The organism is Marinobacter sp. Hex_13 (assembly GCF_001566815.1).
Taxonomy (GTDB): Bacteria; Pseudomonadota; Gammaproteobacteria; order Pseudomonadales; family Oleiphilaceae; genus Marinobacter; species Marinobacter salarius.
In genome coordinates this window covers 1-43,092 of record NZ_LSMM01000052.1, presented here as the reverse complement: position 1 = coordinate 43,092, position 43,092 = coordinate 1, and the positions used below count along the sequence as shown (strand labels likewise).

33 protein-coding genes are annotated in these 43,092 nt (G+C 53.0%); 20 read left to right on the top strand and 13 right to left on the bottom strand.

What is annotated here, in order from left to right; genetic code table 11:
- The coding region (locus AXW11_RS13665; protein WP_286792369.1) for a winged helix-turn-helix domain-containing protein at positions 1–2,010 on the bottom strand (2,010 nt) is incomplete at its 3' end.
- Positions 2,011–2,232: 222 nt separating this feature from the next.
- On the opposite strand from AXW11_RS13665, the gene AXW11_RS13660 reads away from it, so the two are divergent.
- The 6 genes from AXW11_RS13660 to AXW11_RS13630 all read left to right on the top strand — a co-directional run bounded on the left by AXW11_RS13660 (position 2,233) and on the right by AXW11_RS13630 (position 9,724).
- Positions 2,233–3,456: an alkane 1-monooxygenase gene (locus AXW11_RS13660; RefSeq protein WP_199185490.1), complete on the top strand. Its 1,224-nt coding sequence runs from the start codon at positions 2,233–2,235 to the stop codon at positions 3,454–3,456.
- A gap of 137 nt (positions 3,457–3,593) precedes the next feature.
- Positions 3,594–4,112: a rubredoxin gene (locus AXW11_RS20855; RefSeq protein WP_011783984.1), complete on the top strand. Its 519-nt coding sequence runs from the start codon at positions 3,594–3,596 to the stop codon at positions 4,110–4,112.
- 51 nt (positions 4,113–4,163) lie between these two features.
- Entirely contained in the window at positions 4,164–5,618 is a 1,455-nt protein-coding gene (locus AXW11_RS13645; protein WP_011783983.1) for an aldehyde dehydrogenase family protein, read from the top strand.
- A gap of 27 nt (positions 5,619–5,645) precedes the next feature.
- Positions 5,646–7,244 (top strand): GMC family oxidoreductase, encoded by a 1,599-nt coding sequence (locus AXW11_RS13640; protein WP_091642703.1) that lies wholly within the window; start codon positions 5,646–5,648, stop codon positions 7,242–7,244.
- A 100-nt stretch (positions 7,245–7,344) separates the two neighbouring features.
- Positions 7,345–8,967, top strand: a complete 1,623-nt coding sequence (locus AXW11_RS13635) for a long-chain fatty acid--CoA ligase (protein WP_172972330.1) — start codon at positions 7,345–7,347, stop codon at positions 8,965–8,967.
- 85 nt (positions 8,968–9,052) lie between these two features.
- A complete protein-coding gene (locus AXW11_RS13630; RefSeq protein ID WP_091642699.1) occupies positions 9,053–9,724 on the top strand; it encodes an OmpW/AlkL family protein in 672 nt (223 codons plus the stop codon).
- Positions 9,725–10,556: 832 nt separating this feature from the next.
- Here AXW11_RS13630 and AXW11_RS13625 read toward each other — a convergent pair.
- The 4 genes from AXW11_RS13625 to AXW11_RS13610 all read right to left on the bottom strand — a co-directional run bounded on the left by AXW11_RS13625 (position 10,557) and on the right by AXW11_RS13610 (position 15,298).
- Positions 10,557–11,807, bottom strand: a complete 1,251-nt coding sequence (locus AXW11_RS13625) for an NAD(P)/FAD-dependent oxidoreductase (RefSeq protein WP_091642696.1) — start codon at positions 11,805–11,807, stop codon at positions 10,557–10,559.
- A gap of 88 nt (positions 11,808–11,895) precedes the next feature.
- Positions 11,896–13,533 carry a GMC family oxidoreductase gene (locus AXW11_RS13620; RefSeq protein ID WP_227663913.1) on the bottom strand — a complete coding sequence of 546 codons (1,638 nt, stop codon included), beginning with the start codon at positions 13,531–13,533 and terminating at the stop codon, positions 11,896–11,898.
- A 17-nt stretch (positions 13,534–13,550) separates the two neighbouring features.
- A complete protein-coding gene (locus AXW11_RS13615; protein WP_091642690.1) occupies positions 13,551–14,963 on the bottom strand; it encodes a cytochrome P450 in 1,413 nt (470 codons plus the stop codon).
- A gap of 14 nt (positions 14,964–14,977) precedes the next feature.
- Positions 14,978–15,298 (bottom strand): 2Fe-2S iron-sulfur cluster-binding protein, encoded by a 321-nt coding sequence (locus AXW11_RS13610; RefSeq protein ID WP_091642688.1) that lies wholly within the window; start codon positions 15,296–15,298, stop codon positions 14,978–14,980.
- 129 nt (positions 15,299–15,427) lie between these two features.
- On the opposite strand from AXW11_RS13610, the gene cypR reads away from it, so the two are divergent.
- The gene (gene cypR, locus AXW11_RS13605) at positions 15,428–16,471 is read left to right on the top strand and encodes a transcriptional regulator CypR (RefSeq protein WP_091642684.1); all 1,044 of its coding nucleotides are present in this window, start codon (positions 15,428–15,430) and stop codon (positions 16,469–16,471) included.
- A 69-nt stretch (positions 16,472–16,540) separates the two neighbouring features.
- Here cypR and AXW11_RS13600 read toward each other — a convergent pair whose 3' ends face one another.
- A complete protein-coding gene (locus tag AXW11_RS13600; RefSeq protein ID WP_091642682.1) occupies positions 16,541–17,155 on the bottom strand; it encodes a TetR/AcrR family transcriptional regulator in 615 nt (204 codons plus the stop codon).
- A 258-nt stretch (positions 17,156–17,413) separates the two neighbouring features.
- Between AXW11_RS13600 and AXW11_RS13595 the strand changes: the two genes are divergently transcribed.
- From AXW11_RS13595 to AXW11_RS13575, 5 genes are read left to right on the top strand one after another with little or no spacing between them, the layout of a single operon-like run.
- Positions 17,414–17,899, top strand: coding sequence for a PaaI family thioesterase (locus AXW11_RS13595; RefSeq protein WP_091642679.1), 486 nt, complete (start codon positions 17,414–17,416; stop codon positions 17,897–17,899).
- Entirely contained in the window at positions 17,896–18,399 is a 504-nt protein-coding gene (locus AXW11_RS13590) for a PaaI family thioesterase (RefSeq protein ID WP_091642677.1), read from the top strand. The genes AXW11_RS13595 and AXW11_RS13590 overlap by 4 nt, the downstream gene beginning before the upstream one ends.
- On the top strand, positions 18,389–19,291 hold the full coding sequence (locus AXW11_RS13585) for an alpha/beta fold hydrolase (protein WP_091642674.1): 903 nt from the start codon (positions 18,389–18,391) through the stop codon (positions 19,289–19,291). Before AXW11_RS13590 ends, AXW11_RS13585 begins: the two co-directional genes overlap by 11 nt.
- Positions 19,292–19,328: 37 nt before the next feature.
- Positions 19,329–20,381, top strand: a complete 1,053-nt coding sequence (locus AXW11_RS13580) for an efflux RND transporter periplasmic adaptor subunit (protein ID WP_072678647.1) — start codon at positions 19,329–19,331, stop codon at positions 20,379–20,381.
- On the top strand, positions 20,378–23,416 hold the full coding sequence (locus tag AXW11_RS13575; protein ID WP_072678648.1) for an efflux RND transporter permease subunit: 3,039 nt from the start codon (positions 20,378–20,380) through the stop codon (positions 23,414–23,416). The genes AXW11_RS13580 and AXW11_RS13575 overlap by 4 nt, the downstream gene beginning before the upstream one ends.
- A gap of 369 nt (positions 23,417–23,785) precedes the next feature.
- Here AXW11_RS13575 and AXW11_RS13570 read toward each other — a convergent pair whose 3' ends face one another.
- Genes AXW11_RS13570 through AXW11_RS13560 form a run of 3 tightly spaced genes read right to left on the bottom strand, consistent with a single transcriptional unit; the run spans position 23,786 to position 25,562 of the window.
- On the bottom strand, positions 23,786–24,568 hold the full coding sequence (locus tag AXW11_RS13570; protein WP_091642671.1) for an ImmA/IrrE family metallo-endopeptidase: 783 nt from the start codon (positions 24,566–24,568) through the stop codon (positions 23,786–23,788).
- Entirely contained in the window at positions 24,568–24,987 is a 420-nt protein-coding gene (locus AXW11_RS13565) for a hypothetical protein (protein ID WP_091642668.1), read from the bottom strand. Before AXW11_RS13565 ends, AXW11_RS13570 begins: the two co-directional genes overlap by 1 nt.
- Positions 24,984–25,562 carry a hypothetical protein gene (locus tag AXW11_RS13560; protein ID WP_091642666.1) on the bottom strand — a complete coding sequence of 193 codons (579 nt, stop codon included), beginning with the start codon at positions 25,560–25,562 and terminating at the stop codon, positions 24,984–24,986. The genes AXW11_RS13565 and AXW11_RS13560 overlap by 4 nt, the downstream gene beginning before the upstream one ends.
- A gap of 153 nt (positions 25,563–25,715) precedes the next feature.
- Between AXW11_RS13560 and AXW11_RS20805 the strand changes: the two genes are divergently transcribed.
- From AXW11_RS20805 to AXW11_RS13530, 7 genes are all read left to right on the top strand, one after another.
- Positions 25,716–25,988: a DUF3892 domain-containing protein gene (locus AXW11_RS20805; RefSeq protein ID WP_091642663.1), complete on the top strand. Its 273-nt coding sequence runs from the start codon at positions 25,716–25,718 to the stop codon at positions 25,986–25,988.
- A 15-nt stretch (positions 25,989–26,003) separates the two neighbouring features.
- Complete coding sequence (locus tag AXW11_RS13555) at positions 26,004–26,240, top strand: DUF2188 domain-containing protein (protein ID WP_091642661.1); 237 nt, start codon at positions 26,004–26,006, stop codon at positions 26,238–26,240.
- A 375-nt stretch (positions 26,241–26,615) separates the two neighbouring features.
- The gene (locus tag AXW11_RS13550) at positions 26,616–27,239 is read left to right on the top strand and encodes a restriction endonuclease subunit S (RefSeq protein ID WP_091642658.1); all 624 of its coding nucleotides are present in this window, start codon (positions 26,616–26,618) and stop codon (positions 27,237–27,239) included.
- A 1-nt stretch (position 27,240) separates the two neighbouring features.
- Entirely contained in the window at positions 27,241–28,758 is a 1,518-nt protein-coding gene (locus AXW11_RS13545; protein WP_091642656.1) for a type I restriction-modification system subunit M, read from the top strand.
- On the top strand, positions 28,748–30,046 hold the full coding sequence (locus tag AXW11_RS13540) for a restriction endonuclease subunit S (protein WP_091642652.1): 1,299 nt from the start codon (positions 28,748–28,750) through the stop codon (positions 30,044–30,046). The genes AXW11_RS13545 and AXW11_RS13540 overlap by 11 nt, the downstream gene beginning before the upstream one ends.
- A complete protein-coding gene (locus AXW11_RS13535; protein ID WP_091642649.1) occupies positions 30,043–33,321 on the top strand; it encodes a type I restriction endonuclease subunit R in 3,279 nt (1,092 codons plus the stop codon). The genes AXW11_RS13540 and AXW11_RS13535 overlap by 4 nt, the downstream gene beginning before the upstream one ends.
- Positions 33,321–34,091 (top strand): M48 family metallopeptidase, encoded by a 771-nt coding sequence (locus tag AXW11_RS13530; protein ID WP_091642646.1) that lies wholly within the window; start codon positions 33,321–33,323, stop codon positions 34,089–34,091. Before AXW11_RS13535 ends, AXW11_RS13530 begins: the two co-directional genes overlap by 1 nt.
- 166 nt (positions 34,092–34,257) lie before the next feature.
- Here the strand turns inward: AXW11_RS13530 and AXW11_RS13525 are convergent, their stop codons facing one another.
- The 4 genes from AXW11_RS13525 to AXW11_RS13510 are packed head-to-tail and all read right to left on the bottom strand — an operon-like array spanning position 34,258 to position 40,145.
- Positions 34,258–35,691 carry a tyrosine-type recombinase/integrase gene (locus AXW11_RS13525; RefSeq protein ID WP_091642643.1) on the bottom strand — a complete coding sequence of 478 codons (1,434 nt, stop codon included), beginning with the start codon at positions 35,689–35,691 and terminating at the stop codon, positions 34,258–34,260.
- Positions 35,688–36,287: a hypothetical protein gene (locus AXW11_RS13520; RefSeq protein WP_091642640.1), complete on the bottom strand. Its 600-nt coding sequence runs from the start codon at positions 36,285–36,287 to the stop codon at positions 35,688–35,690. The genes AXW11_RS13525 and AXW11_RS13520 overlap by 4 nt, the downstream gene beginning before the upstream one ends.
- Positions 36,288–36,289: 2 nt before the next feature.
- Complete coding sequence (locus AXW11_RS13515) at positions 36,290–38,374, bottom strand: hypothetical protein (protein WP_091642637.1); 2,085 nt, start codon at positions 38,372–38,374, stop codon at positions 36,290–36,292.
- Positions 38,358–40,145, bottom strand: a complete 1,788-nt coding sequence (locus AXW11_RS13510) for a hypothetical protein (protein ID WP_143071144.1) — start codon at positions 40,143–40,145, stop codon at positions 38,358–38,360. Before AXW11_RS13510 ends, AXW11_RS13515 begins: the two co-directional genes overlap by 17 nt.
- 629 nt (positions 40,146–40,774) lie before the next feature.
- On the opposite strand from AXW11_RS13510, the gene hrpB reads away from it, so the two are divergent.
- Positions 40,775–42,868, top strand: coding sequence for an ATP-dependent helicase HrpB (hrpB, locus tag AXW11_RS13505; RefSeq protein WP_258955201.1), 2,094 nt, complete (start codon positions 40,775–40,777; stop codon positions 42,866–42,868).
- Positions 42,869–43,092 lie beyond the last annotated feature (224 nt).

Genomic DNA, 43,092 nt, shown 5'->3' with positions numbered 1-43,092 from the left:
CAGGAACGTCAGCTCACATTCATCGGGGAGTATAGGTGGACCCAATTCCTCGTTGTTCAGGAGAGTAAACTCAGCTAACTGAACTTTAGTCAGGATATTTAGACGAGAGAGCTCTCGCTCGCAGGAGGCTAAGCGGGATTGTTCCAACAAGGCCATGGCTCTATCTCGGAACCCTTGGTGGTACAGAAAACGGCTGTAGGCCTGTGTACACCCCCACAGAATATCTGTAACGCCATAGTTCAAAGCGAAATCGAACGAAGCCTGTGCAGATTCCTGGGTAACCAGGTGATGGTTCTGTTCGTGCAGGATTTGTAACTCAAGGGTGCCAAACATTTTATTTAAAAAAGTTTTTGGCACCTGAATCTTTTCTGCTGTTTTATTCGCTTGAAGCAACACACTCCTTGCTCGGGCGATGTCCCCCTTGAACAGTTCACCCTGAATTTCTGCAGTTTTAAGCCAAATAAAAGCGTAATGTTGATTGGATGACTGGATGGCCACAGCCGCTCGATGGGACAATCGCTCCAACTCTTCAAAATGGCGTCCACTGGAGGCAATGAATGCCTGGCAAGTAAGTGCTGCGCCTTTGCCAACCATGTTACGGTCGCCAAAGGCGTCTATCCATTTTTGACAGAGAACCTGACTCTCCAGTAATTTATCCTGTGTAGCTTTGCCTATCGCATTAACCAATTCCCGCCATCCTTCCTCATCAAGATCGCCCACCCCCCTGGAGCTCGGATGAAGCGAACTAACCAGTATTTCCTCTGCTTGACGAGCTTGTTGGCTGAAATACAAAATCCACGCGTAACCTATGCTCAAGGCAGCGATTTTTTTTATCGTACGAGCCGGTACTTTTCCAAACCAGGTACGAAGTACTTCGATTTCACCCTGTCTGAGTGCCACGTCCAGGATAATGCTGTCACTTACGACGCGAGCCCATCGATGGTCACTGGCTTCCAGAGCTGCATTGATTGAATGGAGGTACTCTCCCCTACGCCAATGCCAGAACGCGACCCGTTTCAGTACATACGAGCGACGTTCTCGTTGGGTGGTGTTAAATAAACTACGCAAATACTCTCGCAGCACAGGGTGCATATCCATACGATCAGCAGAAGTCCCGGTGGGAGCTAAAAGAGCATAATGTTCGTTAAGAAACGTAATTTCCCGGTCGGCCTCTTCTGTCTTATAGACATAGCCATAGCATTCAGCGCTGATTACTTCGAGCATCGCTGCATTGCAAAGAAAGGTCCTCGTACTATTGGGTAACGCAGTTAAGAGGTTGTCCCTGAAATACGAGCGAGTTTCCGGCCAAGTCGCTGCGGGGAGATTTGGGTTTGGGGTTCGGCACATAAGCCTGACAAGTGCTGGCCATCCACCGGTCGCTTTTATGATGTTGCTGGCTTCGGGGCCACCCATACCCGATAATTCACTAACCTCCTCTTCTGTAAATACAAGTTCATCAGCACCATACGTTACAACACCCGCCATCATAGACAAACGTGGCAACGCCCCGACGCGACTCGGTGCAATGAAAAATTTCACATTGCTCGGTGTTTCACAGATTAAATCCTCAATCAAATCCGCGGTATGTTTAGCCTCGCCAACCCCATCAAGGCAAATTCTTATCGTCTTTTTTGCATTACACAGTGCGTTTCGAAGAACTTCGATGGTGTCGATGTCACTTTTTATCGTGCGCCAGGATTCAACTCCTTCGAGTTGATATAAAACTAACGCTGCAAACAAACTGCCATTAACGTCACATGAGTCAGGGCACGACCGGGTATTGATATAAACGGCGCTCTCAAGTTCCAGTTCGCGAGTGTTTGCTGCCAAGGCCACTTGTACAGATTTTCCATAGCCTGGCGGGGCCCGATACAGAACTACCTTTGATTCAGGCGTAGCAGAAGCGCTCAGGCAATAGCGGTCTAAACACCCTTGAGTAATGAAACACTGACGAGCCCACATCCTTTCAGACATCCTCCGACACCAGTCTTCCAAGCTATGGCGGGTCATGACAATCCGATCTCCTGCTTCGTCTCCCCGAAACGCGAGGGCGCTATGGGGTGAAAGCATATTGATAGATGTCTAGTGCGAAAACTACCCCTTAGAGTAGTTGTTTGATCTCCGGTTCTGGCCAAACCTGTTCATGCCTACAACTTGTCCGTTCACCTGAGGGACTCGGTGTTCGCACAATGTAGAAAAATGATCAAGCTGAAAAACAATAAGGTGATCCTAATGTCAATGTCAGAAAATGTCTTAACAACAGAGTCTCTTCAGAGAGACCCTGATGCCGAAGGTTATGTGGACAGAAAACGCCACCTGTGGGTCCTTTCTGTGCTGTGGCCAGCGACGCCTCTTATTGGCCTTTATTTGGTATCCCAAACTGGATGGAGCATTTGGTACGGATTGGTGTTGATCCTTTGGTATGGCGCAGTTCCCTTGATTGATGCCATGTTTGGAGAGGATTTTTCCAACCCCCCCGAGTCGGCCGTGCCTCGGCTTGAACAGGATCGTTACTACCGGGTACTGACCTACTTAACTGTTCCTATTCATTATGCGGCCTTGATTGTCAGTGCCTGGTGGGTATCCACGCAACCAATGAATGTTTTCGAGTTTCTGGCATTGGCCCTTTCCCTGGGAATCGTGAATGGTCTGGCTCTGAACACAGGCCACGAACTTGGCCATAAAAAAGAAACGTTTGACCGTTGGATGGCGAAGCTTGTCCTCGCCGTGGTCGGATATGGTCATTTCTTCATTGAGCACAATAAGGGGCATCACCGTGATGTGGCTACGCCGATGGACCCGGCGACATCCCGCATGGGTGAGTCCATTTACTCATTCTCACTGCGTGAAATTCCCGGTGCTTTCAAGCGGGCATGGGATTTAGAGGAACAGCGCCTCAGTCGTTGTGGAAAAAGTGTCTGGAGCCTGGAGAACGAAGTTCTTCAGCCTATGATTTTGACCGCTGTGCTTTATGCGGGATTGCTGGCGTTTTTTGGTCCCTTAATGCTGATCTTTTTGCCCATTCAAATGGCCTTTGGCTGGTGGCAGCTGACCAGCGCCAACTACATTGAGCATTACGGATTGCTGCGCGAGAAGATGTCGGATGGACGTTATGAGCGTCAACAACCGCACCACTCATGGAACTCAAACCATATTATGTCGAACCTGATTCTGTTTCATTTGCAACGACATTCCGACCATCACGCCCATCCTACAAGGTCCTATCAATCGCTTCGCGACTTCAAAGACCTGCCTTCCTTACCATCGGGATATCCCGGGATGTTCCTGGCCGCAATGTTTCCCTCATGGTTTCGTTCGATAATGGACCACCGGGTGCTGGATTGGGCTAAAGGAGATCTCGATAAGATTCAGATTCAACCCGGCAAGCGTGAATTCTATGAGCGTAAATTTGGTGGGACTGATTCTGAATCAGTCGATACCGCCGCGGCTAAATGATCGGCTAATCGGAACTTATATACCTCGTTTACTTTATTTACGTTGCAGAAAAAGAGCCTCTGACGTGCACCTGAAAGAGGGTGCGCGTCGGGCGCTACCAAAACAAAGACAATAATATCGTTTGAAAGGTGCTCTAAATGGCTAAGTATCAATGCCCTGATTGTGGTTATGTATACGACGAAGTGGTTGGTGATCCGCACGAAGGCTTTCCTGCAGGAACGACATGGGAAAAAATTCCTGAAGACTGGTCCTGTCCAGACTGTGCCGTCAGGGATAAGGTTGACTTCGTTGCGCTTCAAGAAGCGAACCCGGAACTTTCGGTGTCCGCAACCAATACAGCGGTCCGCCCTGCCAGCCAAGCTAAGACCGAGGGAGCATCGCAGAAAGCAACGGGCGCATCTACTCCTTCAGCTAAAAATAAAACAAAGCCCAAAGCGAAACCCAAGCCTAACTCTTCAAAATCGCCGAAAGACTCGACTCAAAAAGATACCTATCGGAAGTGGGTCTGCATCACTTGCGGCCATATCTACGATGAAGCTCTCGGAGATGAAGCCGAAGGCTTCCCTGCCGGCACTCGTTTTGAAGATATTCCAGACGATTGGTGCTGTCCGGACTGTGGTGCCACAAAAGAGGACTATGTCCTCTATGAAGACTAGTAATCCGATGGAAAATAACAACAGTCTCGTTCGGCAAGAGGTGATTTTATAATGCAGATTGCTAGTCTGGCGAAGGTTGGGCTGCCCAATGTGTCAACCAGCGATACGATTGATTCAACGTTCGCGGCCCTACAGCGGGCACAACTTGCGCGTCGCGGAAGTTTTACCTTGGAGGCTCGAATAGCGCAGCTCGACCAGCTGCGGGATTCAATTAAACGCTACGAATCAAACATCATTGCGGCTTGCGCGGCGGACTTTCGAAAACCCGCTCCAGAAGTCAAATTAACTGAACTCCTGCCGGTGCTTCAGGAAATTCGACACACTAAAAAACACTTGCGTAAATGGATGCGTCCGAAGCGAGTGGCTGCATCCGTTGGTGTTCTGGGCACGAAATCTTATGTTCGGCCAGAACCAAAGGGAGTGTGCCTGATTATTGCACCGTGGAATTATCCGCTCAATCTTGCGCTCGGACCTCTCGTCTCAGCGTTGGCTGCAGGGAACGGAGCCATCATTAAACCCTCGGAAATGACACCACATACCTCAAAGGTGATTGCCAACATTGTCGCCGAAACCTTCCCTCCCGATCTGGTTTCCGTGATTGAGGGTGATGCCGCGGTAGCGCAGAAACTGTTGGCCTTACCCTTCGACCACATATTCTTCACGGGCAGTCCTGCGGTAGGCAAGGTGGTCATGGAGGCTGCCGCCAAGAACCTTTCCTCAGTGACACTGGAATTGGGGGGTAAGTCCCCGACCATTGTTGGCCCAGATGCCAACATAAAGAGGGCTGCGAGAAACATTGTCTGGGGTAAGTTTGCCAATAATGGACAGACCTGTATCGCCCCAGATCATGTTTTTGTGCACGTTAATATCGCAGATCAATTCAATGAAGCACTTAAAACGGAAATTGGGCGAGTCTATGGAAAAACACCAGAAGCCCAGAAATCGACCGCCGACTATTGCCGGATTGTAAATCGACGTCATTTCCAGCGAGTTTCAAACCTGATAGATGATGCCAAAAACAAAGGTGCAAGAGTCTTTGAAGGCGGTGTTACAGATGCTGAAGAGAATTTTATTGCTCCGACGTTGATTTCAAATGTATCGAGCGACATGGATATTTCACGTGAGGAGTTATTCGGCCCGATCTTACCCGTTATTGAATTCGACGATATTGATCTGGTTATCAAGAAAATCAACGATAACCCTAAACCGCTTGCGCTTTACATATTCGACAAAAACGAGGCTTTTGCCACGGATATTATCGAGCGAACGAGCTCCGGCGCTGTAGGAGTCAACCTTACAGTTGTGCATTTTCTACATCCGGGCCTGCCGTTTGGTGGAGTTAATAATTCCGGGATAGGGGCGGCACACGGTGAATACGGTTTCCGCGCTTTTTCGCATGAAAAGGCGTTGATGGAGGATAAACATTCTCTTATGCATCTTCTTTTTCCACCCTATACAGCCTGGGTCCGGCGTCTTATAGAGGCTGCTGTTCGTATTCTGGGCTGAGTATAATCAAATAATAAGAGAGTTATTATGTACGATTACATTATTGTCGGTGCGGGATCGGCGGGCTGTGTATTGGCCAATCGGCTTACGGCGGACTCTTCAAAGCGAGTAGCGTTGCTAGAAGCGGGCCCAAAGGATAAAAATCCACTCATACATATGCCTATAGGTATAGCACTCCTTTCCAATAGTAAAAAGCTGAATTGGGCTCTTGAAACCGAACCTCAAGAACATCTGAAGGAGCGCCGCCTGTTTTGGCCTCGTGGGAAAACACTTGGCGGGTCCTCTTCTATCAACGCCATGGTCTATATCAGAGGTCACAAAGCCGATTATGACCACTGGGGTCAAGTTGCCGGGACCGACCTCTGGGGATGGGATCGCGCTTTAAAATTGTTTCGTCGACTGGAAGATAATAAACGTTTTGGCGCAGATTCTTACCATGGGGAGGGCGGTGAGCTCACCGTAAGTGAACTCAAATCAGTCAATCCGTTGAGTCGAGATTTTGTTCGAGCGGCACCTCATGTAGAGCTCCCGATAAACACGGACTTTAATGGAGAGACGCAAGAGGGATTGGGACTCTACCAGGTGACACAAAAAAATGGTCGCCGTTGGAGTTCAGCGCAGGCATTTCTGCGTGTCGCGGAGAACCGGCCTAATCTTGATGTGCTAACGGACGCGCGGGTAACCCGGGTGGTAATGGACGGTAAGCGGGCAGTCGGCGTGACACTGAACCAGGGGGGCGAATATCGCCAGCTTAGACTCAATAACGGCGGTGAAGTCATATTGTCTGGTGGTGCGGTTAATTCACCACAACTACTTATGCTTTCGGGAATCGGTGATAGCGAAGAGCTTGGAAAACACGGGATCCCCCTTGTGCATCATCTTCCTGAGGTCGGCCAGAATCTGGTTGATCATTTGGATATTACGATCATGCACGCGGCAAACTCACGTTTGCCCATTGGCGTTGCTCCCAGTTTCCTGTTTCGGGGCGTGAGCGCATTATTCTCATATATCTTTGCGCGACGTGGATTTCTTACCAGTAATGTTGCCGAGTCCGGAGGCTTTGTTAAATCCGAGCGCTCGTGCGAACGGCCAAATGTGCAATTCCACTTTTTGCCAACTTACCTGAAGGATCATGGACGAAAAGTGATGGCCGGGTATGGGTACACCTTGCATATTTGCGATCTAATGCCCAGAAGCCGCGGTTTTATTGGTCTCAAAAGCCCTGACCCATTGGCCGACCCGTTGATTCAACCCAATTATCTCAGTAACCCCGAAGACATCAAAACAATGATCTCGGCCGTTAAATTTGGACGACGGATACTCGGGGCACCAACAATGGCTTTACATAGTAAACGAGAAATTAAGCCCGGAAACTCGGTGTCTTCGGACAGTCAGATTGCGGACTTTATCCGGGAAAATGCAGAGACTATTTACCACCCCGTTGGCACTTGTCGTATGGGCGCGGATCCGGATTCAGTCGTTGATCCGGAATTAAAAGTCAGAGGGATTGAAGGGCTAAGAGTTGTCGATGCCTCGATAATGCCCAGTTTGGTTGCCGGTAACACCAACGCACCCACCATGATGATTGCCGAAAATGCAGCCGACATCCTCTTGGGAAATGTTTAGGTTCAAACCCGGATTATGCCTTCTACATTGGACCTTAATGACGCCAGATACTCGCGTCAACCAACTACAAAAACGACAGGAGATAAACGTGCTTGGCCAAATGATGAACATGGAGCTCACCGTGAATTCCTTGATCGACCATGCTGCTCGCTACCATGGAGACGCTGAGATTGTGTCGATAGGAACGGATGGAAATCCCAGTCGATCTGACTGGGCAACTGTTTCGGAGCGGTCGCGACAACTTGCGTCAGCGCTTCGAACGGCAGGCTATGTCCAGGGGGATCGGTGCGCGACCATTTGTTGGAATAACGTGGGGCACCTGGAATGTTACCTTGGCATCTCTGGTGGCGGGATGGTGTGTCACACCATTAACCCGCGACTGTTTCCAGAACAACTCGTTTACGTTATCAACAATGCTCAAGACAAAGTCATATTCTTTGACAAAACGTTCCTTACCATTGTTTCAAATATCCGAGACCGACTGGAGACGGTTGAGAAATTTGTATTGATGTCCGAACCGGACGAAGAAATTGCAGCGCAATTTCCAGGCTTGTTGTTTTATGAAGAGTTTCTCCAGCGAGGAACGCCTAACGCGAATTGGCCTGAAATCGCCGAAAACCAGGCCTCAAGCCTCTGCTATACATCGGGCACCACCGGAAATCCCAAAGGGGTGCTCTATTCACACCGCTCCACCGTTCTGCACGCGCTGGTAGCTGCTCAACCCGACGCACTGAATTTATCGGCACGGGACGTGGTGATGCCGGTTGTTCCTATGTTTCACGTAAATGCGTGGGGGGTACCCTACATTACGGCGATGGTTGGAGCCAAACTGGTGTTGCCTGGTCCTGGCCTGGATGGGCAAAGTTTGGTCAAGCTGATCGATTCAGAAAGCGTAACGATTGCGCTGGGTGTGCCTACGATTTGGCAGGGACTTCTCTCGGCTTTGGACGAGCTTGGCTCCTCGGCACAGTCGCTTAAACGGACGGTGATAGGGGGTAGCGCTTGTCCGCCCTCAATGATGTCGGAGTTTCGTGGTAAGTATGGCGTAGAAGTTGTCCATGCATGGGGAATGACAGAAACATCACCGATCGGGACCGTCAACGCACTGCTGTCGAAACACAATACTCTTTCGGAGGAAGGAAGAAACAAAATCCGTGAAAGCCAGGGACGGCCTCCCTACGGGGTGCAGCTCAAAATTGTAGGAGAAGACGGTCATCAACTGCCCGAAGATGGCATTGCTCAGGGAAATCTCCGCATCCGTGGTCATTGGGTGGTAGCCGATTACTTCGGTGTTGAACCAAATCAGACTCTTGAGGAAGACGGTTGGTTCGAGACAGGTGATGTTGCTTCGATCAATGATGATGGATTTATGACAATACGTGACCGCTCAAAAGATATTATTAAATCTGGTGGTGAATGGATATCTACAGTCGAATTGGAGGGAATCGCAATGGGCCATTCTGCCATCAATGAAGCTGCCGTAGTGGCGGCCTCCCATGATAAATGGGACGAACGACCGATCCTGTTGGCAGTAAAAATACCCGACGCAAATATTACTGAGGAGGAACTTCTTGCTCATTATCAGGGGAAAGTCGCCAAGTGGCAGATCCCGGATCGCGCGATCTTTGTGGAAGGATTGCCACGCAATGCCACTGGGAAAGTATTAAAAAACAAGCTGCGTTCTGAGTATGGGGAAGTATTAGTCAGTAAACCGGCAAGCTAGCATCAATGAGTGACATTTGTGTTACGAAAAATTGCAGTTTTACCTAAAGCCAATTTGTTTTAATACCAAAAAGGATAATAAAAAAATGAAACCTAAAATAATTAGTAAAGTCTCGTTAGTGGCGTTCCTTTTACTTTCACTTGCTGCGAGCCTGGCCAACGCTCAATCTGAGCCGGTTTACAGTAGAGGCGACTGGGTGGTTGGGCTGAATGCCACTAGAGTTCTAACCGATGAAGATTTGCGATCAGCCTCTGCGGGGGGTGCCCCCGTTCCAAATTCCAACCTGTCTATTAACAACGATACGACCATATCATTCGACGTGTCGTATTTTCTGAGTAATCAGCTGGCATTCAACATTTTTGGCGGCATTCCCGCTAGTGCGGACCTCCAGGGCGAAGAGTCTCTCTCCGGTCTTTTTCTTGGTCAAACAGATTATGGTCCGGTAATTCTTTCGCTTCAGTATCATGTCTTGACGGGTAGCAACTTCTCTCCGTACTTTGGAGCGGGTGTAGGACGGATTCTCTTTTTAGATGAAAAGGATCGCGCACTAACCGACTTCGACGTCGAAGATACATGGGCCCCTGCGGTTCAGGCTGGTTTTCGCTGGAAGATACACAATAACTGGTCGGCAAATTTTGACGTTAGATATGCACCCTTCAAGGCGGATATCACCGGTAACCTGGGCCCGGCCCCTGTTCAGGCAGAAGTGGAAGTGGACCCCACTATCGTGAGCATCGGAGTCGCATATCGCTTTTAAATGCCAAGTATACCAACCGTCTGCATTTGCTGGTCGCTTTCAGCAACCTGCTGATTGATAAAAAACCTGCAGCGTAAGACCAATGCGCCCCTTTTCCGCCAAGATTGCGGAAAAGGGGCAAAAACCAGCGGTTATTCAGATCTTCCTTAGGTATATAGCCCCAGCCTTATACATCATTTAAAGGTCTCGTATCGTTTAGTCGAGTAGTATATAGCCATCAGGACCGGCACGTCCTTACTATAGAAAACCTTTTCAGTAGTCCCGCAAGTTTCATTTAATCGAGCAAGTGTCTTAACATTAATACCGCTCGTAACTATCGGTTCTTGATGTCCACCATCAATAAGCCGGAATCTTACTGTGTTTGATTTACACACCGCTTGAAGCTTGCAGTCTGAAAAGCCCTGTCTTGGCTGCCACCACCCATCCGCATGAAAAAGCATATGCTCAGATGAACCAAAACAAGAGGTCGACACCGAATGGGCGATGTTGCTTATGAAGGATTGAGTGATCGGAACCTCTACCCATAATGGCCGATAGAGACTTCGCTTTATCTTTGTGGATAAAATCAAGTTCATATTTTCGTCGGTAATTGCAAGGTGAGGTTATTAGTGGGATATATAGAGAATTATTTCACCGCTATGGTGCTCTCGGTTTACCAGAGCAACAGTAATGTGTCTGGCTACGGGAAATTCCGCCGGTTGTGGCTCACGCATTCTTTGCGCTCACTGAAAGCTGTCGGTCGTAGGATATGATATCCATAGGCCGTATGAGTTGTGCATTGCTTTCGCAATTTTGGGCAAACTAAGGGCACAGCTCTACTCGGTCGTCAATTTCAATTTATGGACTGACCGCTCACCAAGGACTTCAGTTCAATATCCGGATCCTTCAACATTTCAGGATTGACCTGCCTGCGTTGTTGAACGAGGGTCTTGCCGACCATAAAAGCGATGGGCAGGTTAACCGCATCAACAGCAATGACACAGCCGTCGCGGAGATAAAACACCGCAAATCCCTTGTCTTCCGGGCTTCCGCGCAGCACACGCTGATCATGATATTGCGACAACCCCACCATCTGCAGACGCACGTCATACTGGTTCGACCAGAACCATGGAGCGCTATTATAGGGTTTCTTCTCGCCCATCAGGGTTGCCGCCACTGTCCGGGCCTGATCAACCGCGTTGGCGACAGATTCAAGGCGCTGCATCTTCTCGAAGAAAAGATTCCGGTGGCGGGTACAGTCGCCGATCGCCAGGATGGCTGGATCTTCTGTGCGGGTAAACTCGTCAACAATAATGCCGTCATCACAGGGCAGGCCGGCGGCCTCAGCCAGGGCGGTTTCTGGCGCCACACCCACTGAAACGAGCACTATGTCGGCCGGTACAGTGCCGCCGCTCGCCAATGTCACGCCAGCCACATGCCCCTGATCGCTAGCTTCGAAACCGGTTACCGCCGTGTTCAGGCGTAGATCCACGCCAGCGTTACTGTGTTTGGTGTAAAAAAACTCCGACATTTCCGGGCCTGTTACACGCTGCATAAGACGCTCGGCCGCTTCCAGTACCGTGACATCAACGCCTTTTTTGGTAGCGCTGGATGCCACTTCAAGGCCAATGTAACCACCACCCACGATGACCAAGCGTTTCCCCGGAACCAGTTGTTCACGCAGGGCATCCGAGTCAGCTATGTCATGTAGGTAATGAATGCCCTTCAAGTCAGCCCCGGGTGCGTTCAGGCGTCGAACGTGTGACCCCGTGGCCAGGACCAGTCGATCGTATTTCAATGTGCTCTGGTCCGACAAACTGATGGTCTTGTTGTCCCGATCAATTTGTTCGGCACGTACACCGAGCCGCAACTGATGGCCGGCGTTCTCGTACACCGAGCGCGGCTTGAGGTACAGCGACTCCTGATCCACCTCGCCTGCCAGGTAGTTCTTGGACAGGGGCGGCCGCTGATAGGGTGGATGTGGCTCTTCGCCCACCAGGACCACTTCATGTTGATATTTCTTTTGCAGCAAGGTTGTCAGGAGCGCACCTGCTGCGTGCCCGCCGCCAACGATGACTGTCGTCTCTTTCTGTTGGTTTGCCATAGCCTGTCTCTTTCTACTGTTCTTTGGAATCAGATTGATCAGAAGTCCAGATGCCAACTGAGCCCTGTGACGCCCGCGCGCGCGGAGCTCAGCCGACCATCTCCCCGGCATCCTCAAGTATCATCGCGGCACCTTTCTCGCCGATCATGGTTGCCGGCTGATTGGTGTTTCCGCCGACCAGCGTCGGCATGATGGAGGCATCGACCACCCGCAGGCATTGCAGGCCATGCACGCGCAGGCGCGGATCGACCACCGCCATCGGATCAACACCCATCTTGCAGGTGCCAACCGGGTGGTACGCTGATTCACCGCTGCGCCGTACCCATGCGGCGAGATCGTCGTCATTCTGCAGCGCCGGCCCGGGCAAGACCTCAACCTCGTGGTGCGGGGCAAACGCCGCCTGCGCCAGGATCTTGCGCACCAGGTGGACACCGCGCACCAGTCGCTCGACATCGGCGGACTCGGCCATGTAGTTGGGGTCGATCAGCGGCGCGGCAAACGGGTCGGCACTGTGCAGACCGACGCGCCCGCGCGACGACGGCCTGAGCCCGTAGATCATCACCGCGTAGCCATAACCGCTCATCGCGGTCTTCAGGTCTCGCCCGTGATCGTCGTACAGCATTGGCGCGAAGTGCAGCTGCAGGTCGGGTACCGGCTCCTCGGGCCGGGAGCGGATGAACCCGCCGGCCTCGGCGCCGTTGCTCGACAGCACGCCCCGCCGGCCGCTCAGATACGTCAGAGCGCCCCACAGCCCCTTGAGCCAGTAACTCGGATGCATCGAGATGCTTTGGCGGCTGCGGGCGCTGACGCGCACGAACACGTCGATATGATCCTGAAGATTCTGCCCGACGCCCCCCAACGCATGGCGCAGTTCTATGCCATGCCGGGACAGTTCCTCCCGCGGACCGATCCCGGACAGCATCAGCAGTTGCGGCGAGTTGAACGCGCCGCCGCAGAGCACAACTTCGCGCCCGGCACGGACCTGCGTCAGCCCCTTTGTATCGCGGTATTCGACACCGGTGGCGCGGGTGTCTTCGAGTAGCACCCGGGTGACATACGCGCCGCTGCAAACCGTCAGGTTGGAACGCGCCGTGGCGGGTTCGAGATAGGCCCGCGCGTTGCTACAGCGTGTGCCGTCTTTCTGGTAGGCGTAGTAGAAGCCCACGCCCTCCTGCTCACTGCCGTTGAAATCTGTATTGAGCCGGTACTTTGCCTGGGTCGCCGCCTCGACAAACGCCGTGCTCAGCGGATTGGTATAGCGGCGCTCGGCAACGTTCAGCGGACCACCCTGACCATGAAATTCTGCCTCATTCGGCGTAAGTTTGGGCTCGAAATGTTCCGATCGGCGGAAGTAGGGCAACACCTCGGCGTATGACCACCCTTTGCACCCCAGCCGTGCCCACTCGTCGTAGTCCCGGGCATGCCCGCGAATATAGACCTGCGCGTTCATGCCGCTGGAACCGCCAAGCATCTTGCCCCGCGGCTGAAAAAGCGCCCGGTCGTGCATGTGACGCTGCGGTTCGGTATTGAACTGCCAGTTGTAGCGGCGGCTGAACATTAGCTGCAGGAAACCCAGCGGCATGTTCACGAAAGGGTTGCGGCGGCTCTCCGGACCGGCTTCAAGCAGCAGCACAGAATGGCGACCGCTCTCCGACAGGCGGCTGGCGACAGCACATCCGGCCGAGCCCGCGCCAACCACGACATAGTCAAATTGTTCGGTCGTCATCCTGGTTAGCCTGTTCATTAACTTTTTGGTGTCAGCTGGACCATCAGCTCCGAATAGCCCCGCACGAAGTTGGACTGCACGCGCTCCGGCTCGCCGACGACTTCGATCTTGTCAAAGCGTTTGAGAATCTCTTCCCATAGGATACGCAGTTGCAATTCGGCCAGGCGGTTGCCCATGCAACGGTGAACACCGTAGCCAAATGACATATGGTTTCGTGCGTCCTTGCGATCGATAATGAAGTGATCGGGGTCCTCGAACTTGCGCTCGTCACGGTTGCCCGAGGCGTACCACATCACAACGCGATCGCCCTTTTTGATGGTCTGGCCGCCCAGCTCAACATCTTGCTTGGCGACTCGGCGCATATAGGCCAGCGGCGTTTGCCAGCGGATGATTTCCGACACCATGTTCGGAATCAGTTCCGGTTTTGCCTTCAGTTTTTCGAACTCCTTTGGGAATTCGTTCATGGCCACCAGGCCACCACTCATTGAGTTGCGAGTGGTATCATTGCCGCCAACGATAAGCAGCGTCAGATTGCCGATAAACTCCATCGGGCGATTGATCAGATCTTTGGTGTCGTCGTTGCTCTGTAGCAGGCTGATCAAATCGAAACCGGGCTCTTCGCCCGCCGCGCGGCGCGCTTCCTTATCCCTCCAGAGCCTGGAGAAGGACCAGGCCATGTCAGCCGCGTCGTCAAACATGATCTCTTCTTCGGCATACTCGCCGCCGGTTGCCGATGCTGCCCCGGCCATCCGATCCGACCACTCAACCAGCTTGTGACGTTCCTCGTAAGGAAAATCCAGAAGGGTTGCGAGCATGCGACCGGTGAGTTCCTTCGATACAGTGGGCACCCAGTTGAAGGGCTGGCCCAGAGGCAGGCTGTCAAGCACATCGCCGGTACGCGATCGGATCAGCTCCTCCATTTCCTTCAGGTTCTTCGGTGCCACCACGCCTTGAACCGAGCTGCGCTGCACATCGTGTTTTGGCGGATCCATGGCTATGAACATTTCCACCGACAGCCCCTCTGGAGGGTCGCCTAATATGATTTGCGGCTCGGCGGAAAACAGGTCGTGACTCTTGTCTACGAACATGATGTCCTCAAAGCGAGTCACCGACCAAAAGGGGCCGAAGGGGCTGTTCTTCTGGTAATGCGCCGGAGCCTCATCGCGCAACCGTTTGAAATAGGCGCGCCACTGATCCTGCCGATACAAAAATGGATTGCTGACATCGATGTCCTCAAGGGCCAGCGTGTTAACGTCCGGGATGACTGATTCAACAAATTCGGGCACCGGCCGGCGTGGGCCGAAGGCCTTCTTCTTGGCGCTCATTAACAGTTTCAGCCCCTGGATCTGCCTGTGCATCGGTACCACCCTGGAGGTAGCATTGATCACTCGGGATTGAATGTCGTCAAATGTTTTAGACAGTGTTGGCATGCGTCCTCCTATGTTCACATCTGGAACTCGGGTAAATGCACGGTCATGCCGTCCATTTCATCAGTAATGACCACCTGGCAGCCCAGGCGCGAAGTGCTCTCCCGCTCCGGGGTCATTGACAGCATTTGCTCTTCCTCACCACCAGGCGTACCTGTCTTTCTGAACCAATCGTCCGAGACGATGACGTGGCAGGTGCCACAGGCACATTCCCCCCCGCAGTCCCCGTCAATACCGGGGATCAGATTGTCAACGGCGATTTGCATTACCGAGGAACCAGTTTTGAACTCAGCGACATGTTTAGTTTGATCATGTTCTATAAAAGTAATCTTACCCATTGTTGTTCTCCTGCCCGTAGTATTCACCGATAGATATTGGCTGTCTGGCGATACTTCTGTCAGGTCATTTCTTGACAACATAGAGTCATTTAAAGACAAAATAGTGGTCGTTCAGGACGGAGATGATCAATGATGACGACGCAGAAGGCGGGTGATTTGCAAAAAACCGGTCCAGGTATTCCATCGAATTACTCACGGCTAATTGCGCGTGAGCTTGATTTAACAGCCAAACAACTGCCACGTCTGCTGCTCGGCACCGGGCTTGGTGTGGCGCAATTATTGAGTGAGGAAAGCCTGCTTACCGCAGCTCAGCAGATGCGGATTCTGCGCAACGCACTGGACTTGTCCGGCCTGCCGGAATTCGGGTTGCGGCTCGGCAAGCGACTGACACCGGCAACCCATGGAGCAATGGGGTTCGTTGCTTACAGCAGCCCCGACTTTCTCACTGCGCTGCAGGCGATTCATACTTTTCTGCCCACGCGTGCTAGCTTCATCCACCTGCATTTGCAGCAAGTCAACGAGCGCCTGGAGTGTATTCTGGACTATCAGGAGTCGCTGGACGATGACATACAGCAGTGCCTGTCGGATGCGATGATTAAGGCCCTTTTTGAATTTGGCGAATTTATAATTGGTCGCCCTTTGCATGAGGCTGAAATATACTTCGCTCATCCTGAACCAAAGTATAAGGCAATGTATGCCGATTTTTTATCCGGGCAGATTCACTATGATTGCGATCAGGTAAAACTTACGTTGCCGATGTCATTGTGTCGGGAACCGAATGCGTCCGCCAATCACGAAAACTATCGTCTGGCCTTGCAACAGTGTGAATCGATGCTTGTGCAACTTCAGTCGGATCAACCGAGCTATCAGACCCAGCTGAAGATGATGATGTTGTCCCGACCGCCCGGAACGCTCAGTGAAGACGAAGCAGCGGCCTCGTTGTTCATGAGCAAACGCACTCTGGCACGCAAACTCAAGCAGGAACGCAGCGGTTTTCGGAAAGTTCGCGACGAGATTCTGTCCCAGCAGGCAGCGACCTATTTGCGTGAAAGCCAACTGTCAATCGAGGCCATTTCCGCGTTGATGAACTATCACGACATTGCCAATTTCAGACGCGCCTTCAAGCGCTGGTTTGACCAGTCGCCTGAGCAGTTCAGGCAAAATGTCAGATGACAAACCGTGCATCCGCATGATTAGCGATCATAAACAGAGGCTACTTGCTTGCGTTTGTGAAGCCAGAACCTATGCCTGCCCCCCTTTATTGATCACACCGTCCATCGCGATCTGCCAGATCAAGTCGCCAATGGCGTCGAGTGAATGAGCCCCGTTCGGGTCGAACCAGGTTGCAACCCAGTTGAGCGCCCCAAGGCCGATCAGGCGGAGCAAACGGCCGTCAACATTCTTCCGGATCACGCCCTGTGCAATCATCGTTTCGAGGATATCGGCCCACAAGGACTCGTACTGGTCACGCAGTTCGATGATTTCCTCGCGGGCCTCCGGGCCCAGCGCTCGCCATTCAAACAGCAGCACGTAAACCGCGTCCGAATCGACCAACAGGGCTCGCAGATGCGCGTTGATACAAAGACGCAACCGTTCAACCGGGTCATCCGAACTGGCGTAAGCCGACTCGACCTCTGCGGTAACCAGGTCCACCCCCCGGCGCATCAGCTCGACAAGCAGCGCTTCCTTGCTGTTGTAACGATAATACAGACTTCCGGGCAGCATATTGCAGGCCTCGGCAATCTCCTTGAGCGACGTCCTTTCAAAGCCTTTCTCACGAAAAAGCCGGGCTGCGTTAGACAAAACGTCGCCCTGGTCGCCCAGTTTGCTTGCAGGAGTCATCTGTCTGTTAACCATGGCTTAAACATCTCCTCAGCAAGCCAGCTATTTGTTCATCAGAGCGGCAACCACCTGACTCATTGCATTGGTGGTGCGCCATCGCACGGGTGGCGTGCCATTTGCCACAACAGATTCTTGACATTTGGTTGGTTAACCAACCAAAATCCAGCAACAATGTTATTCGGAAGAAACTGACATGGCAATGACCTATCAAAATCAGCTGTTTCCCCCCACTTCCACCCCTGCGCGAAATGCAAACCGGGGTGGGCAGATCTGATGACGGAGTCGAACAGAGCTCAGCACAGTGACGCTGTGACGACGGCGTGGCAGTTCACCGAACAGGTTCCCCACGGCAGGGATCTGGGTATGCAGGTTGTCTCTGTCGATAAGGGCCAGGTCTGTATGCGCCTGACCCCACAGCCATGGATGTTCGCCGAAGAGGATACAAAAGAAATCTGCACCAGCGTGCTCTACTCACTGGCAGACTCCGCCGGAGGCCTGGCGGTATTTGCGGGGGCCCTGGAGCTGATGCCCATTGCCACGCTGGATCTGCGCATGGATTATCTGCGGCCTGCCAGCGGCGACCGTGCCCTGGTAGCGGTGGCCACCTGTCGTCATTTAACGGACGAGGTCGCGTTCATCCATTGCGACATCCTCAGCGAGAGTGACAGTGAGCTGTTAGCGACGGCAAGCGCCACCTTCATGCGCAACACCCAGGGCCAGCAATTTCAGGCCGGTGGACGAAAAAAGGAGGGCGCATGAGTACGACTGGCGATTCGGCACAACCCATCTCAGGCCCTTCCGAAAGCGGGCAAGAAAGCGGGAAAGAATGTTCCGACTGGCAGGCCCTGCTGGAGCGCACTCCCTACGCACGGCACCTTGGTCTTGAGGTTCAACGCGACGATGTAGGTCTAGTGGTTCATATGCCGTGTCGTGAAGCGCTGATTGGCAACTTTATGCTACCTGCTCTCCATGGCGGCGTGCTTGGCGCCCTGATGGAGCTTACCGCGCGGGTCGCTGCGCAACGCCAGGATACAGACAAACGTTGCCCACGCATTCTCGACAGCCACATTAACTACCTCCGCTCCGCGCAGGCCCGATCGACGTTCGCCAGCGCCGAAATTGTCCGGCAAGGCAGGCGGAGCAGCCTGGTCCGGGTGACCTGCTGGCAGGGCGATAAGCGCAAGCCGATCGCCAGCGGTCAGGTTCAGTTGTTGCTCCCGACAATGGCGGCCAAAGAAGCAGATCTTCATGGACAATAAGCACAACAACCCTGAACGCGACCAATTCCAGGCGCCGGATGGCGCGGAGATCGCCCTGTGGCGCTGGCCGCAATCCAAAGCGCGCCCCACGTTGCACTGGGCGCATGCAACGGGTTTCCATGGCCGCCTGTACCGCCCCCTCCTTGATGAGCTTGCCACGGACGTCAATGTCCTGGCCTGGGACATGCGGGGGCACGGGGCCAGCGCCGGTGCGGCGAACTTTTCGACATTCCGGGGCTGGGAAACCTACTATCGCGACATGACCGCTCTGCTGGATAGCCTGGATGAGCCGGTCTGGCTTGCCGGCCACTCCATTGGGGCCACCACCAGCATCATGGCCGCTGCCCGACGGCCAGACAAAGTGCTGGGCCTGATTCTGGCGGAACCCGTAATCATGGATCCGGGGCAGGGCCTGAGGTTGTGGCTGGCCAAGCTGCTACGCCAGTCACATCGGTTGTCACTGGCCGCCGGAGCCGCACGTCGGCGCCCGGTATTCGACTCGCACGCTGCTGCGTTGGACAACTATCGGGGCCGCGGTGGCTTCAAGACCTGGCCCGAAGCATGGCTGGAAGCCTATATCCAGCACGCCTTCGAACCGCAGGAAGATCAAGTTCAGTTGGCGTGTGCGCCGGAGTGGGAGAGCACCACTTTTGCCCATACCGAACACAACCCCTGGCCCGGTATTCGTCAGTTGCGGTGCCCGGTTATCGTGCTGGCGGCGGAACGCGGGTCAACCTTCTCGCCGGCCGCGCGAAAACGCCTGCAGATCCTGCTGCCTGAGGCTGACGTAAATGTCCTCGGCGAGGCGACTCATTTTCTGCCTATGGAGCGGAGGGAAACCGTTCGCGATGCCATCCTGCAACTTGTTTTGTCCGGCTACCGTGAGAGCTGATACTCAAATCTGGATTTTGCCAATCGGGACACCTGCCATGCGCTGTATGCTGACCCTGTTTATCTCGCTGCTCATGCTGTCTGGTTGTCAGCAGTCTTCGGAACCGCCCCCAGATGCCCGCGCCCCTATCCCCTGGGTAAAAACAGTTGAACTAAAGGACGCCGGCCCAACAGCGCAGAGATTTTCAGGAACCCTGCGAGGCCGCCACGAAGTTCCTCAGGCCTTTCAGATCGCCGGTCGGATTCAGCATCGTTATATCGATGCCGGTCAGCGCGTGGAAAAAGGCGACTTACTGTTCAAGCTCGATACACGGGACCTGGTGGCAGCCGCAGGGGTCGCCGCCGTGGATCTTAAGCGTGCAAAAGCGGCCCTGGCAATTGCCACCAATGAACTCCAGCGCCAGCAGCAACTTGTGGCGCATCAGTTTGTCAGCGAACAAACCCTGCAACGCCTTGAGTTGGCAGAGCGTGAGGCGCGCAGCCAGGTGCAAACCGCTTCTGCACGCAATCAGCAGGCTCAGAATGCCCTGGGGTATGCGGAACTGAAAGCCGCCCATGCAGGCGTGGTCACTGAGGTCATCGTTGAACCTGGCCAGGTTGTGGGTGTCGGACAAACCCTTGCCGTTCTGGCCGAAGATCAATCGCTGGAAGTCGAGGTTTTTTTACCAGAGGGCAGTAACCCGTCCATGCGCGGTTATGTCCCTTTACCCAATGGCGAACAGCTTGCTGTGAGCTTGAGAGAGATTGCCGGGGCTGCCGACCCCGCAAGCCGGAGCTGGCGTGCCCGATACAGCCTGGAGGGGCCCTACCCCTCGTCTTTAACCCTGGGGTCGGTGGTGAGTGTGCGGTTAGCGCAGAAGCAAACCGCCCCCAGCCATCGCGTACCGCTGGGTGCCCTGGATGAGAGAGGGCAAACGCCGCAGATCTGGTTGGTTTCCGACGGCACGGTAACGCCCCTGGCGGTCGAGGTGATCGATCTGGGTGAGGAGTATGCGAAGATCAAGGTCGACATCAAGGCGGGAACGCCCATCGTCGCGTTGGGGACACACCTGCTCACGCCTGGCATGGCAGTGCGGGAGCTGGTTCAATGAGCTTACCGAATCTTTCCGCGCTGGCAGTGCGCGAGCGTTCGGTCACCCTCTTTTTTCTTTTGCTGTCCGTTGTTGCCGGTTTCTACGCGTTCTCGTCCCTGGGTCGGGCGGAAGACCCTGCGTTCACCGTCCGGGCGATGGTGGTTTCTGTCGTCTGGCCAGGGGCAACCCCCGAGGTGCTGCAGAACCAGGTCGTGGATCGTTTGGAAAAGCGAATCCAGGAGGTGGTGTATTTCGATAATATTGAGACAACCATTCGGCCCGGGCAGGCCGCCATGGTTATCCGATTCCTGGATTCTACTCCGAGTGAAAAAGTGTCGGACCTCTTCTATCAAGTCCGCAAGCGCATGCTCGATGAGCGACCCAACCTCCCCCAGGGTGTGATCGGCCCCATCGTCAACGATGATTTCGCGGATGTGTATTTCTCCCTGCTGGCGCTGACGGCACCCGGGATGCCAATGCGTGAACTGACCCGCGAGGCAGAATCGATACGGGATCGCCTGCAACGGCTGCCCGGCTTGCAAAAAGCACAGCTCCTGGCGGAGCGTCCTGAGCGGGTGTATCTCGAATTTGATCAGGACCGGCTCAACAACCTCGGTTTGTCGGCAGAAGAGGTGTTGCAGGCGATAGAGGCCAACAACCGTCTTCAGCCTCTTGGCTTTGTTGATCTTGCCGGCCCGCGGGTTTATGTCCGCAGCAACATCGACCTGTCTGACCTTGAGCGCCTCACCTCAGTACCTCTCCGTATCGGCGACCAGCTTATTACCGTATCTGATCTGGCCGAGGTGCGTTTAGGGTATGAAGATCCTTTGAGCTACATCGTCCGCTCCAACGGTGAGGATGCGATCCTCCTGGGTGTGGTCATGCGTGCGGGTGAAAATGGCCTGGAATTTGGCGCGCGGCTGCGCGAGTTTGTCAGTACCGAACAGGGCAGGCTGCCGCTGGGAATGTCAATACAGACCCTGACCGATCAGGCGGAAGCCATCACTCAGGCGGTTGATCTTTTTCAGGTCAAGTTTCTGGTTGCGTTGGTCGTGGTGATGGGGGTTAGCATACTGGCGATCGGTCTGCGCGCGGGTTTGGTGGTGGGCATTGCGATTCCTGTGACCCTCGGCCTGACTTTCTTGTTGATGAAAATGGCGGGCATAAACCTGGACCGCATCACCCTGGGTGCGTTGATTATCGCACTGGGTCTGTTAGTGGACGATGCGATCATCGCCATTGAAATGATGATCGTGAAGATGGAGAGCGGCTGGGACCGGGTACGGGCAGCCAGTCATGCCTGGAGCGTAACCGCCGCGCCCATGCTGTTCGGTACGCTGGTGACGGTGGCCGGATTTGTCCCCATCGGATTTGCCCAGTCCGGAGTGGGAGAATACACCGGCAACATCTTCTGGGTGCTGGCTTTTTCGTTGTTGATTTCCTGGGTGGTGGCGGTAACTTTTACGCCTTATTTGGGCGTCAAGCTCTTGCCCGATTACACCGGGCATATGGGCCAGGACCTTTACCAAAGCGCGTTTTATCAGCGGTTGCGTGGGGTGATCACAGCGTGTGTTCAGTACCGGAAAACCGTCGTTTTTATCACAGTGGGTTTGCTGGCGATCAGTGCTTTCGGGATGGCAACCCAGGTGCAGAAGCAATTTTTTCCCAGTTCTGATCGCCCCGAAGTTCTGATCAGTGTCTACGCTCCGCAGGGGAGCGCTATTGCCACCACGGATCAAAGTGTCAGACGCCTGGAAGCGATTCTGATGGACATGCCGGAGGTGAAAAGCCTTTCCGCTTACATCGGTGCCGGTGCGCCCCGATTCTTCGTATCGGCCAACCCCGAGCAGCCGGACCCGGCATTTGCCAAGTTGATTGCCATTGGGCAGGACGTTAAAGGGCGCGATCGCATCATCTCGGCGCTGGAAACCAGAATCGCGGCGGGTGAATTTCCGGAGGCACGAGTGCGGGTGACGCGTTTGCTGTACGGTCCCCCGGTGGTCTGGCCGGTCAGTTTTCGTGTGCTGGGTCCGGAATCCGATCAACTCAGAGAGATCGCGCACCAGATCCGCACTCTCATGACCGGGCATCCGAACATCGTCATGCCGCATCTCGAATGGGATGAGCGTGTGCCCACTCTCTATCTTGATATGGATCCGGAAAATCTGGGTTGGATGGGCCTGACTCCGGCAGAGGTTGCCCGGCAACTGCAGTTCCAACTCCGCGGAGTGGCCGTCACCGAACTGCGCCAGGGCATAAGGAGCGTTCAACTGGTGGCGCGTAATGCACGTGGCGAAGTGATCATGCCGGAAGATCTTGAGATCAAAACCCGCGACGGCCGCAAACTTTCCGTACAGCAACTGGGCAAGTGGCAGGTTCGTTACGAGGACCCCGTCATAAAGCGTTACAACCGTGACCCCTTCCTGGCCGTTCAGGCCGATGTAGAAGGTGCCCAGCCACCGGATGTCACCAAGGAGATATGGAGTGCGATGACGGGCCTGCGCGAACAGTTGTCGGAGGGTTACCGTATTGAAATCGGCGGTACGGTGGAACAATCAGCCAAAGCCAATGCTTCAATCCAGACATTACAACCGGTGATGTTGGCGTTGATGCTGATCTTTATCATGCTTCAGATGCGTTCCTTTATCGGCACATTGACTGTTCTTGCCACCGCGCCACTGGGGCTGATTGGGGCTGTGCTGGCTTTGCTGCTGTTTAATCAACCCTTTGGCTTTACCGCGCTGCTGGGGCTGATTGGCCTGGGCGGCATCCTGATGCGAAATACCATGATTCTGACGCAGCAGGTGCAGGACAACTTCAAAGCAGGAATGGCTGCCCGGGAAGCCGTTGTCGAAGCGGCAGTCCAACGTGCCCGCCCCGTGGTACTCACCGCCCTGGCGGCCGTTCTGGCGTTTGTACCTCTGACCTTTGACCTGTTCTGGGGGCCGCTGGCTTATGTCCTTATCGGTGGCGTGGCGGTCGGCACTCTGATCACGCTATTGTTTGTGCCGGCGCTTTATGCCCTTTGGTTTCGATTAAAGAACGAACGCTGAGATTAGATCGGCCCCACAGTTTAGACTGGTTCAGGCATCCCAAAGCTAGCTGAAACCCCTGACCTGCACCCAGCTTCCTTTCCATGTGATCGTCTGGCGTCCGTGATTTGCTCCATCAATTAGGCTGTATGAAGCATAAGTGATTTGCTCGTCGGCCCTGAGCGGAGGCTAACTTGAATGTCCGCTTTTGTTTAAGAGAAGATTTTGATAGACAACTGATGAAACGACCGACACCGGCAAGACATTCTCCTAAAGAGTCGTATGCCTGGTAGTCTTGAGTGCGGTCGCAGTAGGAGCTAATCGGGCATGAAAAGTACCTGAACAAGTTTTCTGGATTGTCCCTACCTGCTCAGCCTCCGAGCATTCGTCTCATTCTAACTTCACAAGAGAAGTCTCATCCTCCCACCAAATCAGAGAGAGCACGGTGCCTCTTCCTATTCGCACAGAATCCTCCACAACGACATACTCTTCAACACCAGGGTGGCTGACCCACTCCTCCGCATCCACAGTGACCGGCCCAGGCGAAGCTAAGCCGGCATTTGTGATGAGGCTGTGAGCTACCGAATGTCTGCTGATAAGTCTGTTGACGCGAACGGAAAGGGGAAGCTCGGGATGCCTCCAACTCCATCGGTATCCCTGCAGATTCGAACAGACGACAATGGCTGGAAAGCTACCGAGTTCAACCAGACGTATTGAAGCTGCGGTCAAACTGACTCGAAATTGCCGTGCCAGATACGACGCGCTCGCCATTGTTACAGCCATGCCTTGGGCCGCTTTCATGAAGAGTTGGGCAGGCATCAATAGCTCAACCGCAAAACGATTTGCAGCCGCCTCACGGTCGTCCTGATAGTCCTTGAGCTTAAACGGTGCCAGATCTTTGGAGCGACAACTGGCAGAAACCTGCCCGCGATCTTGAGCCCAATGTCCTAATTCATGAGCGATGGAGAACCTCTGACGCTCAATTGATGCCGTTCGATCAACCGTAATGATAGCCTTGCTGCCCTTTCCTACGATTCGAGCCGCGCAACTGGTCAACTCTCTATACTTAACCCGGGCACCGCAGAAATATGCCATCACCTCTATATCAACGTCGTCAGGGCTCACGATTCCCATTTGCTGCCAGAGCCCTTCTGGCGTGATATTTCGACGCATCAGTCATCATCCTCGTCGTTTAATTCAGCGAGATCCTCCAAGATGCCAGTAATTTCTTCATCGGATAAATCAGACGGGTCCTCCAGCTCTCTGAAAGCCAGAGTTGCTGAATCTGACCACCTGTGCGCACCGGACAGTATTTGGATGAGTAATGAGCGCCGCTCCTCAGCCGTTCCGGGTAAGCTGGATTCTCTGATATTGGCTTTCTCTTTATTCAACGCGGTTCTCGTGGCTTCATACGGCGTAACATCGACGTCGCCTACTGAGTCGCGAATGAGATTCCTCATTTTATCGGTTGCCTGGTCCGCATTCGCACCAAACTCCCGCATGATCATTTCATCGGACATTTCAGCAGTCTCGTCTGATAGCGCATCCAAAAGAGCATGCCAGCGCTCTTGATCGCTTCGAGCTCCGCTCATGGTGCGTTCTCCCCAGTTATTAACCTGCTAACAACGCGGCGGAGTCTCTTTCGCGCGGCGTCATATTGATTCTGAGACATATGAAACTGGGATAGAGTTTCATTTGCTGTCAAACCCTCGCCAAGGGCAAGTGCTATTGCCTGGGCATGGGGGTCATTTACCAAGTTGCTGGTTACTTTCTCAAGCATTTCTTGTGCATATACCGCATGGGCTGGATCTGTGCTAACGCCGGCTTCTATCACGCAGTTGCCGGAATCTACATTTCCGGCCTGATCTACTTCAACATCCATTTCATGTTGGGCAGCGATGGCAGCATGTTTGGCTCTAGATGATACGATGCTGCCGAAGACCATTCGCATAAAAGGCGCTGTTTCGACACCCCTGGGCCACCGCCTAGCACCAGAGACTACGCGATCGAGACCGTCAGATAACAAATCGTCAGGATCACAATTTCGTAGCTTCTTTGCCTGAAGCTCCGCCATTCGTCTTAGCCGCAGCAGGTCCGCTTCTAACAGGCATGATAGCTTGGCCCTCACCTCGTCCGTGCTGAGATATTCATCATCTTCACGTCCCATCCACCCCTCCTAGACAGATACTTCTCTCCAGCCTCCTGATTTGGACATCTGGATGAGCGTCCAAATTTGCGCTCTGGGGAGAATACACCTCATGAGGGGCGCTTTCATCTTTCGCACCCTCACCACAACTGACATATGAAGAGGTGAACCGAAATGGCAATTGAACGAGCAGTATACAAAACAGCAAAGGACAGAGACGGCGATATCACTGGATTATGCCAGTCCGGACAGCTGTGGTCGCCCCGACGCAAAGCGGACGCGATTAGGGACATTGAGGGGGGTGCCTATAGGTACTACGTTCCAATGAAAGATGGATCAAAAACGCCAATTCGAGTCGTCAATGGTCCAAATGGGAAATATCTTCGGTCAGACTGGGACCAGACCGAACGAAATAATCTTGACCAACTACCTGACTGCACCTGCTAGAAGGAGGGCTGAGCAATGCCGAAGAAAAAAGATGTTCACATCGTTCCGCATGAGAATGGCTGGGCTGCCCAGCGTGAAGGGAGTTCCCGCGCATCAAGCGTGCACCGTACGCAGGCAGAGGCTATACGGCAGGGGCGCGAGATGGCCAAACAAGATCGAGTAGAGTTAGTCACGCACGGCCGGGACGGGCGAATACGGGACTCGGACAGTTATGGCAATGATCCGAATCCTCCGAAGGACAAGAGGCACTGACAGGGGACCCAGCCATGGACGGCTGCCCTCTATCTGCTGAGACCGGTTTAGACTTAGGTTGTTTATGACTAACACTTTTGCGATTCGCCCAATGGTCTACTGCAGCACCTCGCCCCTCTATCGTGTAGGTGCTCCTTCTTAACCGGACATTTAGACATAAGCCAAGGCCTCGATGTCGACAAAGATTACTGCAGAGAGAACCGCAGGCTGGCCACTATCTGTGTCCGGCAACTTAGTGTTCAATCGCGACTCTTTTAGTCGCAATGCTGCAGAGGTCATCGCTTGAATTTAAACTCTGCCGCCTAAATGCATATTGCGTAATGATGCACCGTAATCTAGTCTTAAGCTCAAGAAATGCATCATTGAGAATACTGCATGACCAAATTCGCCAAACACCAGCTGCCATTGCGCAGCCTGGCCGCCATCCATCCCGGCTATCCCTTCCGTGGCAAGATGCCGGTGGACAAGGATGGCAATGCGTTCGTGGTGCAGTTCCGCCACCTGGTCGTGGGAGAGTCCCTGGACGACAAAGACGGCAAAACCCTCGATCGGGTGACCCTGCCAGGCAGGCGGCGACCGGATTTCCTCTGGCCCGGTGACATCCTGTTCATGGCACGGGGCACTCGGAATGACGCGGCGGTGGTCAAGGCATTGCCCCACAACACCGTCTGCACCCCGAATTTCTTTCACCTGCGTCTGAAACCCGAGGCCTTCAGACTGATGCCCGAGTTTCTCGCTTGGCAGCTGAACCATGTGGATGCCCAGCGATACTTCGCCATGTGTTCACAGGGCTCCGCGGCCCCCAGTGTGACCAAGACCCAGTTGGGCGATCTGACCGTAGTGGTGCCACCCATCGAGCAGCAAAAGCTGATGATGAAGCTGGTCTGGGCCGCACAGCAGGAACAGGCACTCTTGGAACAACTAATCGAGAACCGGCAGCGCATGGCCGATGCGGTTGCCCGACACGTACTTCGTCCGGATACGACAACAGGAAAATGAGATGAGCAAAGATTCGATCAAGCAGGAACAGATCAACAAAGCGGTTTGGAACGCCTGCGATACCTTCCGGGGTACCGTAGATCCCAGTATCTACAAGGACTACGTACTCACCATGCTGTTTGTGAAGTACCTGTCCGATGTGTACCAGGATCACTACGACAACTACGTGGCCGAGTACGGCGACACGCCGGAGCTGATCGAAGAGCTGATGAAGAACGAGCGCTTTGTGCTGCCTCGGGATTCCGGCTTCTACGCCCTGTATGACCAGCGCCACGAGCCCGGCAACGGCGAACGGATCGACAAGGCCCTGCATGCCATTGAAGAGGCGAACATCGTCAAGCTGGCCGACGTATTCCAGGATATCAGCTTCAACTCCAACAAACTGGGCGATGAAAAGCAAAAGAACGACATCCTGCGCCATCTGGTGGAAGACTTTGCCCGGCCTGAACTCAACCTGCGTCCGAGTCGGATCGGGAAGTTGGATGTCATCGGCAACGCCTACGAGTACCTGATCAAGAGCTTTGCCGCTACCTCCGGCAAGAAGGCCGGTGAGTTCTATACCCCGCCGGAAGTCTCCGAGCTGATGGCTGAGATCGTCGCGCCGAAGGAAGGGGATGAGATCTGCGACCCGGCCTGCGGTTCCGCCTCCCTGTTGCTCAAGTGCGCCAACCAGATCCGCAAGAGCCACGACGGCTCGAAGAACTTCGCCCTCTTCGGTCAGGAAGCCATCGGCAGCACCTGGGCCTTGGCCAAAATGAACATGTTTCTGCACGGGATCGACAACCACAAGCTCGAATGGGGCGACACCATCCGGAACCCCAAGCTGCTGGATGAAAACGGTGGCCTGAAGCAATTCGAAATCGTGGTGGCCAACCCTCCCTTCTCGCTGGAGAAGTGGGGCTTTGAAGGTGCCGACAGCGATCCCTACGCCCGGTTCCGACGCGGAGTGCCGCCCAAGACCAAGGGCGACTACGCCTTTATCCTGCACATGATCGAGACCCTGAAGCCGAAGACCGGCCGCATGGCTGTCGTTGTACCCCACGGAGTCCTGTTCCGGGGCTCCAGCGAAGGCAAGATTCGTCAGAAGCTGATTGAGGAGAACCTGCTGGATGCCGTCATTGGCCTGCCCGAGAAGCTGTTCTACGGCACCGGCATCCCGGCGGCGGTGCTGGTGTTCCGTAAGGACAGGACGGACAACAACGTGCTGTTCATCGACGCCAGCCGCGAGTTCAAGGCCGGTAAGAACCAGAATCAGTTGTCCGATGAGAACATTGCCAAGGTGGTCGACACCTACAAACAGCGCGAGAACCTCGACAAGTACGCCTACCTGGCCAGCCCGGAGGAAATTCAGGAAAACGACTTCAACCTCAACATCCCCCGCTATGTAGATACCTTTGAGGAAGAGGAAGAGATCGACCTGATGGCCGTGCAAGCGGAGCGGAGGGAAATCGAGGCTGAGATTGCGAAGCTGAACGAGCAGATGGACGGTTATCTGAAGGAGTTGGGTTATGGTGCCTGAGGGTTGGAAACCGACAAAGCTTGGTGACATCTCATCACTGGTAACGAGTGGTTCCCGCGATTGGGCAAAGTTTTATTCGGATTCTGGCAGCAAGTTCATCCGGATGACGAATCTTCGCAGGGATGGCATACATCTGAAAATGGATGACCTGAAGTTCGTCAATATCGAGTCAGGCTCAGCTGACGGGAAACGAACTTCACTTCAAGCGGGTGACATTCTTATTTCTATCACGGCAGAGCTGGGCAAAATTGGTTGGGTTCCACCTGGTTTGGGTGAAGCCTATATCAACCAGCACACCGCGCTAGTAAGGGTGGAGCCAACAGAGTCTGAATCTAAATTCGTAGCATATCTCCTTTCCTCGAAACCCTATCATCGCCGAATCAATGCGTTGAATGATGCGGGAGCAAAGGCAGGTCTGAACCTAGCCACCATTCGATCCCTGCCGATAGCATTACCTGATATCCCCGAACAAAAAAAGATCGCCCAGATCCTCTCCACCTGGGATCAGGCTATCACCGCCACCGAGCGCCTGCTTGCGAACAGCCAGAAGCGGAAGAAAGGGTTAATGCAGCAGTTGCTGGCCGGGAAGAAGCGGTTGGTTGATATGAGTACAGTTCCGTCACATGGAGACTTCAAACCATCGAAAAGCCCCTACAGGCATTTGCCCTCGAATTGGGCTGAGGTCACTCTCTCCAACGTATCCTCATTTATAACGAAAGGTGCAACACCAACGACATATGGTTTTGAATGGCAGGATTCAGGAATTCCGTTCATTCGGAGCGAGTGCGTAAGTGAAAATGGGTTCAGAGCATCTGGGCTTGCCCATATATGCAGAGACGCTCATGAGGCAATGGGACGATCAAAGGTATTCAACGGCGATATCCTGATCACAATTACCGGAAATGTTGGGCGCGTTTGTATGCTTCCGGAGCGCTTTGAAGAAGCGAATATAAATCAGCATATTGCGAAGATAACATTAGATGGAGCGACTGTAGACCGTGACTTTGTCTTTCAATGTCTTCAGGATCGAAAATATCGCGTTCAGTTCGAGAGAATTACAACTGGACAGGCGTACCCACAAATCAGTTTGGTTCAGGTGCGAGACACAATAATTCCGATGCCTCCGTTAGATGAACAGCGAAAAATCGCTCTCGTGCTTTCGACTGCCGACCACGAAATTAGCGCATTGAAACTTAGGCTCAGTGCTTTAAGGCAAGAGAAGCACGCCTTGATGCAGCAGCTACTAACTGGAAAGCGTCGAGTGAACGTGGAAACGGAGGCCGCATGAACACCACCCCTCAAGGGAATGAGCAGCATTCCAGCCACATCCCGGCCCTGGCCACCCTGATCAACCTGGGCTGGACGTTTCTGCCAGCCACGGAGTGCATGGCCCTGCGGGGCAGCCAGCGGGAAGTGGTGATGAAGCCGGTGCTGGAGCGGGTGTTACGCCGGCGCAAGTTCGAGTTCAAGGGGCAATGGTACCCGTTGTCTGACCAGGCGGTGGATCAGGTGATTCGAGAGGTCACGACACCTTCCATGGCTCAGGGGCTCATGGACGCCAACCAGTCCGTGTACAACACTCTGACCCTCGGTGTGACCGTCACCGAGTTCATCGGCGGCAAGAAGGCCCAGCCCACGATCCATCTGATCGACTGGGAGAACTTGGACAGCAACGAGTTCCATGTCACCGAAGAGATGGAAGTGTTGTCCGCTCAGGGCACCCACACCCGCCGGCCCGATGTGGTGGCGTTCGTCAACGGCATTCCCCTGGCGGTGATCGAGGCCAAGAAGGCGGCTTCCGGCAACCCCAACAAGAACATGGTTGAGGAAGGCATCAGCCAGCACCTGCGCAACCAGAAGAACGATGAAGTCCCGTACCTCTACGCCTTCGCCCAGCTGCTCTTTGCGATCAGTCGGAACGACGGGCGGTATGGCACCACGCACACCCCGCTGAAGTTCTGGTCAAAGTGGACGGACGAGGAGTTTGATGACCGGTACGTGCAGGACATCAAGAATCGCACGTTGCCCGAGTCGGACAAGGACGCCCTGTTCCAGGATAAACCTCCGAAGATCCGGGCCTACTTCGAGCAGCTCTGGTCCCAGTCCGTCATGCCCACCGAACAGGATCGGCTTCTGGTTGGCCTGCTCGACCGGTACCGGTTTCTGGAGTTTCTGCGGTTCTTCATCCTGTTCGATCGAAAGGTCGGGAAAATCGCGGCCCGGTACCCGCAGGCTTTCGGGATCAAGGCGCTTCTGGAGCGCATCTCCGACTTCAAACCCAGCGGCGAGCGCAAAGGCGGCGTGCTCTGGCACACCACCGGCTCCGGCAAGTCCTTCACCATGGTCTATCTGTGCCGGGCCCTGCTCCTCAGTGACGCCCAGAAGAACTGCCGGATCATCGTGGTCACCGACCGGGTGGATCTGGAGAAGCAGCTCTCGAAGACCTTCCTTACCGGCGGGGCTTTTGGCTCCGACATCGCCGGAAAGAAAAGCGGCGACTCGCTGGCCAAGACCCGCTCCGGTAAGGATCTGGCCAAGCGCATCGGCCAGGGCAATGAACGGATCATCTTCACCATTATCAACAAGTTCGCCTCGGCCGCCAAGCAGCCGGAGTGCTACAATCCGTCCAACAACATCATCGTCATTGTCGACGAAGGACACCGTAGCCAGGGCGGTGAGAACCATCAACGGATGCGCCAGGCCCTGCCGAACGCCTCGCTTATCGCCTTCACCGGCACCCCGCTGCTGAAGAACGAGAAAAGCGAAACCGCCGAGAAGTTTGGGGCCATCATCCACGCCTACACCATGAAGCGGGCGGTCGAAGACGGCACCATCACGCCACTGCTGTATGAGGAGCGCAAACCGCTTCTGGATGTGAACCAGCAAGCTGTCGATACCTGGTTCGAAAAAGTCACCGCGTCCTTGTCGGACGACCAGAAGGCCGATCTCAAGCGCAAGTACGCCAAGCAGGGCCAGATCTACACGGCCCAGGATCGAATCAAGCTCAACGCCTTCGATATCGGCGTGCATTTCAGCGAAAACTTCAAGAAAGCCGGACTGGAACTCAAAGGCCAGCTGGCCACCGACAGCAAACTGAGCGCGATCCGCTACAAGCAGCACCTCGACAGCTGGGGCCAGGTCACCAGTGCCATCGTGATCTCACCACCGGACACCCGCGAAGGTCATACCGACGCGGACGAATCCAATCTTCCGCTGGTGCAGGAGTGGTGGAAAAAAAACGTCACTGGGGATGCTCAGGACTACGAGAAACACATCATCGAGGACTTCGGCACCGATGGGCCGCCGGATATCCTGATTGTCGTGGACAAACTCCTGACCGGCTTCGATGAACCACGCAACGCGGTGCTCTACATCGACAAGCAGCTCAAGGGCCACAACCTGATCCAGGCGATCGCCCGTGTGAACCGGCTCCACCCCCAGAAGCCCTTCGGCTATCTGATCGACTACCGGGGCATTCTCAAGGAACTGGATACGGCTATCAGCGACTATCAGAACTATGAGGATCAGACCCAGGGCGGGTTTGCCATCGAGGACATCGAAGGCCTGTATGCCAACGTGGACACCGAATACAAGAAACTCCCATCCCTTCACGACAAGCTCTGGAGCTTCTTCGGTGAGGTGCGCAACGTGCTGGATCAGGAGCAATACCGGCAGATCTTCATGCCGAAGTATGAGACGGACGAAGACGGCGTGGAAGTCGATACCCGACAAGCTCTGCGGGAGGATTTCTACGAAGCCCTCACCGAGTTCGGCATGTGCCTGAAGACAGCTCTCTCCACCCAGAGCTTCTTCGAGGACAAGGCCTTCACCGAAACCGACATTCGCCGGTACAAGTCCGATCTCAAGTGGTTCTCCGATCTGCGCAAGGTCATCCGTCTGGATGCTCAGGAAACCGTGGACTACTCCGAGTACGAAGGCCAGATTCGGGATCTAATCGATCGATACGTGATCGGCGTGAGTGTCACTCCCGGTGAAGAACCGGCTCTGATTGCCTCTGTGGAGGACAAGCCGGAGGACTGGTCAGAGGAAAAGACCAAAAACGAAACCGACAAAATCAAAACCCGCACCAAGAAGACCATTGAGGAAAAGCTCGGCGACGATCCCTACGCCAAGAAGGTGTTCTCCGCCATGCTGAAGGAAGCCATCGAGAAAGCGGAGTCCATGTTCGACTACAAGGCCCAGTTCAAGTTGTTCAGCGACCTGGAAGCGATGGTGGAAGACCGTGAAGTGCCTGGCCTTCCGGTAGACCGGTTCGAGGGCAACAAGCACGCTCAGGCCTACTATGGCGCGTTCAAGCTGGTGCTTGGGGAGGACTTCGCCCCGCTGGAAGCCGAAAAGGGTGAGCAGCTTATTCAGGAGGCCTTCGAGATCGACCAGGTGGTGAACCGGGCCGTGGCCGAGAACTCCCTGAACCCCGTGGGCATTGAGCAGGATGTCCGGAAAAACCTGCTGCCCCGGTTGTTCGGGCTGATCGGACTGGATAGGGCCAAGGCCATGCTCGATGAGGTGGTGCAGATTCTCCGTAACGGAGCGGCCCGGTGATGACCTCCGTAGAGTCCCATCAGGACGAACAACCGTTGGAGTACGTGGCCCGGTACGGCGACCGGGAGTTCCGGTACCACCTGTGCTATGTGCCGGAACATAAAAAAGCCACCATAAGGGTTCATGTGCATCCCAATGGCATGGTGCAGGTCGATGCTCCGGAGTCGGCCCAACTGCCGGCCATCAAATCCGCCGTCCAGCGTCGGGCACGCTGGATACTCAAACATCTGGACGACATCGCCGAGCGCAACCGGGATGTCCGACCGCGACAATGGGTAAGCGGCGAGAGTGTTCTGTACCTGGGCCGGCGGTACGTCCTGAAAGTTATCCAGGCTTCAGATCAGCGCAAAGTCACCTGCAAGCTGATCGGCGGCCAGCTGCGTGTGCAAGGCAAAGACCTGACACCGGATCGGATTCAGAAAGCTGTGCGCCAGTGGTACCGGGATCGCGCCCTGGATGTGTTCCAACGACGGCTAGATCTGATGGTTGAGAGTCTGCCCTGGACAACAACAGCACCGGCCTGGCGCATCATGGAGATGCAGACCCAGTGGGGGAGCTGCTCACCGGAGGGAGCCATCCTACTGAACACGCACTTGATTAAAGCCCCCACCGGAGCTATCGACTATGTGCTGCTGCACGAGATGTGTCATCTGGTAGAACACAACCACAGCCCTCGTTTCTATGGGCTACTGAATCGGTTTATGCCAGAGTGGCAGTCAGTAAAGGAAGGGCTTGATGGTAGGGCATGTTTGTACCTCAACCAAAAATAAGAATAGCTCAAGGAGAAGCACTTGAGGAATATAGCTGAATCTCCGCAGCACCATCTGCCACAGCGATGAGTGGCGGTTTGTTGTCCGGCGTCGATCGTCCGCCTTACTGCTATTTGCGCTGTTCACCGGTCATTTTTTATTATCAAGCTGGCGAAGGCGGTCAGGGTTACATTGATGATCCCCGCTTCTCTGCTATTCTCATATCCTCCTTTCTCAGAGCGTGAAGTATAGTCAATTCTTCTCGATATTGGTCGACCGACAACTCTCCTTTCGTTAAATTGGCTAGAAGCGCCTCCTCCTGTTTTGTGTAATAGTCGAGAGTCAAAATCATTTGTGCAGAGGAAATTGTTTCTGAATAGTCTACAAGTCGCTGGAAGGCCAAGTGGATGTAGGTGTCTAACGTATCGATATTTTTGTGACCAGTCCATTGCGCCACCTCAGCCTTGAATGTTTCAGTATTAAGCAACGCTTTGAACTGCTCTGGTTCATTGAATTGGTGGCGCTGAATGAGTAGGACAAAAAGGTTTGTGCAAAACGCATGTCGAAACATATGGGCACACGCAGCTTCCGATACACCAGCCGCTTGCCTAAGCTTATATATCTCTGTGCCTAAAGTGCCACTTTTCAAAGCGCGACCAGTTGTGCCTGATATAAAAAAATAACCATGATCATAATTAAGGCCAATAAATTTCTTAACGACAGGGTTGCGGTGAATCCTTATATGTTGCTTGAGAGTATTTAGAAGACCTTTGCTCACTGGTACGGTTCTTTCATCTCCATCTTCGCCTTTCAGAGTGTCCAAGCGAAGCATCGGGTCCTCCATCTTCGCCGCCGCCATTATGTCTGACACTCTCAGTCTTGCGAGCTCTCCCCGTCTAGCGCCGGTATTTTCCAGAAGATCCATGAGGCAGGTTCTTCGTCGCTGTATAAAACGGTCGCTGGTTTCTTTATTGGCTTCACGTAACTTCAGGACAACATTTGGGTCGATGGGGTCACGGGAACGCAAAGGCTCCCCCCCAGAAATTGAAGTATGTATCCATGTTTCTTGATGCTTGGTTTTTCGCCTACCATTTTTGTCATTGTATTTAACCTCAGAAAAGCGTTTCTCACCACGAATAATACCCTCAGGTGAAACAAAATCTTTGATGCCGTAGAAATTTCCTACATATGATAGGAAATCCAAGGTACGGCGTGCTATTTCATTTGTCTTATTCTCACTCCGTACTTTTATTGTTGGTTTGTCGATGCTTACCTCAGTACGCAGGGCCGATATGAAGCCTGAAAAAATGTCGTCATTGACGTCGGTTATATCTATATTTTTGTTGAAACAATAACGGATAAGTTGGGATACGTCACGTGCGATACCGCCAACAGTACCTCCACTCGCGTCTCGTCTGGAAAGGCTTTGACCTCCTCTTCCTGCGCGATCAGAGACGGCCATAATGTAGAGATTGCCGATTAGACAGGGGCTGCCGTCAGGCCAAGAAATAAAAGGTAAATTGTCTCTGTTCTTAGTAACCAAATTGCGAAGTGAATAATGGCTGAATAAATCCAGTTTAGGAATCAATGTGATCAATTGCCTTCTGTCTTTGAGTCTCATCTTAGATGATCTCTGAAAGGATTGATATTGACCACGTTATCATCTCCACAATTATAGGGTGCAGGATTTATAGAAATAATTGCTCTAAGTCTCTCGGCAGAGTCAGAACAAAGCTTGTCCTTTGCTTCGATTTTTGATGTTGACATAATATTTTTAAAGGATTGCAGTGCGTTAGCTACACCCTGTAAAAGAATAAGGTTAACTTTTCGATGCTCCTCTAATAAGTGCTCTAGTTCAGAGACCTTTTTCTGTAACCCTGCCTTTGTTCTTTTGTTGGGAGCCTTTTCCTTTTCCAAATAATGGTTGATAGCGTCGCGCGCATTAATCCTTAACTTGTCAATAAAATCAAAGCCGCTGTCAAAAAGTTCGTTTGAATACTTTTTTAAAGTATTAATACTCATTGGTGACGTTCGTCGAGACTTGCTGTCGACAAAGAACTCTATGTCTAAACTAGCGGTTCTCCTCTGATCTTTAAGGTCAGACAGTAGATCTTTGTTATCAGCGTAGGTGCCGGGATATTCCGAAACGTCATTTAGAAAATCTTTCAGGGCTATTACGCCGTCGATAGACTTTTGCACGCGTGAGTTGTATGCCATAACTATTCTACATCCAATATCTTGACAATGACGCGCATCTGCTCGCCATTTTCATCTTCAAAAAATTCAGGTTCAATTTCTATTTCACCATCTTCCAGGAGTGATCGGATATAATCTTCAAGCTCGTGAGAATCAACTAAATGAAAATCATCAGTACCAAACTTAGCTTTTATTAAGCATGAAAGTTCTTCGTAATTGTCGTCCCCATTATGAGTTAAGTATTCTGTGATATATTGGGCTTTGGCGCCTCTCAGAACGGGACCATCGGTAGTTTCAGTAATGTAATGCCAAACGTGCTTTCTATCTGTATGCCCCAGCATCCATTGGAGAGTTTCGAGCCCTCCAAAACTTGACGAATAGAAGAAGAGCATAGAGAAGAAACGACGCAACTGATGTTGCCTAATATAATATCGCTGACCTTCGGCATTTAGCGGCGTTTCAAAATAGTCACAAAAGGCATCGAAATTACGATGATGCGTACATTGCCCAGAGTACGACAAGCGTATTTCACCAGACATCGGAGGAACAGAAAATAGGTTGGTGTGTTTCTCTAGGGCGCCCAAGTTTATAAGCTTTGATTGAAATTTTTCTATTGTCTCGATCATTTCAACGGCGATAGGTTCTATGGGGCGAGCTTCGGTTTGCCGAAGACCAAATACCCCACTAGTGCTTTTTCTGTTTTGAAAAAGGAGCCATTCTTTTGATTCATCGAGGCAATTACCAGCAATGAGATCGCATAGTTCCCCTTGGCGCCTCGCCATCAAAGCGCCAACGACAGTTTGAACAGCACCATAATAGACGGCAACAAGCTCGACCAAGCCTTGATTCGATCTCAAGGCGTTGAAGTGCTCTTCTTGGGCTAATCGCCTGGAGTCAGTTGGCTGGGTGCCCGGGGACCTAGTAGTTAGGCCAAGTCTCTTCACGCCTAATTCTCTGAGGCTCGGGGTCACTAGCTCGACTATTGTTTCATGCTCAAGCCGGGTGGCGGTCCTGCCAGATTGAATGCAATATCGGGCCACACTCAAGTAACTATCGAGTATTTCGTCGCCATATTCAATGTGGAACTCAATGGCATTCCTGACTGCCAAAAAAACCAGATCAGATGGAAGGGTTCGGTATCTTCCAAGTTTATTAACACTTGGCTGGTAATTGTATATTTCAATAAGACTGTCCACGGGTGGAGCAGGAATGTCTAGTGCGTGAAGCTCGCCTAGAGAATAGAGATTTTCTTTGAAGTAGCGAAAATGTGTGGTACTCATCTCTGGCTTTTCTTCTCTGGTCGAGCAAGGAGCCATGCTGAATTCCCTTTGGCCAGAAACCTCACGAGGTACTTCAAGAATCTTGAAGCCATGTTTCGCTTCGGACTTCAGTCTAACTGTGTTCTTGTATATTTCCTTAGATAACACGATCGAGTTAGGAACCAGCCCGCGCGACCTAGATTCATATAATCCATGGTGCATAATTGCAGCCCGAACAATCGGTACATCTGAAAGGCCAATATCAAGCAACCCCTCATCTTCTTGTTCAGGTGTTATAATTTTAAGACTGGGATTGTCATTTAATAAATCGTAAAGCCGACTTTGATCGATTGAGTTAGCCAATTTTATCAAGTATTCAGATAAGTTTTCTGACCAGTTGAATAGCGACTCATTCGTAATGGCATTGGCGGCTATCTTATCCAGTATGAGCTTTAGATCATCACCTGTTATTGCAGCCAGGCCAGTTTTCGATAGATGGTAGGCTGAGGAGTTGTGTAGAAAATAGTCGATAAATCGGATTACTTGATTAAACGCCGACGCCTGTGTTTTTACGGCATTGGTAAGGCTGCCAGTTCCCCTCTTAGCAGAGGTCGCGATAATCAACCAATGCTTAAAGCCTTGCAGTAGATCAGCATGTTGCGGTGACAATAAATTTGACCCATCATCAAGCTTCACACCCCAATTTAGTTTTTTATTTTTCTTGTAATTGAAATTATAAAGCCAGATAGGTTCCTGGAAATCACTCAGAAGCCAATCCGCTTTGCTGTATTTGAGCTTAGGAGCTTGTAAGACATCTTTGAGAAATAATAACTCAGCTGGGAGCTGCATGGATCATCCTCATCATTCGGTTGGGATCGGCGTGTAATCGGGCTGTATCAAGATGCTCTTGTAGTAGCGGATCCGCCCCCTTGTTGATCTCGTTTGAGATAAGCTGCGAAACTTGGCTCCAGTATCTTGCAAGTCCATTGACTTGCTTGGGAGTTGGAGATAATTCGACTGCCTTTTCCAAGGAAAGAAGGGCAGTCAAAATGCCTGCATCGATGCTTATCAGGACATGTCCGTCGTTGCTATCAACCTGCGAACTCTCATTTGACGGATTCGAAAGGTGTCTGGGTATATCTCTCAATCTGTGGTTAGAGAGGAATTGATGCAAATCTTCCATCGTTTCAAAGCTAGCGGCCCGTAATAGGTGGGGACTGGACTTCATCGCCTCACAGATAAACGCTTTTTGGAAGATGCGAATCCATCTGGTCTGGAAAAACGCCAATATAGGTTCAGGTAGGTAATTGGACAAAAGGGCTGTACTGTAATTTTTATGACCAAGCGCCTTAGCCATCGCGTCTACACTTTGGGTCTCTAGATAAATCTCCACTGCTCTTGATGCACGTAACGTGCTCAGTGATACTCTCCTCATAAAGCGAATGGCATCTTCTTCGGCATGAGGTTTATCAAATTCCTTCAATACATCAATAAATTTATCCTTTGCAGACCTGACACTGCGTTGACTTGAAATTGTACTTGTTGACCATGATGGCACTTTTGCAATCCGCGGTTTGCCAAATCCTCTACCACAAGTAAGGAACAAATATCGCCAATTGTCGTCATCTATCTTTCTGCAGTATGATCTTAAGGGAGCTGTTATCTCTATTATTTGCTTAACGAGGTTCGTTGCCTTATTTGTAAGTTGAATCTTTTGTTGTGCTAAATGCTTTCCTCTTCGTCGTTTGTAGCCCATAAGCTGATAGCCCTCGCCAGATTTAGTAAATCCAACTAGTCTTCCCGCTTTGTCATAAAGGGTAAATTGTGTAAGAAAAGTTGGAGTAATTTCTGGGTGCTCATAAGCTAGAAGGAGCATAAAAGGATAAAGTGTGTTTACCGTAGGAAGACCAAGTAGTTGCGCAAGCGTGTATTTTTGTTCAAAGCCAAAAAGTTTTACTTGCGTATTTTTCTGGTCCACTAGGTCACAGTAATCGATGCTCTCAAATGTAGCACAAAGATTATTTAGGCCAATCTCATTGAGAGACCTCTCACTATTTTTGCCAGTTTGGCAGACCCCGTCTTTTGCGAGTTCTAGCCGCCTAACAGATCGTTGATACAGATCCCTAGTAAAATACTCAGCCCATGCGTGTACTATAGAGACATCTTTTCTGACATCGTTGAACAGTAACTCAATTGCTTGCTCATCTGTGTACTGGAGCGGGACTTCTGTGATCAGCTTGGTTTGAACCTGGGCTCCGTCTTCGCTTATTTTGACATGAGTTTTCGCACCAGATACTCCTGGTCTTATATAGGGTTTTGGTAAAGAAAGGGAAAAGGGTGCTGCCCAGAGACCAGTATCAATAAAAGCCTGGTGAATGTTATTTATAAATGTTCCCCACTCTTTCAGTTTAGAGTTGATGTTTAAGCCTCGCTTGTGGCAGTCAAAAAAATGGTCCCGCATGAACTCTTTGAAAAAATCCTCAATTCGTAAAGGATCAAGGAATGTCTCAGCGGGCCATTTTGTTGGATCTTCCGCAAGATAAGAGATAAAGGTGTTTGGGATTGTTAGCAATGGTCTTGCCTGCTTTTCAAAGTGACGCTTGTATGCATCAAAAACCATGCACGCAAAATCTTTACCATGACTATTCCATAGTAATGGGATTCGTAGATGTATGTCTTTGCTCTCCCTGCTTGTGGCCATCCAGCCTGACCAGTACAGGCATGCTTCTGTATCTAAGAATCTCTTTTTTGCTTCCCATCTATGGGAAAACCTATCAGGCAGATCTGGGCTCCATTTATGAACGAGTAGGGACGGAATGTCAGATTTTAGTGATTCTAGGGTTAGCGCAAGAACTCTGATCAGTTGATATGTGTTTTGGCGTGGTAAATCTACGAGCTCTCCAGAACTTAGCGCTCCAATGAACTCCTCTACGATCTTGATGAAACTACTCGACGATAGATAGGTATATGAAATGTCGGTGTTAGTGATGTCACAGAAACATTCGAAAAGACGTATCAGGGTGTTTGCGCGTCGAGCTATGGTTCCTTGGACTTCGATATCAGCATGCTTCCGCAGTGCGGCAACGACGCTCTTATCCAGTCTCTTGAACGGATAGCTTTTAAGAGCTGCAATTTGCGTGACAGGTGTCATTTTGATGAAACCCCAAAAAAATGTAAAAAAAGCAAGCAGAACAGTAAGTTAACCATAATTGACAAAGAAGAGCAAGAAGCAAAAACCACGAACGGTCATTGCAAGCTGATCTTGGGCTGGCGTTGGTGCGGGAAGCCCGCCAGGCCTTGAGGGAGGACCTGCGGATCATCGTCATGTCCGCCACGTTGGATACCGCACCCATAGCCCGGTTGCTGGGTGATGTACCGGTGCTGAGAAGTGAAGGCCGGGCGTTCCCTGTGGAGGTGGCGTATCGTCCGATTCCGCGCAATGGCCGGGTAGAAGAACAGGTGGTGTCCGTTATTCATGAGGCACTGGCGGATCAGAGTGGGTCGTTGCTGGTGTTTCTTCCCGGTGCGGGCGAGATTCGTCGGGTTGAGCGTCAGCTTCAGAACCAGACAGGCAACGATGTGATCGTGGCACCGTTGTACGGCAACCTGAAAAGCGAGGAGCAGGACCGGGCCATCGCGCCGGCGCCCGAAGGTTTCCGCAAAGTGGTTCTGGCCACGGCTATTGCCGAATCCAGTCTCACCATTGAAGGCGTGCGCGTCGTCATCGACAGCGGTCAGCAACGCCGGGCGGTGTTTGATGCCAACAGTGGTATGACACGGCTGGTGACGGGCTGGGTGTCAAAAGCGTCTGCGGAGCAGCGCAAGGGGCGGGCCGGGCGGATTGAGCCTGGCGTCTGTTACCGGCTGTGGAGCGAGTCCGCCCAGTTTGGTCTGGCCGAGTTCACCCCGCCGGAAATACAGGAAGCGGACCTGGCACCCCTGGTGCTGGAACTGGCGCAATGGGGCGCGCGGTCGCCGGATCAGCTGGACTGGATTGACCCGCCCCCTGCTGCGCACTGGCAGCAGGCCGTGGCGTTGTTGCAGTGGCTGGATATGCTGGATGCCGACAGCGCCATTACCGAACATGGCAAGGCGGCGCGGGACATGGGCGTTCATCCACGGCTGGCGCACATGATTCTACGCGGACGGGATATTGGCCATGGCTATCTCGCGGCCGAGTTGGCGGCGCTGCTGGAAGAACGGGATCTGGCGGGCCGATCAGCCGGGGCGGATATGCAGGAGCGGGTCAGGATGCTGCGGGGTTCTGGCCCGCGACAGGGTGTGGATACCGCCAGGGTGATATCGATCACCAAGTCGGTGTCCCGCCTGGCGGCAGGGCTTGAACGACCACAGGCAATGCCCTCCGAGGATGAGGTAGGACGCGTGCTCGCACAGGCCTACCCGGACCGGATTGCCCGTAAACGGCGGGGCGAAGCGCCGCGATACCAGCTCAGCAACGGCCGCGGCGCAGCCCTTCGCAGCGACGACAGGCTGGCTCGCTATGAGTGGCTGGTTGCCGCTGAACTGGACGGCAAGGCCAGGGAGGCCACGATTTATCTTGCTGCACCGGTTACCCCAGCGGTGCTGGAACAGGACCTGTCCGGCCACATTGAAGAATACGAGGAGGCGGTCTGGGACGAGCGACGCGGAACCGTGGTGGCCCGTCGCGTCCGAAAACTGGGGCAGTTGGAGCTGGAGGAAACAGCCTTGCCGGCCCCGTCACCGGAACTGGTGCAGCAGGGGCTGCTCGCCGCCGTGCGCAAGAAGGGCCTTGGGAGCCTGCCATGGACGCCGGCGGCGGAACAATGGCTTGCCCGGGTCACCCTGCTGGCAGAGTACTTTCCCGGAGAATGGCCAACGGTCAGCAAACGTTGGCTGACAGACAACCTGGAAACCTGGCTTGGTCCGTTCCTGGCAGGGATGACCCACTGGCGTGACCTGGACAAGCTCAACCTGATCCAGGCTCTTGCCAGCCTGCTGGAGTATCCGCAACAACAGGCACTGGAAGACCTGGCGCCCACCCGCCTGACGATCCCAACCGGCCAGTCCGTGGCGCTGGATTACACCGCAGAAAACGGCCCGGTACTGGCGGCCAAGCTCCAGGCCCTGTTCGGCTGGACCAAAACTCCTACGGTTGCCGGAGCCCAGGTGCCGGTGGTGATCCACCTGCTGTCCCCAGCCCAGCGCCCTCTGGCCGTCACGGCCGACCTGGCAAGCTTCTGGCAGAACGCCTACCCGGAGGTCCGCAAGGATATGCGCGGTCGGTATCCCAAGCACCCCTGGCCGGAAGATCCCCTGACGGCCGATGCGAGTCAGGGGACTAAGAAGCGTCCTGTTCGTTGATTCTTTACCTTTGGCTTTGGGTAGGACTGAGGCCTTTGTGGGGATCGGGGAGGTGGGGGGTATTTTTCCTTGGGAATGGAACTCGCTCCGCTCAGACACCCATTCCTGGCGGAAAAATACCCCCCACCTCCCCGCTCTATTGACAAATGGTGATGTCGTTACGGAAAGCTGGAATTTAACTGCGCTTTGATTTCGAATGTATGCGTGCGGACACCGTACCAGCG

Excerpts from the sequence above, each read along its gene's own strand:
- AXW11_RS13660 (WP_199185490.1), top strand. The coding sequence starts at position 2,233 with ATGTCAATGTCAGAAAATGTCTTAACAACAGAGTCTCTTCAGAGAGAC.
- AXW11_RS20855 (WP_011783984.1), top strand. The coding sequence starts at position 3,594 with ATGGCTAAGTATCAATGCCCTGATTGTGGTTATGTATACGACGAAGTG.
- AXW11_RS13645 (WP_011783983.1), top strand. The coding sequence starts at position 4,164 with ATGCAGATTGCTAGTCTGGCGAAGGTTGGGCTGCCCAATGTGTCAACC.
- AXW11_RS13640 (WP_091642703.1), top strand. The coding sequence starts at position 5,646 with ATGTACGATTACATTATTGTCGGTGCGGGATCGGCGGGCTGTGTATTG.
- AXW11_RS13635 (WP_172972330.1), top strand. The coding sequence starts at position 7,345 with ATGATGAACATGGAGCTCACCGTGAATTCCTTGATCGACCATGCTGCT.
- AXW11_RS13630 (WP_091642699.1), top strand. The coding sequence starts at position 9,053 with ATGAAACCTAAAATAATTAGTAAAGTCTCGTTAGTGGCGTTCCTTTTA.
- AXW11_RS13625 (WP_091642696.1), bottom strand. The coding sequence starts at position 11,807 with ATGGCAAACCAACAGAAAGAGACGACAGTCATCGTTGGCGGCGGGCAC.
- AXW11_RS13620 (WP_227663913.1), bottom strand. The coding sequence starts at position 13,533 with ATGACGACCGAACAATTTGACTATGTCGTGGTTGGCGCGGGCTCGGCC.
- AXW11_RS13615 (WP_091642690.1), bottom strand. The coding sequence starts at position 14,963 with ATGCCAACACTGTCTAAAACATTTGACGACATTCAATCCCGAGTGATC.
- AXW11_RS13610 (WP_091642688.1), bottom strand. The coding sequence starts at position 15,298 with ATGGGTAAGATTACTTTTATAGAACATGATCAAACTAAACATGTCGCT.
- cypR (WP_091642684.1), top strand. The coding sequence starts at position 15,428 with ATGATGACGACGCAGAAGGCGGGTGATTTGCAAAAAACCGGTCCAGGT.
- AXW11_RS13600 (WP_091642682.1), bottom strand. The coding sequence starts at position 17,155 with ATGGTTAACAGACAGATGACTCCTGCAAGCAAACTGGGCGACCAGGGC.
- AXW11_RS13595 (WP_091642679.1), top strand. The coding sequence starts at position 17,414 with ATGACGGAGTCGAACAGAGCTCAGCACAGTGACGCTGTGACGACGGCG.
- AXW11_RS13590 (WP_091642677.1), top strand. The coding sequence starts at position 17,896 with ATGAGTACGACTGGCGATTCGGCACAACCCATCTCAGGCCCTTCCGAA.
- AXW11_RS13585 (WP_091642674.1), top strand. The coding sequence starts at position 18,389 with ATGGACAATAAGCACAACAACCCTGAACGCGACCAATTCCAGGCGCCG.
- AXW11_RS13580 (WP_072678647.1), top strand. The coding sequence starts at position 19,329 with ATGCGCTGTATGCTGACCCTGTTTATCTCGCTGCTCATGCTGTCTGGT.
- AXW11_RS13575 (WP_072678648.1), top strand. The coding sequence starts at position 20,378 with ATGAGCTTACCGAATCTTTCCGCGCTGGCAGTGCGCGAGCGTTCGGTC.
- AXW11_RS13570 (WP_091642671.1), bottom strand. The coding sequence starts at position 24,568 with ATGCGTCGAAATATCACGCCAGAAGGGCTCTGGCAGCAAATGGGAATC.
- AXW11_RS13565 (WP_091642668.1), bottom strand. The coding sequence starts at position 24,987 with ATGAGCGGAGCTCGAAGCGATCAAGAGCGCTGGCATGCTCTTTTGGAT.
- AXW11_RS13560 (WP_091642666.1), bottom strand. The coding sequence starts at position 25,562 with ATGGGACGTGAAGATGATGAATATCTCAGCACGGACGAGGTGAGGGCC.
- AXW11_RS20805 (WP_091642663.1), top strand. The coding sequence starts at position 25,716 with ATGGCAATTGAACGAGCAGTATACAAAACAGCAAAGGACAGAGACGGC.
- AXW11_RS13555 (WP_091642661.1), top strand. The coding sequence starts at position 26,004 with ATGCCGAAGAAAAAAGATGTTCACATCGTTCCGCATGAGAATGGCTGG.
- AXW11_RS13550 (WP_091642658.1), top strand. The coding sequence starts at position 26,616 with ATGACCAAATTCGCCAAACACCAGCTGCCATTGCGCAGCCTGGCCGCC.
- AXW11_RS13545 (WP_091642656.1), top strand. The coding sequence starts at position 27,241 with ATGAGCAAAGATTCGATCAAGCAGGAACAGATCAACAAAGCGGTTTGG.
- AXW11_RS13540 (WP_091642652.1), top strand. The coding sequence starts at position 28,748 with ATGGTGCCTGAGGGTTGGAAACCGACAAAGCTTGGTGACATCTCATCA.
- AXW11_RS13535 (WP_091642649.1), top strand. The coding sequence starts at position 30,043 with ATGAACACCACCCCTCAAGGGAATGAGCAGCATTCCAGCCACATCCCG.
- AXW11_RS13530 (WP_091642646.1), top strand. The coding sequence starts at position 33,321 with ATGACCTCCGTAGAGTCCCATCAGGACGAACAACCGTTGGAGTACGTG.
- AXW11_RS13525 (WP_091642643.1), bottom strand. The coding sequence starts at position 35,691 with ATGAGACTCAAAGACAGAAGGCAATTGATCACATTGATTCCTAAACTG.
- AXW11_RS13520 (WP_091642640.1), bottom strand. The coding sequence starts at position 36,287 with ATGGCATACAACTCACGCGTGCAAAAGTCTATCGACGGCGTAATAGCC.
- AXW11_RS13515 (WP_091642637.1), bottom strand. The coding sequence starts at position 38,374 with ATGCAGCTCCCAGCTGAGTTATTATTTCTCAAAGATGTCTTACAAGCT.
- AXW11_RS13510 (WP_143071144.1), bottom strand. The coding sequence starts at position 40,145 with ATGGTTTTTGATGCATACAAGCGTCACTTTGAAAAGCAGGCAAGACCA.